Here is a 43,763-nt window from a genome sequence, read left to right as displayed (position 1 = left end):
GCCCGGGCGAAGGACCCGCCCTCCTCGCCGCACAGGTGTTCCATTCAAGCCACCTTGCCCCGTAGCCTCTGCTGCGATGAACGCCATTCCCGCGCCGCCGTGGCCCGGGCGGAGGAGCTGGTGCAGCTCCTGGAGACCCGGATGTCCACCGCGAGCGAGCAGCTCGGCCGGCTGCGCGGCGAGGCCGAGCGGCACGCACCCGAGGACGGCGAGACACACACCGAGCTGACCGAGGAACTCCAGCCGCGCGACGCCGAGCACGCCCAGGCGCTGCTGCGCACGGCGACCGCCGAACTCGCCACGCGCGCCGAGACGTTGACCCAGGCCCGGGAGGCGCACGCCGAGCTCCTCGACGCCCACCGGGCGGCCGAGGACGGGGCCGGCGGCTTCGAGGAGGTCGCGGCGATGCTCCGCGACCTGCTGCGCGAGCACACCTCCGACGACGAGCAGGAGGAGCCGGAGCCGTATCCCGGCACCCTGGAGGAGGCCCGGCACTCCGCCGCCGAGGCCCGCCGTTCGCTGCGCGGCTGCGCCGCAGATCTGTCGGCCGCCGAGTCCGGTGTGCGTGAGGCGAGCGACATCCTCGTCCGGCACGCCAACGCCACGCGCTACGAGCAGGTCCGCACCCCCGCGCGCCAGCAGATCCGCGAGCTGCCCGCGTCCTCGCTGCCCGAGCACGCCCAGAAGTGGGCGGACGCCTTCGCGCCCCGACTGCGGGTGCTGACCGACGAGTTGGCGCAGCTGGAGCGGAACCGCGACTCGATCGTGGACCGGCTGCGGGGGCTCGTCGAGTCCGCGCTGGCCACCCTGCGCTCCGCCCAGCGGCTGTCCCGGCTGCCCGAGGGGCTCGGCGAGTGGTCCGGGCAGGAGTTCCTGCGCATCCGCTTCGAGGAGCCCGACCAGGCCGTCCTCACCGAGCGGCTCGGCGAGGTCGTCGACGAGGCGACCCGGGCCGCAGTGAAGAAGAACTCCGATCTGCGCCGGGACGGCATGTCCCTGCTGCTGCGGGGTGTGGGCGCGGCGCTCCAGCCCAAGGGGGTCGCCGTCGAGATCCTCAAGCCGGACGCCGTCCTGCGCGCCGAGCGGGTGCCCGTCGGGCAGATGGGCGACGTCTTCTCGGGCGGCCAGCTGCTCACCGCGGCGATCGCGCTGTACTGCACGATGGCCGCGCTGCGGTCCAACGACCGGGGGCGCGACAAACACCGGCATGCCGGGACGCTGTTCCTGGACAACCCGATCGGGCGGGCCAACGCCACGTATCTGCTGGAGCTTCAGCGGGCCGTGTCGGACGCGCTCGGGGTGCAACTCCTCTACACCACCGGCCTGTTCGACACGACGGCGCTGGCGGAATTCCCGTTGGTCATCCGGCTGCGCAATGACGCGGACCTCAGGGCGGGGCTGAAGTACATCAGCGTGGAGGAACACCTCCGGCCGGGGCTCCCTGAGGAGGGCCCGGCCGGAGAAGGTGACGCGGTGCGGAGCGAGATCACGGCGACGCGGATGTACAAGCGGCCTGCCTAGCCGCTACGCGTCCTCCTTCAAGAGGTCGGCGCACTTCTCGCCGATCATCATCGTCGTGATGCACGGGTTGACCGAGATCAGGTCCGGCATCACCGAACCGTCCGCGACCCGGAGTCCCTCGACCCCCTTGACCCGCAGCCGCGCGTCGAGCGGGGCCGAGGGGTCGTCGTCCGCGCCCATCTTCACGGTGCAGGACGGGTGGTAGACGGTGTTGTGGGTCTTGTGGATGTAGTCGAGGAGCTCCTCGTCGGACTGGACGTCCGGGCCGGGGGCCAGCTCGGCGCCCGCCCAGCCGCTCAGCGCGGGCTGGGAGGCGATCTTCCGGGCCAGCTTGAGGCCGAACGTCATCACGCGCGCGTCGTGCTCGTGCGTGAAGTAGCGCGGGTCCACCTTGGGCTTGTCCCGGTAGTCGCGCGTACGGAGCCGTACCGTGCCCCGCGATTTCGCGCGCGTCACGTTCGGGGTGAGGCAGAAGGCGTTCTCCGAGGTCGGGTAGCCCCAGCGCGCGGTGTTCATGTCGAACGGCACCGACCCGTAGTGGAACATCAGGTCGGGCCGGTCCAGGCCCTCCTCGGTGTCGTAGAAGATGCCCGCCTCCCACCACTGGCTGGACGTGGTGGTCATCGGCTGTTTGGCGTCCCACATGATGACGCCCTCGGGGTGGTCCTGAAGGTTCTCGCCGACGCCCGCGGAGTCGACGACCACATCGACGCCGACCTCGCGCAGGTGCTCGGCCGGGCCGATGCCGGAGAGCATCAGCAGCTTCGGGGTGTCGATCGCGCCGCACGACACGATGACCTCGCGCCGGGCCCGTACCGTCCGATGGTGGATCAGGTCCGGGTCCAGGTACTCGGCGCCGACGCAGCGCCGCCCGTCGAGGACGAGCTTCTTGGCGCGTACGCCCGTGCGCACCTCCAGGTTGGGGCGCTTGCCCAGGATCGGGTGGAGGTAGGCCACGGAGGACGACTGGCGGGTGTTGTTCTCGTCGGAGTTGATCTGGAACCAGTTGGCGCCCCGGATCACCGTCTTGCCGGTGTTGAAGGCGGTGGTGGGGATGCCGGCCTGGGCGCACGCCTCCAGCAGGGCCGTGCCGCACGGGTCGTCACTCTTGAGCGTGCGCAGCTTCACCGGGCCGCCCCGGCCGTGGTGGTCGCCGGGGGCGTCGTTGTTCTCAAGGCGCCGGTAGAGCGGGAAGAGGTCCGCCGCGCTCCAGCCCGTACAGCCGTCCGCCGCCCAGTCGTCGAGGTCCTCGGCGGGCGCCCAGAAGGCGATGCAGGAGTTGTGCGAGGAACAGCCGCCCAGCACCTTGGCGCGCGCGTGCCGCATGAAGCTGTTCCCGCTGGACTGCTGCTCGACCGGGTAGTCCCAGTCGTAGCCGGACTCCAACAGGCCCATCCAGCGGTCGAGTTTGAGGATGTCGTCGTCCCCGACGTCGCTGGGCCCCGCCTCCAGGACGCAGACCGTGACCGACGGATCCTCGGAGAGCCGGGCCGCCACCACGTTGCCCGCGGTGCCGCCGCCGACCACGACGTAGTCGAACTCATCGGTGCTCATGAGCTGTTGACCTCCTTCAGTCGGCCGCCGGAGCGGCGAAGGGAGCGGCCACCTCTGCCTCGTTCTCCAGGCGGTGCTCCGCGAGCACGCCGGTGCGGTGCCGCTGGATGAACCAGTAGTAGGCGAAACCGCCGCCCATGATCACGCCGACGAACAGCAGCGCGCCCCACTGGAGGTACCAGTGGAAGGGGGCGGTCGCGTTGTAGACGGCGGCGCGCGGCCAGATCAGGTTGAGCGTCATGCCCGCGCCCCACAGCACGGCCACGATGTTGACGAGCAGGCCCCAACGGCCCAGCGAGAACTTGCCGTCGCCCGCCGGCTCCCACTTGCCGCGCAGCCGCGCCACGAGCATCGGCCCGGTGACCCCCAGGTAGGCGAGGTAGATCATGATGATGCCGATGCTGGTGACGACCGTGAAGATCTGCGGCTGGCGGATGTTGACCACCAGGATCGCCAGCGCCAGGATGCCGATGATCACGGCCGGCAGCACCGGCGTCTGGAAGCGCGGGCTGACCTTGGCCATCAGCGAGGACGCGGGCAGGTTGTTGTCCCGGGACATCGCGAACGCCAGCCGGATCGCCGCCGTGTGCACGGCGAGCGCGCAGACGGTGACCGCGATCAGCACGCACCACAGCATCGCCTTGCCGGCCGTGGAGCCGAGTACGTCCAGGACGATGTACTGGAGGCCGTCGGTGGACAGCTTCCCGCTCTTCAGGCTGGACACGCTCATCAGCGCGAGCAGCAGGACGAGGCCGCCCAGGACGAAGGAGGCGACGATCGCCCGGATGATCGCGCGGGGCGCGTTGCGGGACGGGTCCTTGGACTCCTCACCCAGCGAGGCGGCCGTGTCGAAGCCGTACATGACGTACGCCGAGGCCAGCGAGGCCACCAGGAACGCGCCCAGATAGCCGGCGCCGTACCCCGCACCCGTGCCGTTGGTCTGCATGACCACCTGCGGACCGCGGGTGATGTGGACGGCGAACAGGACGATCAGTACGACCGTGGCGATCAACTCGATGAACACGCCCGCCGAGTTGATCGTGGCCATCAGCTTGACGCCGAAGGCGTTCACGAGGGTCGTGAACAGGATCAACACCGCGGCCAGGATGACCGCGTTGGTCGCCACGTCGTACTTGCCGGTTCCGTCGCCGACGATCTGGAACACGCTGGAGATCTGCGGCAGCGTCAGCTGGTAGGCCAGTGCCACGGCCGAGATCGACACGATCGACGCGATGAGCATCGTCCAGCCGGCCAGCCAGCCCAGGTGCGGATTGCCTATCTTCTTCGACCAGTTGTAGACCGAGCCCGCGACGGGATAGCGGGCGGCCAACTCGGCGAAGCAGAGGGCGACCATGAACTGCCCGATGAAGACCATCGGCCAGGACCACCAGTAGGCGGGGCCGCCGCTGCCGTAGCCGAAGTAGAACAGCTGGAAGGTGCCGGTCAGGATCGAGATGTAGCTGATCCCGGCGGCGAAGGTGTGGAAGTTGCCGAGGGTGCGCTTGAGCTCGGGTTTGTAGCCGAACTCGGCGAGCTCGGTGTCGTCGTGGCCGTGTGATCCGGATGGTGGTTGCTCGGTTGTCGTCATGAGCGGACTCCTGGTGGGCCTGGGGAGGGAGGGGAGCGGCTCTGCGGGTGCCGGGATCAATGCGGAGGGTTGATCAATGCGGGGGGTTGATCGATCAAGAGTTGATCGGTCACGGATTGATCGGTGAAGGGTTGACGGGTGAGAGGTTGATCGGCGGCGGGTTGATCACTGAGGGGGTCGGTTATACGTGGGGCTCATGTGCGCGCTGTTACGCGGGAGTTAGGCGTGTGGACGCATGCCCTGCGAGGCGCTAGTCGAACCAGCCCTGCGGCTTGGGCGCCGTGTTGCGCCAGATGTGCTTCGTCTCGCGGTACTCGGCGAGTCCGGAGGGACCGAGTTCGCGTCCGAAGCCGGACTGCTTGAAGCCACCCCACTCGGCCTGCGGCACGTACGGGTGGTAGTCGTTGATCCAGACCGTCCCCAGGCGCAGCCGCGAGGCGACCCGCGCGGCCTTGCCCTCGTCGGTGGTCCACACGGCGCCCGCGAGACCGTAGATCGTCCCGTTGGCCAGCCGTACGGCCTCGTCCTCGTCGGTGAAGCGCTCCACGGTCAGCACCGGTCCGAAGGACTCCTCCTGCACCACGTGCATCCCCACGGAGCAGTCGCCCAGGACGGTGGGTGGGTAGTAGAAGCCGTCGTCGTACTCCGCGCCGGTGGGCCGCTCGCCTCCGCAGCGCAGTACCGCGCCCTCCTCCAGGCCCTTGGCCACATACGCCTCGACCTTGGCCCGGTGCGCCGCCGAGATCAGCGGCCCGGCCTGCGCGCGCTCGTCGAAGGGGCCGCCGAGCCGGATCTCCCGGGCCCGGCGCACGACCTCGTCGACGAACCGGTCGTGCAGCGAGTCCTCCACAAGGAGGCGTGCCCCTGCCGAGCAGACCTGCCCGGAGTGCAGGAAGACGGCGGTCAGGGTCATGTCCACGGCCGTGTCGAAGTCGGCGTCGGCGAAGACGACGTTGGGGTTCTTGCCGCCGAGTTCGAGGGCGACCTTCTTGACCGTCGGCGCGGCGACCGCCATCAGGTGGCGGCCGGTCTGCAGTCCGCCCGTGAACGACACCATGTCGACGTCCGGGTGGTCGCCGAGCGGGGCGCCCGCCTCGGGACCCGCGCCGAGGACCAGGTTGCCCACGCCCGCCGGCAGTCCCGCCTCCTCCAGCAGCCGCATCAGATGGATGGCCGTGTGCGGGGTCAGCTCGCTCGGCTTCAGGACGAAGGTGCACCCCGCCGCGAGGGCCGGGGCGACCTTCCAGGCCGTCTGGAGGAGCGGGTAGTTCCAGGGGGTGATGAGCGCGCAGACGCCTACGGGCTCGTACACCACCCGGCTGTCGACGCCCTCGGCGCCCGTGTCGATCACCCGGCCGGTTTCGCTCGCGACGAGTCGGCCGAAGTAGCGGAAACAGTTGACGATGTCGTCAATGTCGTACTCGCTCTCCACATACCGCTTCCCGGTGTCCAGGGACTCGGCACGCGCGAGTGCCTCCTTGTCGCGCGCCAGGAGGTCGGCCACCCGCAGGAGCAGATCGCCGCGCTCGTTCGGGGAGGTGGCAGGCCAGGGGCCCTCGTCGAAGGCGCGCCGGGCTGCGGCGATGGCCTCGACGGTGTCCTTGCCGCCGGCCTCGTCGACCACCCCGACCAGGGAACCGTCGGCCGGACAGCGGATCTCGCGCGTACGTTGATCGACCGCGCTCCGCCAGCTTCCGTCAATGAACAGGTCCGGCATGCTCGCCTCCCAGCTGCTCCAGGACCCACTCGTGGAAGATCCCGATGTGGTGCTCGTTGGGAACCAGCACACCACCGTTGCGGTACGCCCGCGACGCCATGGCCGGTTGTGTCCGTTCACATGCTTCGAAATCCTGTTCGTTCACCCTGTGGAACAGCTCCACCGACTTCGAGACATCCGCCCCCGACGCGACGACCTCGGGCGCGTACAGCCAGTCGCACTCCACGATCGTGCGGTTCTCGGCCATCGGGAACATGCGGTGCAGGATGACGTGGTCCGGTACGAGGTTGATGAAGACCGTCGGCTTCACCGTGATGGCGTAATAGCGCCGGTCCTGGTCCTCGGAGACCTGCGGCAGCTTCGCGAAGCCCTCGCTGCCGTCGACCGTGAAGCCCTTGACCTCGGCGCCGAACTCGGCGCCGTGGCCCACGTAGTACTGGGCGGCATAGCCCTCCGCGAACTCCGGGAGCACGTCCGTCAGTTCCGGGTGGATCGTGGCGCAGTGGTAGCACTCCATGAAGTTCTCGACGATCAGCTTCCAGTTCGCCTTCACGTCGTACGTGATGCGCTTGCCGAGCGCGAGGCCCTCGGTGCCGTAGTGCTCGATCGCGGCCGGGTCGCCCAGCCGCTCCACGGCCGCGTGCGTGACCGTCTCCTCGAAGGAGGGCGGCTCGTCCGCCAGGCACACCCAGGCGTAACCGAGCCACTCCCGCAGTGACACATTGATCAACCCGTACTCGACCCGATCAACATCAGGCATCTTGATCAAGTTGGGTGCGGCGATCAATTTGCCGTCGAGGTCGTACGTCCATGCGTGGTACGGGCACTGCAGGCTGCGCCGGACCTCGCCGGCCTCCTCCATGCACAGCCGGGCCCCGCGATGGCGGCAGATGTTGAGGAACGCGCGCAGCTCACCCTTGCGCGTCCGGGTGATGATCACGTTCTCGCGGCCCACCTGGACGGTCCGGAACGCGCCGGGCTTGTCCAGGTCGGCGCTGCGGACGGCACAGAACCACATCGACTCGAACAGGTGCTCCTGCTCCTGCCGGAAGATCTCCGGGTCGGTGTAGTAGTGCCCGGGGAGGGTGGAGATCAGGCTGGGGGTGTCGGGGAGGGGGACGGGGGACATCGGAATCGTCGTCACGTGCGTGCTCCTCAGGCGGGCGCGGCGGCGAGGCGGGCGGGGTCGAACAGGCCGATGGGGTGCTCGGTGGCGCCGGTCAGGGCCAGATCGGCGAGGATCTCGCCGACGACGGGCACGAACTTGAAGCCGTGCCCCGAGAAACCGCAGGCCACGGTCACCGAATCCGGGTGCGCGGGGTGCCGGGCGATCACGAAGTGCTCGTCCGGGGTGTTGGAGTACATGCAGGTCGCGGCCTTCAGGAAGGTGCCGGGCAGATCCGGGATGCAGCCGGACATGTGGTCCGCCATGGCCTGGATCTCCTCCTCGTGCACGGTCCGGTCGATGGTCTCCGGGGTGGTGACCTCGCCCTTGCGGAAGAAGGCGACCTTGGCGCCGAGCGCGGGGCCGTCGATGGACGGGAAGCCGTAGACCTGGACGCCGGCCGCGTCCTCCCAGATGTAGATCGGGTGCCGTTCGGGGACGAAGGGATCGACCCCGCCCTTCGGCTGGAACCAGTACATGACCTGCCGCTCGATGGTGAACGGCACCCCGAGGTCGGTCAGCAGCTGCGGCGCCCAGGCGCCCGGGCAGATCACCAACTGACCTGCCGTGTAGGTGTTCTCGGAGGTGTGCACGCGGACGCCGTCCTTGTACGGCTCCCAGCGCGTCATCGGCTCCTCGAAGTGCAGGTCGGCGCCCTGCCGGGTGGCCAGTTGGAGGTGCGCGGCGACCGTGTTCTCGGGCCGCAGTAGCCCCGCCTTCTTCTCGTACAGGGCGACCTCGTCGTCCTTCGGTGCGAGCGTCGGGAAGCGGCGGCGGATCTCCTTGGCGTCGAGCATCTCGTGGGGCAGGTCCCACTGTTGGGCCGACAGCAGCGACCCGGAGACGGTCCGTGAGTCGGGGCGGCCGACCATCACCCCGCCGGGCAGGATGGCGACCTCGCGGCCGGTGGCCCGGTGCAGGTCCTCGTACAGCTCGTAGGCGCGCAGCAGCAGCGGTACGTACGCCGGGTCCTCGAAGTAGGACTGCCGGGTGATCCGCGAACCGCCGTGGCTGGAGCCGCGGTTGTGGACCGGGCCGAACTTCTCCAGGCCCAGGACACGGGCTCCGCGCGCGGAGAGGTGGTGGGCGGCGGCGCTGCCCATGCCGCCGAGACCGATGACGATCACGTCGTAAGTCGGGGACACAGCCTGCCTCCTAGCGGCGGATGCGGGTCATCTTGGGGTCGAACAACGGCTCTTCGGCGACCGTCGCCGGGACCTTCTCGCCGAAGTACTCGATATGCACGGCGGCTCCCGTGGGGAGCACGGGCAGCCACGCGTACGCGATGCAACGGCCCAGCGTGTAGCCGTACGAGGCGCTGGTGACGTAACCGGCGGGGGTGCCGTCGACGAAGACGGGCTCCTTGCCGAGGACCACGGCGGCGGGGTCGTCCAGGAGGAGCGGGGTCAGCTTGCGGGTGACCGGCGTGTCCGAGAGGGCCTCGCGGCCGACGAACACCTTGTCCATACGCACCGCGAAGCCGACGCCCGCCTCGAACGGGCTGTGCTCGTCGGTCATGTCGGTGCCCCAGGAGCGGTAACCCTTCTCCAGACGCAGGGAGTTGAAGGCGGAGCGCCCGGCCGCGATCACGCCGTGCTCCTGGCCGGCCGCCCAGAGCGTGTCCCACAGGCGCAGGCCCAGGTCGGCGGTGGTGTACAGCTCCCAGCCCAGCTCACCGACGTACGACAGGCGCATGGCGGTGACCGGGACGTGCCCGATGTACGTCTCCTTCGCGCGGAAGTAGCCGAAGGCCTCGTGGGAGAAGTCGTCGCGGGTCAGCGGCTGGACGAGGTCGCGGGCGAGGGGGCCCCAGACGCCGATGCAGCAGGTGCCGGAGGTGATGTCCCTGATGTGCACGCCCTCGGGGGCGTGCCGGGTCAACCAGTCGAGGTCCGCGGGGGAGTTGGCGCCGACCTGGAAGCGGTCCGGGGCGAGGCGGGCGACGGTGAGGTCGGAGCGGACGCCGCCGGTCTCGTCGAGCAGGAGGGTGTAGGTGACCGCGCCGGGCTTCTTGCGCAGGTTGTTGGTGGTCATGCGGTCGAGGAAGTCGAGGGCGCCGGGGCCGGTGACCTCCAGGCGGCGCAGCGGGGTCATGTCGTACAGGGCGACCTTCTCGCGGGTCGCACGGGCCTCGGCGGCGGCGACGGGGGACCAGTAGCGGGCCGACCAGGCGTCGCGTTCGGGGAGTGCGTCGAGGCCGTCCACGAGCGGGGCGTTGGCCTCGTACCAGTGCGGCCGCTCCCAGCCGCCGCCCTCCAGGAAGAACGCGCCGAGCTGTTCCTGGCGGGCGTGGAAGGGGCTGACGCGGAGCGGGCGCGGGCTCTCCATCGGCTGGAGGGGGTGGAGGACGTCGTACACCTCGACGAACTGCTGTGAACCGCGTTCACGGACGTACGACGGTGAACGCTGTGCTTCCTCGAACCGCGTGAGGTCGCACTCGTGCAGGTCGAGCGAGGGCCGGCCGTCGACCATCCACTCGGCGACGGCCCGCGCGACCCCCGCGGAGTGGGTGACCCAGACCGCCTCGGCCAGCCAGAAGCCGCGCAGCGCCCGCGACTCGCCGAGGACCGGCATGCCGTCCGGGGTGAAGGAGAAGACGCCGTTGAAGCCCTCCTCGATCTCGGCGTCCCGCAGCGCCGGGACCAGCCACCGGCAGTCCTCCCAACTCGGCGCCCAGTCCTCCGCGGTGAACGGGAACGAGGACGGCATGTCCAAGTCCCGGGCGCGTGCTTCGTCGTACGGCAGGATCGCGAACGGGTCGACGGGCAGCGGCTTGTGGGCATAGGAGCCGATGCCGATGCGGTCGGCGTGCTCGCGGAAGTAGAGGTCGCGGTCCTGGAAGCGGAGGATGGGCCGCGTGGCCTCGGCGGTGGCTCCGGCCAGTTCGGGGAGCGGCTTCGTCTTCGCGTACTGGTGGGCGAGTGGTTGGAGCGGTACATCGATGCCGGCCATGCGTCCGATCACCGGGCCCCAGAAGCCGGCCGCGGAGACGACGTGGTCGGCGGGGAAGGTGCCCTGGTCGGTGATGACGCCGGTGACGCGGCCGTTCTCCTTCTCGATGCCGGTGACGGTGTGGCGGTCGAGGAAGCGGGCGCCCCGCGCGGTGGCCCGTTCCATCTGGGCGTGAGACGCGAGCAACGCGCGGGCCAGGCCGTCGTCGGGGGTGTGGAAGCCGCCGAGGACGACCGACTCGTCGACCAGGGGCCACAGTTCCTTGCAGCGGGCGGTGCTCACGACCTCGCCGCGGATGCCCCAGGCCGCCGCGTAGCCGGCTCGGCGGTGCAGGTCGGCGAGGCGTTCCGGGGTGGTGGCCAGCTCAAGGCCGCCGACCTGGTTGAAGCAGGGGACGCCGTCGACTTCGAGCGAACCGAACTTCTCCACCGTGTACTTGGCGAACTCGGCGAGGGTCTTGGAGGGGCTGGTCTGGAAGACGAGTCCGGGCGCGTGCGAGGTGGAGCCGCCGGGGGCGGGCAGGGGGCCCTGTTCGAGGACGGTGACGTCGGTCCAGCCGCGGGCGGTCAGTTCGTCGGCGAGCGAGCAGCCGACGATGCCGGCGCCGATGACGACGACACGGGGACCGTGCGGGCGGGTTTCGGGCGTGCTGGACATGCCCCTCCTTGCCGGGGTGGGGGTGAACGCGCTGGGGGAGTAGGGGTGTTCAGGGGGACGGGGGTGCGGACGGTGGCGGTGTGGCTTCAGGGGACGGGCGCGGGGGCGACGGGCCGGGCGGCGCTCACAGGACGACCACCGAGCGCAGCACCTCGCCCCGCTGCATCTTGGCGAACGCCTCCTCGACATGGTCGAGGGCGATCGTCTCCGACACGAAGGCGTTGAGGTCGAGGAGTCCGTACAGGTACTGGTCGATGAGGTAGGGGAAGTCGCGGCTCGGCAGACAGTCGCCGTACCAGGACGACTTGATGGCGCCGCCGCGCGAGAAGACGTCGATCAGCGGGAGTTCGACCTTCATCTCGGGGGAGGGGACGCCGACCTGGACCAACAGGCCGGCGTGGTCGCGCATGTAGAAGGCCTGCGTGAAGGTCTCGGGGCGGCCCACCGCGTCGATCGCGATGTCGACGCCGTGTCCGTCGGTGAGGGCGCGGACGGCCTCGATCGGGTCCGTGCCACGGGAGTTGACGGTGTGGGTGGCGCCGAACTTCTCCGCCTGGTCGAGTTTCTTGTCGTCGATGTCGACGGCGATGACCTTCATCGCGCCGTTGAGACAGGCGCCCGCGATGGCCGCGTTGCCGACGCCGCCGCAGCCGATGACGGCGACCGAGTCACCGCGCCCGACATTGCCGGTGTTCACCGCGGCGCCGTAGCCGGCCATCACACCGCAGCCGATGAGACCCGCGGCCTCGGGGCGGGCCGCCGGGTCGATCTTCACCGCCTGCCCGGCCGCGACCAGCGTCTTCTCGGCGAAGGCGCCGATACCGAGGGCGTTGCTGAGCGGGGTGCCGTCGAGCAGGGTCATCGGCTGGGTGGCGTTGCGTGAGTCGAAGCAGTACCAGGGGCGGCCGCGGCGACAGGAGCGACAGCTGCCGCAGGGGGCGCGCCAGGCGAGGACCACGTAGTCGCCGGGTTTCAGGTCGGTGACGCCCGCGCCGACCGCCTCGATCGTGCCGGCCGCCTCGTGGCCGAGCAGGAAGGGGAAGTCGTCGTTGATCGCGCCCTCCCGGTAGTGCAGGTCCGTGTGGCAGACACCGCAGGCCTGGACGGAGACGAGGACCTCTCCGGGACCGGGATCGGGGACGACGATCGTCTGCACCTCGACGGGTGCGCCCTTCTTGACAGCGACTACGGCACGGACCTCGTGTGGCACGACCAAGCTCCTCTGCTGTTGCGCAGTGCACGATGGGTTGCGCGATGAGGAACATATTGAGAACGCCGTCATGGGGCCGTCAAGAGGTGGGCGTTAACCCTTGGCAAAAGGAACGGGGCGGCCGAAATCTGCCGGATACACAGCGGCGCGGGACCAGGTGATTCCGGTCCCGCGCCGCTGACGCCCCTCCCGGGTGTCGGTCCCGGGGGTGCGGTGTGTCTGTTCCGGGGTCGGTCAGAAGCCGTACCCCATCCGGCGGGACAGGTCGGCCCCCGCCGCCACCGTGCGCTTGGCCACCTCGGGCAGCCGGTCGCCGTTCAGCCGGTACACCGGGCCCGAGACGCTGAGCGCGGCGATGACCTTGCCGTCGTGCGCGCGGACCGGGACGGCCACCGCGGTGAGCCCCAGCTCCAGCTCCTCGATCGTGATCCCGTACCCCTGCTCGACCACCGCCTCCAACTCGCCGCGCAGGGCGGACGATCCGGTGATGGTGCGCTCGGTGAAGCGCGGCAGGGAGCGGGCGAGCAGGCCCTCGCGCAGGGTGGGCGACATGTGCGCGAGCAGCACCTTGCCGCTGGAGGTCGCGTGCAGCGGGGTTCGCCGGCCGAGCCAGTTCTGCGCGGTCACGGACGCGGTGCCGCGGGCCTGCATGATGTTGACGGCCGCGTCGTCGTCGAGGACCGCGATGTTCACGGTCTCGCCCAGCTCGTCGGCGAGTTCCCGGCACACCGGGACGCCCTCCTGCGAGATGTCCAGGCGTACTGCCGCCGCCCCCGCCAGGCGTAGTACACCGGCCCCCAGGTAGTACTTGCCGCGGTCCTTCGCCTGGGCCACCAGGCCGCGGTTCTCCAGGACGCCGAGCAGTCGGAAGGCGGTGGACTTGTGCACGTCCAGCTCGTCGGCGATCTCGGTGACGCCGGCCTCTCCGTGCCGGGCGAGGATCTCCAGCACGCTCACGGCACGGTCCACCGACTGGACGGCGCTGGCCGAGCCTCTGCCGCCCTGCTTCTCCGAGCTTCCCAAGGGCTCCTCGCCACGGTCAGGCTGCTTCTGCGTACGGGTCATGGGTCAACTCTCACCACCTGACGGCCATCTTTGGGCCGCATCTTCGGGAAACCCTTGACGCGACGGTTGTCCCGACCGGATTCTGTTGCGCATGGCGCGGGTTCGTGCGCTATACGAAACTTCATGTTACCGAAGCGTCCGATCTCCGGAAGGGGGCCGGACCGCCCGGACCTGTGAAGGTCCGGCACATCTCGGCCGCCGGACCGAAGACGCCCCGGCACCCGCCGAACCGCCGTGCCGCATCCGGCCCGGCGCCAGCTCCACCGCCGGACCAAGCCCATTCCGGCACCTGAACCACCGCCGGACCAAACCCTTTCCGGCTCCGCACCACCGCCGGACCGAGCGTGACCCGGCGCCCGCATCACCACCGGGACCAAGCCCTTTCCGGTACCAGCACCACCGCCCGGACCGACGAAGGTCCGCGCTCGCGCACCGCACCGCACCGCACTCCTGTTCCGCATCCCGCCAGGACCACACAGGTCCCGGACCGAGTGTCCCGGACCGAGAGGGGGGCCCGTGATTCCCGTCTGCCGCCTCGAAGACCTCCCCCAGGGCGAGTCCGTCCGCGTCGAGACGACCCCGCCCGTCGCCGTGTTCCACACGGACGAGGGCGAGTTGTACTCCATCGACGACACCTGCACCCACCAGGACGCGTCCCTCTCCGAGGGCTGGCTGGAGGGGTGTCTGGTCGAATGCCCGCTGCACGCCGCTTCATTCGATCTCCGTACCGGCGAGCCGACCTGCCTCCCGGCCCGGCGCGCGGTCCGCACCCACCGCGTCACCGTGGACGACGGTGTCGTCCACGTCCATCTCGCCGCGCAGGAGGGCACCGCCGCATGAGGACCGTGACCGTCGTCGGCGCCTCCCTCTCCGGTCTGTACGCCGCCCGGGAACTGCGTGCCCAGGGCTTCGACGGCCGCCTGGTGATCGTCGGCGACGAACCCCACCGCCCCTATGACCGTCCCCCGCTCTCCAAGGACTTCCTCACCGGACGGGCCGACGAGGACCAACTCGCCCTCACCGACGACGAGGAGACCGGCGAACTCAATGCCGAGTGGCTCCTTGGCACCCGCGCCCGCGGACTCGACGCCCGCGGACGTACCGTCCTTCTCGACGGCGGCCGTACGGTCTCCACCGACGGCGTCGTCATCGCCACCGGCGCCCGCGCCCGCCGCCTCCCGGGCGACGAGCTGGCCGGCGTCCACACCCTGCGCACCCTCGACGACGCCCGCGCCCTGCGCGCGGAACTCACCCAGGGGCAGCGCCAAGTCGTCGTCATCGGCGGTGGGTTCATCGGCGCCGAGACCGCGTCCTCCTGCGCCGCCCTCGGTCACGCCGTCACCGTCGTCGAGGCCGCCCCGCTGCCGCTCGTGCCCCAACTCGGCGCCGAGATGGCCGCCGTGTGCGCCGCCCTGCACCGGCGCGGCGGGGCGGACCTGGTCACCGGGACCGGCGTGGCCGCACTGCACGGCACGGTGACCGTCACCGCCGTGGAACTGTCCGACGGCCGCGTCCTCCCCGCCGACGTGGTGATCGTCGGCATCGGCGCCACCCCCAACACCGGCTGGCTGGCGGGCTCGACGCTCGCCCTGCACGACGGGGTCCTGTGCGACGACGGCTGCGTCACCTCGCTCCCGCAGGTCGTCGCCGTCGGTGACGTGGCCCGCGTCGGCGGAGCCCGCGCCGAGCACTGGACCTCGGCGACCGAGCAGCCCCGGGTCGCCGTGGCCAACCTGCTCGCCGGGCACACCGCACGGACCGCGCGCTCACTGCCGTACTTCTGGTCGGACCAGTACGGCGCCCGCATCCAGTTCGCCGGCCGGCGTCAGGACGGGGACACCGTCCGGATCGCCGAGGGCGAACTCACCGACGGGACACCGGCCGAGGGCGGCTTCCTCGCCCTCTACGAACGGGACGGCCGTACGACCGCCGTGCTGTCCATGGACCGGCCGCGCCCCTTCATGCGGGCCCGGCGCGAACTCATGCGCGGGGAGAGCGAGACTCAGCAGGAGCCTGCGGCGCTTTGAGGGGGCGTGTCTTGAGGGTTGAGGGGGCGTGCCTTGAGGGCATGCCCCTTCGGGCCCGGCGGACTCTCGCCCTCCGGGCCCGAGGACACCCGCCCCGGCCACCGGAGGGCACGCACTCTCAAGACCTCAAGACCTCAAGACCTCAAGACCTCAAGAGTGCGACAGCTGCCCCGCGTTGCCGCCGCGCCTGCGTATCCGGGCCTGGGCCCGCTCGGCGGACCGCTCCTGGCGGCGGGCCCGGCGGCGCTCGCGGCGCAGGGTGCGGGCGGTGCTGCTGGGAATCGACACCACGCCGTTGCGCTGGTTCCACACCTGGCGGGTCACCCAGATGTCGAGCGCGCCCCAGGTGGCCACCACCGTGCTGACGACGGCGCTGATGACCATCGGGAAGGCCAGCCAGGAGCCGGCCATGGTGCAGAAGAACGCCACCATCGCCAGGACCATGGTCACGGCGATGATGATCACCGCCCGCACCGCCGATGTGCGGACCGGATCGGGCATCCGGCGTCGCCGGGCCGGCTCCTCGATCCACAATGGCTGGTAGGCAGACTGCACCGGTTCCGCGACCCGGTCCGCCCCCACGACGTACTGCGTGCTCTGTTCCGTGTCCTGTCCGATCGGCGCCTCGCGCGCGCCGGTCGGGATGCCGTGATCGGACGCCTCCGGGCCCCGCTGCGCCTTCAGGCGCGTCCCCAGGTCGTCCCCGGACGTCTCGCGCCGTTCCGCCGTGCCCATCACCGTGTCACTCCCCACTGCCGGCAACCCCTCGCACCGTGTCAGATGGCACGGCTCCCCTCTGGGTTGCCCGGCTTGCGCTGTTTTACGCTGCCGGGGTGCAGGATGCGGCTCCTGGAGCCGATTCCGCCCCCCATTTCTCACAGACAAGGACGAACGGCACGTCCTGAAGATTCCCAACGAGCGAAAAAATCCGGCCAACTGTTCGCGTGAACACGGTGAAAGACTTCCGACGGTCATCGAGCCGTGGCGGGCCGCAACATCCGCCCATCACCGGACAACTCCCCATGTGTCTTCGCCCACACGGCAGTTCAGCTTCCGGACCGGTCTTCGAGATACGCGTGTGACGGTAGTAGGCTCGCGCCGTTTGTTGACGTACATATGTGCCCCCGGCCGGCGGGGGTCGAGCTGGGGGAGGCCATGCGCTTTCGCGGGAAGTCCATCCGCCGGAAGATCGTGGCGCTGCTTCTCGTGCCGCTGGTGTCGCTGACAGCGATCTGGGCCTTCGCCACGGTCCTCACCGGACGCGAGGCGGAACAGCTGTTCAACGTCTCGGACGTGACCGAGAAGATCGGCTACCCGATCGAGGACACCGTCCGCGTGCTGCAGCAGGAGCGCCGACAGAGTCTCGTCTACCTCGCGGACCCGCGGGCCTCCGACGGACTCGGCAACCTCAGGCGCAGCCGCACCGCCACCGACCAGGCCGTCGCGAAGATCCGCAAGAACGCGGGGAACCCGGACGTCCGCGACGCGATGGGCCAGGGCACCGGCGACAACCTGAGCGCGGTGCTCGACGCCTTCGACGGCATCGACTCCCTGCGCCGCAGCGTCGAGGACGGCACCGTCGACCGGGCGCAGGCCCTCGACCTCTACAACCGCCTGGTCGACCCCTGTTACGTCCTGCTCACCAACCTCCACGTCGTCGACAACGTGGAGATGGACAAGCAGTACCGCGCGCTGGCCAACCTCGCCCGCGCCCGCGAACTGCTCTCCCGCGAGGACGCCCTGCTCGGCTCCGCCCTCGTGGTGGGCAAGCCGTCGAGCACCGAACTGCGGGAGGTCTCCGACCTCGTGGCCCAGCGCGACCTGCTGTACGAGGTCAACCTGCCGCTGCTGCCCACCAGCGAACGCGCGCGCTACGAGCGGTTCTGGAAGAACGCCGAGACGGCTCCGCTGCGTACCGCCGAGCAGTCCGCCGTCAAGGGCGGGTCCGGGGCGCCCCGCGAGGTCACCGCGCAGAGCTGGGACACCGCCGCGGGCACGGTCCTGGACGAGCTCGGCACCCTCAACGACCGGGCCGACGACCGCTATCAGGACCGCGTCCGGCCGGTCGCCGTCGGCGTCATCGCCAAGGTCGCCATCGGCGGCGTACTCGGCCTGGTGGCCCTGCTGGTCTCGCTCTTCCTGTCCGTGCGCGTCGGCCGCGGCCTCATCCGCGACCTGCGGCAGCTGCGCCTGGAGGCCCACGAGGCGTCCGGCGTCCGGCTGCCCAGCGTGATGCGCCGGCTGTCCACGGGCGAGCAGGTCGACGTCGAGACCGAGGTCCCGCGCCTGGAGTACGACCGCAACGAGATCGGCGACGTCGGCCACGCCCTCAACACCCTGCAGCGCGCCGCCGTCGAGGCCGCCGTCAAGCAGGCCGAACTGCGCGCCGGGGTCTCCGAGGTCTTCGTCAACCTCGCCCGCCGCAGCCAGGTCCTGCTGCACAAGCAGCTCACCCTGCTCGACACGATGGAACGCCGGACCGAGGACACCGACGAACTCGCCGACCTGTTCCGCCTGGACCACCTCACGACCCGTATGCGCCGGCACGCCGAGGGCCTCGTGATCCTCTCCGGCGCGGCCCCCTCCCGGCAGTGGCGCAAACCCGTCCAGCTCATGGACGTCGTACGGGCCGCCGTCGCCGAGGTCGAGGACTACGAGCGCATCGAGGTACGCCGGCTGCCCCGGGTCGCCGTCACCGGCCCGGCCGTCGCCGACGTCACCCACCTCGTCGCCGAACTCCTGGAGAACGCCACGGTGTTCTCCCCGCCGCACACCGCCGTTCAGGTGCTCGGCGAGCGCGTCGCCAACGGATTCACCCTGGAGATCCACGACCGCGGCCTCGGCATGGCCGCCGACGCCCTCCTGGACGCAAACCTGCGGCTCGCCGAGACCCCCGAGTTCGAACTCTCCGACACCGACCGGCTCGGCCTCTTCGTGGTCAGCCGGCTCGCCCAGCGCCAGAACGTCCGGGTCTCCCTGCAGCCGTCCCCGTACGGCGGCACGACCGCGGTCGTCTTCATCCCCGACGCGCTGCTGACCGAGGACATCCCGGACACCAACGGCATCGGCTTCCGCCTCGACCGGCCCCATCCCACGAAGGAGGCGGCGCTGGAGGACGGGCGCCGCACCGCCCTCTCCGGGTCGCGACCCGGGCTGCCGGCCGCGCTCCTGGACGGTCCGGTCGAGCTGGAGGCGCCCGTCGACCTGGACGCCATCGAGGACTTCCCGGACCCGCTCGACGACGAGGCGGGCGAGCGCGGCGGGCTGTTCCGGCCGCGCCGCTCCATCACCCTCGCCGAGGACGGCCGGCCCCAGGAGGGCTCCGAGTCCCGTGAGCCGGGCGACGGCGACACGGACGACGACGGCAACCCCCTGATCCCGCTGCCCCGCCGCGGCACGCCCAAGCTGGTCAGCTCGCACGGCCGCCCGGTCGGCGGACTTCGGTCCCGCCGCGACGACGTGGACGACGCCCTCTCGGCGGACCCGGGACGACGCGAGACGGACGGCGCGCTGCCCGCCCGCCGCCGGGGCGACGAGCCCGCGACGGGCCGGGGAGCCTGGCCGGCCACCGAGCAGGGCGCGCCACCTCTGCCGACCCGCCGCCGCGGCGCCTCGCCGCTGCGCCCCGGCGGCCCCGAGTCCCCGGCGGCATCGGGACACGACGGCCCCGGAGATACCCCCGAGGCCCCCGCCCTGCCCCTGCGCGCCCGCCCGCCCGCCATCGGCGCCGGGAGCGAGAGCGACCAGCAGGCGACAGGCGCCGGTCCGGGTCAGGGCACCCGCGCCGGTTCCGGACCGGACACCACCGCCGGCACGGGCGCACTGCCCCGGCGGGTACGACAGGCCAACCTGGCCCCGCAGTTGAAGCAGAGCCCCGTCCGGCGCACCGCGGACAGACCCGAGCCCGTGGAGCGCGACGCCGACGAGGTACGCAGCCGGATGGCCTCGCTGCAACGAGGCTGGCAGCGCGGGCGCGAGGAGAATGCCGCGGACGACGACGCCCACAGCGGCACTGCACCACAAGGAACGAAGGGGGACGGTCGATGACCGCACCGAAGGCGACCGGCCACTCCACGAACAAGTCCGGCGAGCTCAACTGGCTCCTGGACGACCTCGTGGACCGCGTCGCGAGCATCAGCAAGGCTCTCGTCCTGTCCAGCGACGGCCTGCCCACCGGCGTGTCCCAGGACCTGACCCGGGAGGACAGCGAGCACCTCGCCGCCGTCGCCTCCGGCTTCCACAGCCTCGCCAAGGGCGTGGGCCGGCACTTCGAGGCCGGGAGCGTCCGGCAGACGGTCGTCGAACTCGACGAGGCCTTCCTGTTCGTGACAGCCGCCGGCGACGGCAGCTGCCTCGCGGTCCTCGCGGACGCGGACTCGGACGTGGGCCAGGTCGCGTACGAGATGACACTCCTCGTGAAGCGGGTCGGTGTACATCTGGGCGCCGCTCCGCGCACCGATCTGCCCGCGGGCGGGTAGTGAGATGTCATGAGCTCTGACGGTCAGGGAAGAAGCCACTGGTTCGACGACGACGCCGGGCCGGTCGTCCGCCCGTACGCGATGACGCGCGGCCGGACCAGCAGTCCGGGCCAGCATCGCCTCGACCTGATCGCGGTGGTGCTGACCGAAGCGCAGGCCGACGACCCGGAGGGTGACTCGACGCTGTCCCCGGAGCACGTGGACATCGTCGACCTGTGCCGGGACACACCGCAGTCGGTCGCGGAACTCGCGGCCGAACTCGACCTGCCCATCGGTGTCGTACGGGTGCTCATCGGCGACCTCGTGAACGGCGAGTTCGTCCATGTGACCCGGCCGGTGCCCCCTGCCGAGCTCCCGGACGAGAGCATCCTGCGCGACGTGATCAGCGGCCTCCGGGCGCTCTGACCGAGCCCTCGCGGAGCCCAACGGCTCGCGGACCGGGCTCGATCACCCCGGTCCGCGAGCCACCTGACCCTCCGGTCCCACCGGCGCCACGGAACGGCCGGCCCACCAAGGAGCCGATTCCGTAAGGGCGTTGAGCCGCTCAAGGACGGCATCGGGGAACGCGGACGCACGACCCGCCGCCTGATCCACATGGAGAGCGAGCAACTCCGTGGTGGCGACCGGCTCGGCATCCGCCGTCGGCTCGGCCGACGGGTCCGCGACGACGTACATCTCGTGCGTGACCCGCACCTTCTTCCCGGCCGCCCCCAACACCCGCGTACGCACGGCCAGTCGGGCCTCCACCGGCACATCCCGGAGATAGCGGACGTGCGCCTCGACCGTGTAGAGGGAGCAGCCGGTGCGCTCGCGATACGCCGGATCCAGCCCCACTCGCTCCACCAGTTCGTCCGTCGCGAAGCCGAAGACGAGGACGTAGAACGCCTCGCTCATATGCCCGTTGTAGTCGATCCACTCGGGCCGCACGGTCTCCCGGAACAGCGGCAGGCTCATCCGGCACCGTCCTCCCGAAGCCGCCCTGTCGCGCGCAGTACGGCGATGACGCCCCGGTCCCGTTCGGCGACCAGGTCGGCGATCGTACGGCCGTCGGCGGCGTCGTCGCAGCCGGCGACCACCGCGTCGTACAGCGCGCGGTCCAACTCCGGTGCCGCCAGGCGGGTCCACGGGGATTTGAGGGACGGGCCGAAGTGGTCCAGCATGTGGGCCATTCCGCCCTCGCCGCCGGCCAGCGCGAAGGTCAGCATCGGCCCCATGACCGCCCAACGCAGGCCCGGGCCCTCGGTGATGGACAGGTCTATGTCGCCGACGGTCGCCTCACCGTTCGCGACCATGTGCAACGCCTCCCGCCACAGGGCCTCCTGGAGACGGTTGGCGATGAACCCGGGCACCTCGCGGTCCATGGTGATGACGGACTTGCCCGCGACCTCGTAGAAACGGGACGCCCAGCGCACCGCGCTCTGCTCGGTCCGCTCACCGCCGACCACCTCGACGAGCGGGATGAGATACGGCGGGTTGAAGGGATGACCGACGACCAGCCGGCCGGGCGTGCCGGCTTCGGTCTGCATGTCCGTCATCGGGTAACCGGAGGTGGAGGAGGCGATGATCACCCCGGCTGGCGTCAACGCGTCGATCTCGGCGAGCAGTTCGCGCTTGAGGTCCAGCTTCTCGGGGGCGCTCTCCTGCACGAACTCCGCCCCGGCCAGGGCCTCTTCGAGCGTCGCCGTGGTGGTCAGGCGGTCCGGTGAGGCGTCGACGGCGAGACCGAGCTGCTCCAGCGCGGGCCAGGCAGCGTCGACCAGCCGCCGCAGGCGGACCTCGGCGTCGGGGGCCGGGTCCCACGCGGTGACGTCGTAGCCGCGCGCGAGGAAGTGGGCGACCCAGCCACCGCCGATCACTCCGGCGCCTACGCAGGCGACTTGGCGTACGTCTTCGGGGACGGACGGGGGCAGGGGAGTGGCGGCGGACGAGTGCGAGGGCGCGGCGGGATCCGTCACCGCTTCAGGCCCCACTTGAGCCGGGCCTCGTCCGGTGTCGCGACCCGCGCTCCGAGCGCCTCCACGATCGTCACCGCCCGCTCCACCAACTGCGCGTTGGTCGCCTTGACGCCCTTGCCGAGATAGAGGTTGTCCTCCAGGCCCACGCGCACGTGCCCTCCGAGCAGGATCGACTGCGCCACCCACGGCATCTGCATCCGGCCCAGCGCGAAGCTGGCCCACTGGGCGCCCTCCGGAAGGAAGTTGACCATCGACTGCAGCACACCGGGATCCGCGGGCGCGCCCCACGGCACGCCCATGCACAGCTGGAACACGGTCGGCTCGTCCAGCAGCCCCTCCGCCAGCAACTGCTTGGCGAACCACAGGTGTCCGGTGTCGAAGATCTCCAACTCGGGCCGCACGCGCAGTTCTTGGATCCGCCGAGCGCCCGCGCGCAGCATGTCCGGCGTGAAGACGTAAAGGCTGGACCCGTCACCGAAGTTGAGGGAACCGCAGTCCAGGGTGCAGATGTCCGGCAGCAGATCCTCGACGTGCGGAAGCCGTTCGAGGCCGCCGACGAGGTCCGTGCCGGGGAGGTGCCTCAGCGGTTCCTCGGGGTCTATCACCAGGTCGCCGCCCATGCCGGCGGTGAGGTTGATGACGACGTCGGTGCCGGTCTCCTTGATGCGCTCGACGACCTCGCGGTACAGGCGCGGATCACGCGAGGGCGCCCCGGTCTCGGGATCGCGTACGTGGATGTGGACCGCGGCGGCACCGGCCTCGGCGGCCTGCACGGCGGACGCGGCGATCTGTTCGGGGGTGACGGGCACGTGCGGGCTCTTGCGCACGGTGTCGCCGGCGCCGGTGAGGGCGCAGGTGATGATGACGTCCTGGTTCATGAGGCGCGGGTTCCTCTCTCTGCCGCTCACTTGGTGAACAACCGTCGCACCATACGAACATGCGGGGCGAGGAGCCGGACCGTCAAGACCGTGCCTCCGCGGACCGCCCGCGCCCGCCCGACCGTGCCTCCGCGCCCGCCCGACCGCGCCTTGCAAGTCCCGCGCCCTATACGGCCCGAGCCGCCCCCGCGATCTCGTCCGCCGCCGCCCGCGCGAGCACCCCGAGGTCCGCGAACCGCGATTCGGGCACCCGGTCCTTCGGCCCCCAGATGCTGACGATCGCGAACGGTCGCGCGCGGCTGCCGAGCACCGGCGCGGAGACCCCGTACAGATTCCGTTCCATCTCGCCGACGCAGACGCTGTATCCGCGCTCCCGTGTCTCCGCCAACTCGGCTGCCAGCCTGCCGCGTTCCGTGACCGTGGTGTCCGTGAACGCCGTGAGCGGCTCGGTCAGCAGGGACTCGGCCTCCTCCGGGGGCAGCCAGGCCAGCAGCGCCTTGCCCGTCGAGGTGGCATGCAACGGCACCTGCCGGCCGAGCCATTTGGCGCTCAGCACCACGGGTGGCGTCACCTCGTCGATGTACGTCAGGCCCAACTGCCGTACCACCGCGAGGTTCGCGGTCTCGCCGGTCTGTTCGCTGACCCGGCGCAGCGTGCCGTGGGCCCGGCGGATCAGTCCGTCGAAGCCGGCGACCGATGCCATCCGGGCCACCGAGAAGCCGACCGTGTAGCGGTTGCTGACCGGGCTGCGCTCCACCAGCCCGTGCTGCTCCAGCGTGGACAACAGCCGCCAGGCCGTGGCGCGGTTGATCCCGCACCGCGCCGCCAGGTTGGCCGCCGTGTCGCCGTCCGGCGAACTGTCGGCCGTCGCTTCCAGCAGTGTGATGGCCCGCTCCAGCGACTGGACGCGGCCCGCGGATCCGTCGCTGGGCCGGGGCTTCGACGTATGCATCGTGCTGGCTCCTGGTGATCGCTGGTCGCTTTCCGGTCTGCCTGACTGCCACCTCCACTTTCTCATCATCCGTGCGGCCACCGCGTGTTGTGAACATCCACGATGTCCTCGCCGGCAGGTACGGACCGGGCGTCGAAGCGGCGCGACCGATATGATCTGACCGATCGTCGACACCTCTCTGCGGCAAGTCGGCCACCCGCCTGCGGAGATGGTTCCGAACAGTGCGATCGGGGAGCCGGACGCAGACTCCCCCCACCCAGCAGGAGAAGAGAACGATGATGTTCGGGCGTACTGAGCGAGGCAAGCCGCCGGTCGAGCCGGTCACGCTCAAGATCCTGGTGGCCGGTGGCTTCGGCGTGGGCAAGACGACCCTCGTGGGCGCGGTCAGCGAGATCAGGCCGCTGCGCACGGAGGAGTTGCTCACCGAGGCGGGCCGGCCGATCGACGACACCAGCGGGGTGGAGGGCAAGCACACCACCACCGTGGCGATGGACTTCGGCCGCATCACGCTCCGCGAGAACCTGGTGCTGTACCTGTTCGGCACGCCCGGGCAGGAACGGTTCTGGTTCATGTGGGACGAGCTCTCCGAGGGCGCGCTCGGTGCCGTCGTGCTCGCCGACACGCGCCGCCTGGAGGACTGCTTCGCCGCCGTCGACTACTTCGAGCGGCGCTCCATACCCTTCGTCGTCGGCGTCAACTGCTTCGAGGGCAGCGCCCGTTACCCCGAGCAGTCCGTCCGCCAGGCCCTCGACCTCGACGAGGACGTGCCGCTCGTCCTGTGCGACGCGCGCGACCGTACGTCCGTCAAGGAGGTGCTGATCGGGGTCGTCCAGCACGCCATGGCGCTCGCCTCCGAGCGCCGCAAGTCGGTCACCACCTGACGCCGCCGCCCGCCGAGGCAGCCGTCACCCCTTGATCCACCACTCCTGACGCACGGGCACGGCCCGTACCCTCGCCGACCGGGGTACGGGCCGCAGCTCTGTCGGCAGGCACGCGCGCGTGTGTCCGGTCGCAACGCACGCGTGCGCGTGCCTAGTTGTCGCCGCCCTCCTCCCAGGCGAAGCTCTTCTCCACCGCCTTGCGCCAGTTGTGGTACTCGCGGTCGCGGACCGACGCCTCCATGGAGGGCGTCCACTCCACGTCCTTCTGCCAGTGGGCCTTGAGCTCGTCGAGGTCGTTCCACACGCCGGTGGCGAGCCCGGCCGCGTAGGCGGCGCCGAGGCAGGTCGTCTCGGAGACCTTGGGACGGACCACGGGTACGTCGAGCACGTCCGCCTGGTGCTGCATCAGGAGGTTGTTCTTGGTCATGCCGCCGTCCACCTTCAGGGTGGTGATGTGCACCCCGGAGTCCTGGTACATGGCGTCCACGACCTCACGGGTCTGCCAGCTCGTCGCCTCCAGCACGGCCCGGGCGAGGTGCGCCTTGGTGACGTACCGGGTCAGGCCCGTGATCACCCCGCGCGCGTCGGACCGCCAGTACGGCGCGAACAGGCCGGAGAACGCGGGCACGATGTAGGCGCCGCCGTTGTCGTCGACGCTCGCCGCCAGGGGCTCGATGTCGTCGGCGGCGCGGATGATGCCGAGCTGGTCGCGGAACCACTGGACGAGGGCGCCCGTGATGGCGATCGACCCCTCCAGGCAGTAGACCGCGGCCTCGTCGCCGATCTTGTAGCCCATCGTCGTCAGCAGGCCGTTCTTCGACGGCACCGGCCGGTTGCCGGTGTTGAGCAGCAGGAAACTGCCCGTGCCGTACGTGTTCTTGGCCGTGCCCACGTCGTAGCAGGCCTGTCCGAAGATGGCCGCCTGCTGGTCGCCTAGGGCCGAGGCGACGGGTACACCGGCCAGTTGGCCCACCGCGGTGCCGTAGGTCTCGGCCGAGGACCTGATCTCCGGGAGGATCGCCTCGGGGATGTTCATCGCGGCCAGGATGGACTGGTCCCACTGGAGGGTCTCCAGGTTCATCAGCATGGTGCGCCCGGCGTTGGTCACGTCGGTGACGTGTTTGCCGCCGTCGGTGCCGCCGGTGAGGTTCCAGATCAGCCAGGAGTCGATGGTCCCGAAGGCGATCTCGCCGTTCTCGGCGCGGGTCCGCAGGCCGGGCACGTTGTCGAGCAGCCAGGCCGCCTTGGGTCCGGCGAAGTAGGTGGCCAGGGGCAGGCCGGTCTGCTCGCGGAAACGGTCCTGCCCGTCCGTACCGCCGAGTTGCTCGCACAGGGCCGCGGTGCGCATGTCCTGCCAGACGATGGCGTTGTGCACGGGCTTGCCGGTCGCGCGGTCCCAAAGGACCGTGGTCTCGCGCTGGTTGGTGATGCCGAGCGCGCTGAGCTGGTCGGCGCGCAGCCCGGCCTTGGCGATCGCCCCGGCGACCACGGCCTGCACCTTCGACCAGATCTCGGTGGCGTCGTGCTCCACCCAGCCCGGCTTGGGGAAGATCTGGCGGTGTTCGCGCTGGTCGACGGCGACGATCGCGCCGTCCTGGTTGAAGACTATGCAGCGGCTGGAGGTCGTGCCCTGGTCGATGGCGGCGACGAACTTGTCCGTCATGACGTCCCCTTCGTCGTGTACTGCGGAAAGCTGCTCTGGAGGCTGGAGGCTGGAGGATCGGGAGGCGGCTGCGCGTGGCAGACGGCTGCGGGTGGGAGGACGGCTGTGGGTTCGGAGGACCGCGCGGCCCTCCGAACCGGATCAGAAAGCTCCCAAAGCTCGGAAAGCTCGGAAAGCTCAGAAAGCGACGTTGAAGATGAGCCCGGCGAGCGCTCCGCCGATCAGCGGTCCCACCACCGGGATCCACGAGTAACCCCAGTCCGAGGTGCCCTTGTTGGGGATCGGCAGCAGGGCGTGGACGATACGGGGGCCCAGGTCACGGGCCGGGTTGATGGCGTAGCCGGTCGGCCCGCCGAGGGACAGACCGATGCCGACCACCAGGAACGAGACGACCAGGACCGCCGTGCCGGACTCACCGAGCCCCTTCGTCAGCCCGAAGGCCAGGATGGGCAGAACCAGCGCGATGGTCGCGATGATCTCGGTGATGAGGTTCGCCACGGGATTGCGGATCGTCGGGGTGGTGGAGAAGATCCCGAGCGTCGGCTGCGCCATCTCCTCCTCGGCGTTCGCCTGGAACTGCGCGAGATAGACCAGCCAGCACAGGACCGCGCCGAGCATGGCGCCGACCATCTGCCCGGCTATGTAGAGCGGGACCTTGTCCCACTTCCCGGTGTCGATGGCGATGCCGATCGTCACCGCGGGATTGAGCTGCCCGCCGGACAGCGGGGCTGCGGTGTACGCGCCGGCCATCACGCCGAACCCCCAGCCGAAGGCGATGACGATCCAGCCGCCGTCCTTCGCCTTGGAGTAGTTCAGTACGACCGCGGCTACCACACCGGCGCCGAACAGGATCAGGATCGCGGTACCGATGACTTCGCCGAGAAAGATGTCTCCGTTGCTCATGGCGGCTCCTAGGACCTGGCCCGGGGGCCTGTCGACCCCGGTCCTGCGTGCAGGGTGCGTTTCCCATGGCGACTTCAGCCGAAGGCAGGGAAGAACCCGCGCCCCGCTCGGCGTCCGTGACGAGCGTGCCGTCCTGGCCGAAATCGCCCTGGCGAGTGGGCCTGTTGCTCAGGCGGGGCCCGCGGCGCAGTGCGTGGATACGCCGTGTATGTACGGCGATGTCGACCGACAACGGGAAGTGTTCACCGGCACCCAGAGAGCGTCAAGGTCGCGGACGGGAACGATGACAGGGGGAGAGGCGGCGGGTCCGCCCTGCGAGGGGGAGCTGACCTCCGCGGGGCCTCTGTCGGCCGAGAGGAGAGGGCAGCCCATACCGGACTCCGCCCGCCGAAGGGAGTCAGCCCCGCCCCGGCTCCGCCACCGCGCACCCCGTCTGCGCAGGCGCCGCCCCCGAGCCGCGCAGGATCTCGTGGCCGGGCAGTCCCGCTCGGCCCAGCACCCAACTCGCCCCGTACAGCGACTTCGCGGCCTGCTTCAGCGGTGCCAGGCAGGCGGCGGCCTGCCGGTGGTCGGCCACACTGCCCGGCGGGCACAGCACCGTGGCCAGCGACAACGTGACGGGACGCCCGCCGGCCGACCAGGGTGTGTCCAGCACCGAGACGGCCAGCGGATCCAGGCCCTGCGGGTCGGCGAGCACCAGGAAGTCGTCCCCGCCGATATGGCCCACCCGGGTGCTGCCGGACGCCGCGTGCTGCAACGCCCGCCCCACCGCCCGGATCAATTCGTCGCCCGCCGCGAACCCGGCCCCGTCGTTGACCTGCTTGAAGTGGTCGACATCCAGCCAACTCAGTGCGAACGTCCGCCCGTCCGCGATCCGCCGGTCCACCTCTCCGGTGATCGCGTCCGAACCGGGCAGCCGCGTCAGCGGATTGAGCCCGGCCGCCTCCTCGACCCGGCTCTCGGCCAACGCCCGTACGAGATCCGCGAGTCGTACGACGCCCAGGCACCGCCCGTAGTGGTCGACGACCGCCACGTCGTCCGACGTGCGGTCCCGGTCGCCCACGGCGAGCACGTCCAGGACCTCCCACGCGGTGGCGTCGACCCCCACCGTCCGCGGCGGATCACCCAGCTTCGCGGCGGGCCGGTCGGCGTAGAGCGCGTGTCCGTAGCGCCCCGACATCGACAGCAGGAAGCGCGAGCGGTGCACCGACCGCACCGGGACCCCGTTCCTGTCCACGAGCAGCACCCCGGACACCTCCGGCGAGCCGGTCAGCAGCGCCCGCACCTGACCGGCCGACGCGGTGGCCGGCAGCAGAGCCGCGGGCCGCACGAACTCCCGCACCGACGGACCCGACTTCGGCATCGCCACGGCGTCGGGCGGGCGGGGCGGAACGTATACGTCCGCGACCGGCAACCGGGACGGCGGCGCGAACAACTCGCCCTGGGCCAGCTGCGCACCGGCCGCCAGCGCCGCCGCGTACTGCCCTTCCGTCTCCACGCCCTCCACGGACAGCAGCGCGCCCAACTCCTCGCACAGCGTCCGCATCGCCCGCACCGCCGCGGGCCGCAGCAGCAGGGACGCGTCGAGCTTCACCAGGTCGGGCGCCATGTCGGTGAGCAGCCGCAGGGGTACGTCGCCGTCCCCGATGCCGTCCGCACTGATCCGGAAGCCCTGCTCACGCAAGGCGTCCACGGCCTCCAGGAGGGCCTGTTGGGGCACGTGTGTGTAGGGCGGCCCGATGTCGACGGTCACCTCCCAAGGCAGCCGTCCCGCCGCCCGCACGGCGTCGTGCAGCGGGGTGAGGCCACCGAGGTCGGCGAGCGTACCGGCGAACACGTTCACGTGCAGCGGCAGCAGCGTCTCCCGGCGCACGGCGGCCCGGACCGCCAACACGGCCAGCCTGCCGTCGAGTTCGGGATCCCGGCGGGCCTCGGCCAGGATGTCGCCGCTCTCCGGCCGGGCGAGTATCTCCAGCCCCGCGACCCCTCCGGTGGTCAGGTTGACCACCGGTTGGAAGGCGAAGCGGAGAGTATCCGTCCAGGAGCGCACGGCAGCATAATGACTCCACCGGCGCACGCCCAGGGCCAGTTCATAAGACGTTCACGCAGGATTCCGGGCAGGTCACACAGCGTGCGAGCGAGAGCTTCCACCGTCCGACGTGACCGTGTCCAAGCCGGTGGACACGGCCGACTCCCCGATCGCCGACACGGTGGACGCCTCGATCGCTGACGCGGCCGACACTCCGATCGCCGACGCGACTTGGTCCCAGATCGCCGACGCCGTCGACTGCCCGACCGTGGCTCCAGCCGACCCTCAGCCCGTGAACGAAGCCGAAGCGCCACCGCAGCCGAAGCGTCACCGCAGTCGAAGTGTCACCGCGGCCGACGCGACCTCCCAGCCGACGCGACCTCGCCGCCGACGCGTCACCGCACCGCGATCACCGCCGACCCATGCCCGAACAGCCCCTGGTTCGCAGTGATCCCCACCCGCGCTCCCGCGACCTGCCGATCTCCCGCCTCCTCCCGCAACTGCCGGACCAACTCACACACTTGGGCGATCGCCTGCGCCGGAACCGCCTCCCCAAAAGAGGCCAGCCCCCCGCTCACGTTCACCGGTATGCGCCCGCCGTGACTCGTGGCCCCTTCCCGGAGGAGCTTCGCGGCCTCGCCCTCCGCGCAGAGCCCCAGATCCTCGTACCACTGCAACTCCAGGGCGGTGGACAAGTCGTAGACCTCGGCGAGGGAAAGGTCCTCGGGGCCGATGCCCGCTTCCTCGTAGGCCGCGCGGGCGATCGACGCCCGGAACGTCTCCGCCGCCGGTTCCACCGCCACCGCGGAGTCCGTCGCGATGTCCGGCAGGTCAAGCACGGTGCTCGGGTAGGTCGGCGTCACCGTGGACACCGCCCGGATCCGCACCGGGTCCGCCCGCCCGTGCCGGCGCGCGAACTCCATGCCGGACAGCACCAGAGCCGCCCCGCCGTCCGAGGTAGCGCAGATGTCGAGCAGCCGGAGCGGATCGGCGACCACGGCCGAGGCGGCGACTTCGTCGGCGGTGACCCGCTTGCGGTAGCGGGCGTTCGGATTGAGCGCGCCCATCGCCGAGTTCTTCACCTTGACCTGCGCGAAGTCCTCCGGTGTGTCCCCGTGCACGGCCATCCGGCGACGGGCGTACAGCCCGAAGTACGTCGGATTGGTGGCGCCCAGGACCCGGAAGCGCAGCCAGTCCGGGTCGTCGGGCCGGTCACCGCCCGCCGGCCGGAAGAAACCCTTGGGCGCCGCGTCCGCGCCCACCACCAGGACGACGTCCGCCTGGCCCGAAAGGATCTGCGCCCGCGCGGTGTTGACGGCCTGCGCCCCCGACGCGCACGCCGCGTACACACTCGTCACCCGAGCCCCCTGCCAGCCCAGCGCCTTGGCGAAGGTCGCGCCGGCCACATATCCCGGATAGCCGCCACGCACCGTGTCCGCGCCGACGACCGAGCCGATGTCCCGCCAGTCGAGACCCGCGTCGGCGAGGGCCGCGCGCGCCGCCTTCACCCCGTACTCGACGAAGCTGTGTCCCCACTTGCCCCACGGGTGCATCCCCGCGCCCAGCACCGCCACCTCACCCGTCATGCCGTCACCCCCGTCGGCCGCCACTGCCAGGTCGTCCAGGTCGTCTCCGCGTCCTCATGGAGCACCCCCGGGACGACCTCCACCTCCATGCCCACCGTCAGTTCGGCGACGGTGACCCCGGGAGCCGCCTGTCCCAGCACCACGATCCGCTCGGCGGGCAGCTCTACCGCGATCAACGCATGCGGCTCCCACGGAAGTTCCGGGTTCGTCACATAGGGTGACGGAGGCCGGTACCGACTGTCGGTGTACGACCAGATCCACCCGTGCCGCGAGAGGGGGATCTCCACCAGTTCCCCGCCCTGACAGCCGGGATTGCGGCAGTGGATGTCCTCGCGAGGGAAGAAGACCGAGGCGCAGAGCGAGCAGCGCGTGCCGAGCAGCCGGAAACCGTCCCCTTCGCCGGCGAACCAACCCTCGACCACAGGCGTGCGTGTACGCGACACAATCCCTCCCCGGACAGTCATCTGACGGAGCGTCAGAAGTGTGTCATGGGCACGGGAAAATTGGAGGGCGTCGGACCGAACCGATCAGGCCCTCGCTGCGTCGTCGTACGGGAGGGACGGCCGGGGCCCACGGGGGTGGTTCCGGCCGTCCCTCGATCCATTCGGGGGGACCTGCACACGATCGCCACCCGCGCGGGACGTGAAGCTGATAGATGCAGGAGACATGACACGTCTCTCCAGTGCAGTACGCGGCCTGATCACCCTGCTGGCCGCCCTGCTGGCGGTGACCGCCGCCTCCGCCACCGCCCGGGCGACCACCGAGCCCAAGGCGCCGAACGACTTCGTGGCCCTCAGTACCGTGGATCCGACGATCATCCAGGAGATGCGCTACTTCACCGTCCACAACTTCGTGGGCGAGCGCATCGACGGCTACCGGCAGCCGATCTGCATCCTCACCCGCCCCGCCGCCGAAGCGCTGCACCGGGCCCAGACCCAACTGCGCAGCCAGGGCTACACCCTCAAGGTCTACGACTGCTACCGGCCCCAGCGCGCGGTGGACCACTTCGTCCGCTGGGCCGAGGATCTCGACGACCAGGCGATGAAGAGCGAGTTCTACCCGAACGTCGACAAGACCCGGCTGTTCGAGGACGGCTACATCGCGGCCAAGTCCGGCCACAGCCGCGGCTCGACCATGGACCTCACGATCGTGAAGCTGCCCGCGCGTCCCACCCGGCCCTACCACCCCGGAGAGCCGCTCGTACCCTGCTTCGCACCCCAGGACGAGCGCTTCCCGGACAACACGGTCGACATGGGAACAGGCTTCGACTGCTTCGACACTCTTGCTCACACCCTCGACCCACGCATCCAGGGCCAGCAACGCGCCAACCGGCTGCTCCTCAAGGGCACTTTGGAGAACCTCGGATTCGTGAACCTCGCCGAGGAGTGGTGGCACTACACGTTCAAGCCGGAGCCCTACCCGGACACCTATTTCGACTTCCCGGTGTCCTGGAAGTCCCTCATCAGCGGCGACTGAGCGTCCACCTGGAGACGCCCTTCCCCCGATCGGATACAGTCCGCCGCGTGTCCGAAACCCAAGCCTCCGCTTCCAACTCCGCGCCCGGCTCCCACTGTTCGAGCTGCGGAGCGCCCTTTGGGGAGGGCGTCTCCGGCTGGCCGCGCACCTGCCCGGCCTGCCGCACGGTCGCCTACCGCAACCCGCTGCCGGTCGCGATCGCGCTCCAGCCCGTGTACGACACCAAGGGCACGGCCCTGGTCGTCATCACCCGCACCATCGCCCCCGCGCGCGGCGGCATCGCGTTGCCCGGCGGTTACATAGACGACCGCGAGGACTGGCGGCAGGCCGTCGTGCGCGAGCTCAAGGAAGAGACCGGCATCGACGCGGCGATTCGCGAAGTGCGCCTGGTCGACGCCATGAGCTCGCCCGACGGCCACCTGCTGCTCTTCGGCCTGCTCCCGGAGCGCCCGGCCGAGGGCCTGCCGCAGTCCGCCGCCACGGACGAGACCGAGGGCTGGCACCTGCTGCGCCGGGCCGAGGAACTCGCCTTCCCGCTGCACACGTTGGGAGTACGGGCCTTCTTCGAGGGCCGGTACATCTGAGCTCAGCTCGTTCCGAGCCCACGCACGCGTACCGGATAGGGCGGCGCACCGGTGCCGGTCTCGCCCTCCCGCTCGACCACGAGGCGCCGGCCCTCCCAACGGGTCGTGTAGCGCTCCAGTTCCGGCTCGTCCCAGCCGTCGCCCGCGTCCGCCACCACCAGCCCACCGCCGGTACGCCCCTGGGCGGGCGCCCACACCTCCAGCTCAAGACCGCCGTCGTCCCCGCGCACGGGGACGACGGCACCAGCTCGCGCGAGGACCGGAATGCGCGACAAGGGAGCGTCGACGAGCACCTGCCCGGGCCCCTCGTACGCCTGCTCCGTGACGGTGTCGTACCAGCGCCCCCTAGGCAGCTGCACCGCCCGCCGGTCCGCGCCCGGATCCAGCACCGGTGCCACCAACAGGCAGTCGCCCAGCAGGAACGCGTCCTCGCAGTCGCGCAGCGCGCGGTCCTCGGGCGCACCCCACCACAGCGGCCGCACGTAGGGCGCTCCCGTGCGCCGGGCCAGATGCGCCAGCGTCACGAAGTACGGCAGCAGCCGCCGGCGTTCGACGAGCGCCACGCGCGCGTGCTCCAGCACCTCGGCGCCGAACTCCCAGGGCTCCCGCCGGCCCGCCCGCAGACTCGCGTGCGTGCGGAACAGCGGCAGATACGCGCCGAGTTGGAACCACCGCAGATACAGCTCCGGCGAGGGACTCCCGTCGAAGCCGCCGACATCAGGGCCGGAGTACGGCACACCGCACAGTCCGAGCCCCATGACCAGCGACAGCGAGGCCCGCAGTCCGGGCCAGCCCGTCGCCACATCGCCGGACCAGGTGCCCCCGTAGCGCTGCGTGCCGGCCCACCCGGACCGCGAGAAGACGAACGGCCGCTCCTGGGGCGCCAGTTCGCGCAGACCCTCGTAGCCGGCCCGGGCCATGCACAGGGCGTAGACGTTGTGCGCCTCGCGATGGTCCCCGCCGCGGCCCTCCAGGGAGTGCCTCGCCGATCGCGGCAGAGTCGACTCCCCGAAGGCGGCGAACGAGGTGGGTTCGTTCATGTCGTGCCAGAAACCGGCGAATCCCTGCGCGAGCCGCTCCTCGTAGAGACGGCCCCACCACTCACGCACACGCGCGTGCGTGAAGTCCGGGAAGACCGACTCGCCGGGCCACACCACACCGCGCACCGGCCGCCCCAGGGCGTCCCGCACGAAGGCGTCCTCGGCCGTCCCGCTGTCGTACACCGCGTTGCCCGGCGCGGCTCGCACCCCCGGGTCGACGATGGACACCAGCCGGATCCCGGACCGCCGCAGGTCCTCCGCCAGCACCGACAACTTGGGGAAGCGCTCACGGTCGACGGTGAACACCTGGTGCTCGTCGTAGTGGTCGATGTCCAGATGGACGGCGTCGAGCGGCAACTCGCGTTCCTGATAGCCCGCGACGATCCGCCGTACCTCCTGCTCGCTGCCGAAGCCCCAGCGTGCGTGATGGTGCCCCAGCGCCCACGCGGGCGGCAGCGCGGGCGCACCCGTCAACGACGCCCAGGCGAGCAGCACGCGCGCGGGGGTGCCGACCATCACCCAGCAGCGCAACGGACCGCCGTCCATCCGCAGTTCGCTCGACCCCGCCCGGTCGTGCCCGGAACCGGCCCCCTCCTCGCCCTCCCGCAGCGTCACCGTGCCGTCCCACGAGGAGTCGTGGAACACCAGGTGCGTGGCCGCGTCCGCCACCACCAGCTGCACCGGCATCGTGACGTACAGCGGATCGTCACCGGGACCGAAGGGACGGCCCGGATCGGTGTTCCACAGGCGGTACGTCCCGTCCCGCAGCCGCGGCCCCGAGGCCCGCCCGCCGAGCCCGAAGAACCGCGCGTCCGAAGCCACCTCCGAACGCTGCATCCACCGCGCGACACCCCCGCCGACCGGCTCCCACCACCGCGGCGGAAGATCCCGGCGCAGGACCACACCCCCCGGCGTCTGCACCTCGACCGCTCCGTGCCGTGAGACGACGACTGTCATTCGTTCCGCGACGACCCGCCAGCCGCCGTCCTTGTCGGGCTCCAGGAGCGCGCGAGGGTCCGGCTCGGGGCAGCGGCCGGCCAGCGCGTACGAAGGCTCGGGACCGGCCCCGTCCCAGGCCCAGAAGACCACCCCGTTGGCGGCGACCACGATCCGCAGCTCGGAGCGGGTGAACCGGATGACCCCGCCGCCCGGACCGGGCTCCACCTCCCGCACCACCCCGGGCACCCGCGCCCGTTCGGCGCCTCGCGGCGGCAGTGCGGCGGCGTCAGCGCGCTGCCTGCGCCAGGCCGCCGTCACGGTACGCAACCTCTGGCCCGCTCCCGTGGAGCCGACCGCCTTCACCGAACGCACCAGGTCACGACCGTTCATGCTGCTCACCCTGCCATTCACCGCTCCACGCACGCGTACCGTTCAACTTGCGTTCACCCGTGCCCGGGCAACATCTTCACGACGCGGACCGCGTGGGGCGCACCCTGGTGTAGAAGTGGATCACATGGCATCGTCCGTGTCAGCCGCGTCCCGCGCACACCCGAGCCCGTGCGCGGCCGACGCACACGACGCGCACAGTCCGGGAGCCGCCCCATGTCGATCGTGAACCCCCAGCCGCTCTGGCAGCCAGACCCGGAGCGCATCGCCGACGCCCAGGTCACCAAGTTCCAGGCCTGGGCGGCCGAGCAGCACGGCGCCCCGGCCGAGGGCGGCTACCCGGCGCTGCACCGCTGGTCCGTCGACGAGCTGGACACCTTCTGGAAAGCCGTCGTGGAGTGGTTCGACGTACGGTTCTCGACGCCGTACGCGCGCGTACTGGGCGACCGCTCGATGCCGGGCGCCCAGTGGTTCCCCGGAGCGACCCTCAACTACGCCGAGCACGCCCTGCGCGCGAGCGCCACCCGCGCGGACGAACCCGCCCTTCTCCATGTCGACGAGACCCACGAACCGAGCCCGGTCACCTGGGCGGAGCTGCGCCGCCAGGTCGGCTCCCTGGCCGCTGAACTGCGCGCCCTCGGCGTACGTCCCGGCGACCGCGTCAGTGGCTATCTCCCGAACGTTCCGCAGGCCGTCGTCGCCTTCCTCGCCACGGCCGCCGTGGGAGGCGTCTGGACGTCCTGTGCACCCGATTTCGGCGCCCGCAGCGTCCTCGACCGCTTCCAGCAGGTGGAGCCGGTCGTCCTGTTCACCGTCGACGGCTACCGCTACGGCGGCAAGGAACACGACCGCCGCGAGATCGTCGCCGAACTGCGCAGCGAACTGCCCGCGCTGCGTGCCGTGGTCCACATCCCGCTGCTCGGCACGGACGCTCCCGAGGGCGCCCTGGAGTGGTCGGCGCTGACGAGCGGGGACGTGGAGCCCGTCTTCGAGCAGGTGCCCTTCGAGCACCCCCTGTGGGTGCTCTACTCCTCGGGCACGACCGGCCTCCCCAAGGCCATCGTCCAGTCCCAGGGCGGCATCCTGATCGAGCACCTCAAGCAGCTCGGCCTGCACTGTGACCTCGGGCCGGAGGACCGTTTCTTCTGGTACACGTCGACCGGCTGGATGATGTGGAACTTCCTCGTCTCCGGCCTCCTCACCGGCACCACGATCGTGCTCTACGACGGCAGCCCAGGGTTCCCGGACACCGGCGCCCAGTGGCGCATCGCCGAACGCACCGGAGCCACCCTCTACGGCACCTCGGCGGCCTACGTCATGGCCTGCCGCAAGGCCGGCGTGCACCCCGCGCGCGAGTTCGACCTCTCCAAGGTCAAGTGTGTCGCCACCACGGGATCACCGCTGCCGCCCGACGGATTCCGCTGGCTGCACGACGAGTTCGCGGCGAGCGGGGCCGACCTGTACATGGCGTCCGTGAGCGGCGGCACGGACGTCTGCTCGTGCTTCGCGGGAGCCGTACCGACCCTCCCGGTGTACATCGGCGAGCTCCAGGCACCCGGTCTGGGCACCGACCTGCAGTCCTGGGACCCGAGCGGGAACCCCTTGGTCGACGAGGTCGGCGAGCTCGTCGTCACCAACCCCATGCCGTCGATGCCCATCTACTTCTGGAACGACCCCGACGGCAGCCGTTACCACGACAGTTACTTCGACACCTATCCCGGCGTGTGGCGCCACGGCGACTGGATCACCGTCACCTCGCGTGGCTCGGTCGTCATCCACGGCCGCTCCGACTCGACCCTCAACCGTCAGGGCGTGCGCATGGGTTCGGCGGACATCTACGAAGCCGTCGAGCGCCTGCCCGAGATCAAGGAATCCCTCGTCATCGGCATCGAACAGCCCGACGGCGGCTACTGGATGCCCCTCTTCGTGCACCTGGCGCCCGGTGCGACCCTCGACGAGGCACTCCTGGGCCGGATCAAGCAGACCATCCGCGAACAGCTCTCCCCGCGCCACGTCCCGGACGAGGTCATCGAAGTCCCGGGCATCCCGCACACCTTGACCGGCAAGCGCATCGAGGTCCCGGTCAAACGCCTCCTCCAGGGCACCCCGTTGGAGAAGGCGGTCAACCCGGGCTCCATCGACAACCTCGACCTGCTGCACTACTACGAGGACCTCGCCCGCAAGCGCGCCTGACACAGCCGGTCAACCCCCGTAGGTGGCCTCGGACTCACCCAGCACGGCCGCGAAGTCCGAGGCCAGCCGCGCCGCGTCGACCGGCTCCAGCTCGGCCACGGAGATCCGCACCGCAGGCCCCGAGGCCAGCCGGAACCGCGCCCCCGACGCGACCCACCACCCGTACGACCGCAGCCCGTTCACCACGTCCGACTCGTCCCGCACGGGCACCCACACGTTCATCCCGCTCACCCCGTGCGCCGCGATCCCACGAAAGCCGAACTCCCCAAGGAGCGCGGTACGGCGTTCCTCGTACGCCTCCTGGGCGCGAGCCACCAACGCGCGCGTGCCGTCATCGGTCAGCAACCCGAACACGGTCTCCTGGAGCAGATGACTGACCCAGCCGGACGTCAACAACATGCGCCCGTCGTGCCGGGCCAGCGTGGTCGTGTCGCACGCTGCCGCCGCCCACCGCAGGTCGGTCCCCAGGAACTTGCTCACCGTCCGCACATGCACCCACCGCGGCAGTCCGCCGGCGGTCAACGTGCGCAAGGGCGCACCGGCCACGGCGGACGCGTGATCGTTCTCGACGACCAGCACATCGGGCGCGTCCCGGAGCACCTCGACCAACCCGTCCCGCCGAGCCACCGAGAAGCAGCCGCCGTACGGGTTCTGCGCCCGCGGACTGCACACCAACGCGCGCGCACCCGCGCACAGCGCACTGTCCAACGCCTCAGGGCGCACGCCTTCGTCGTCCACTGCCACCGGGACGATACGCAGCCCGAGGGCCGTGACCAGGTCCAACAGGTGGTGATATCCGGGGTCTTCCATGGCCACGGCGTCCCCCGGACGCAGCTCCACGGAGAGCAGCCGCCCGATCAGATCCAGCGCCCCATGCGCGAACGTCACGTGCTCCACGGGCACACCGTCGGGCCGGATCCACTCACGCACCGCCTCTTCCAGCCGCGCCAACCTGGGCGCGGCACGGTGTGATCGAGCACCGGGGGAGAGGCGTGACGGCGGTACGAGAGCGGGAAGCAGCGCGGGGTCTGGATGCCCGCCGGACAGATCCCGTAGCCCCTCCGGAACCTTGGGCGGTCGCCGTGATGCCACGGCGGGCTCCGCTGCCACCACGGTCCCGCCCCGCCCGCGCGTGACGACGATCCCGCGCTGCCGCAGCTCCTTGTAGGCCGTCGCGACCGTTCCGGGACTGACCCCGAGATCGTCCGCCAGCCGCCGCACCGGAGGCAGCGCGGCTCCCGGGCCCAACGTGCCCTGCGCAACGCCCCGTTCGACGGACGCGGCAATCCCCTTGGCCGTCGTACCACTGATCGCATATTGTGTTGCCACGTTGCCAAGTATGTATCAGTACATAACTGGAAGCAAGGGGGAGCAGTGCATCCGATGCGCCGCGCAGCCGCATGGTCGAGCCGGATACCCGGAGGGCGCGACGGGCGCAGGATGCTCGCCATCGCCCTCGTCGACCGCATCGGCAGCGGCCTGTGGGCCTCCGTCTCCGTCCTCTACTTCACCTACGTCTCGCACCTCTCGATCGCCCAGGTGGGCACCCTCGCCGCGAGCGCCGGAGCCATCGGCATCGCCGGCGCACCGCTGGGCGGCCGCCTCGCCGACCGCTTCCCGATCACCCGCATCCTGATCACCGTCCAACTCCTGCGCGCGCTCGCCTCCTTCGCCCTCCTCACCACCCACGAGTACGCCCTGCTGCTCGCCTACTCCGCCGTCGGCAGCCTCGGCGACCGCGCCGCGAACATCCTCACCAGGCTCTACGCCACCCGCGTCGCAGGCCCCGACCGCGTCCGCTACCAGGCCTTCCACCGCACCGTCGCCAACGCCGGCTGGGCCCTCGGCGGCCTCACCGCCGCGGCTGCTCTCGCCCTCGGCACCACCACCGCGTACCAATGGCTCCTCACCGGCGACGCCCTGTCCTTCCTCGGTTCCGCCCTCCTCACCCTGCGCTGCGGCGAACCCCGGCCCACCTCCCGCACGGTCGCCACCTCGAAGAACCCACCACCCACCACCAAACCGACCAACCCCTGGCGCGACCGCACCTACCTCGTCTACGTCGCCTCCGAGACCGTCCTCTTCCTCGACGATGCCGTCTTCAAGGTCGGCCTGCCCCTGTGGATCGCCCACGCCTCCAACGCACCGCACGGCCTCGCGCCCCTGCTGCTGGTCCTCAACAACGTGATGGTGGTGGCACTCCAGGTCCCACTGGCCAGATTCGGCACCACCACAGCCGCCGCACGCACCTTGCTCGTCCCCGTGTCGATCGCCTTCGCCCTGGGCGGAGCGGCCATGGCGCTCTCGGCCACCGGCGGGGTCGTCACGGGCACCCTGCTCCTCACCGCCGCGGCAGTCGCCTTCACCATGGCCGAGATGCTGCACGCCACCGTCTCGTGGGAACTCTCCGTCGCCCTCGCCCCCACCACCGCACAGGGCGCCTACCTCGGCGTCCACGGTCTCGCCCAGTCCGCCCAACGCAGCATCGGACCACTCGCCGTGACCGCGGCCATCGCCACCGGTCCGCTCGGCTGGACCACTTTCGGCGCCGCCATCGCCCTGACCAGCCTGTTCCAGCACCGCCTGGTCCGCGAACCCCTCGCTCGGACGCCGTTGTCAGTGCCGCCGGTTACTGTGAGTGAGCATTGATCGACCGCGCACAGGGGGAAACATGGCGCACCAGGACCACCAGACGATGCGACGCGTTCTGCGTCGCGAAATCGCGGGCACCATCGGCCTGCTGACCGACGAGTACGACTTCCGCGCCATGCGGCGCTACCGCACCTTCACCTTCGACGACCACACCACCTACCTGCGGCAGGTGGAAGCACTCCTCAAAGCCCGCGCCTCCCAGGGCAGCCACACCACCGTCGCCCTCTTCGACCCACAGGAGTACGCCGACTTCTGCACCGAAGCCGGCCTGGACCCCGACGACCCGTACAGCCGCACCCGCTTCACCGCCGAACTGGCCACAACGGGCCCGAGCCTGCCCTACGACGGACAGGCCCTGGCCGACCTCGTCCCCGCCCTCGTAGACGAAGCCGTCCGCCAGGCCACCTGGGAGTACGCGTCCACACTCCTCGCCCGCCTCGGCCCCTGCGCCTCCTGCGGCGAGGACATCGGCCGCGCCGCCTTCACCCGCGCCTCCGGACTCCTCGTCCGCATCCTCGACACAGCACCGCCGGGCAACCGCCAACTCGTCTGCAGCGTCTCGGCGACCCCGGAAACCCTCGTCTCTGTCCTGCACGTCGACCAGGACGACGACGGTGCCACTGAACTCGACGAAGCCGAGGCCCTGGAGTTCACCACCGTCCTGGCCCTCGGCATCGCCACCCAGAGCCCCGGAGGACTCGTCATGCGCACCAGCGCCCCCGGGACCGTCGACCGTGTCTACGGCTGGCGCCTACGGGGAGAAGGCCTCCAACCCCTCACCGCAGGCGAGGTCTTCAACGCCTACTGCACCGACATCGAGTCCGGAGACCTGATCTCCCCGGAATCCGACGTCGACTACTGCCTGCCGCCCGACCTCGGTGACGAGCAACAGCCACCGGGCCACCACCACTGACGAAAACCCAAGGGGCGCCCCACCCGAAGGTGGAGCGCCCCTGAAGACCGGCCGACGAGCGAGCCGTCCCGACTACTCGCCGGACAGGACCGCCTGAGCCGCGTCGCGTGCCTCCTCGGCACTGTCCGCTGCCCGGGCCGCCGCAGCGGCACGCTCGCACTGGGCCAGCGTGTACTTCGCCAGCGTTGTACGGACATAGGGAATCGACGCCGCACCCATGGAGAGGGAGGTGACACCCAGACCGGTCAGCACACACGCGAGCAACGGGTCGGACGCGGCCTCACCGCAGACCCCACAGCTCTTGCCCTCGGCCCTCGCCGCCTCCGCGGACAGCGCGACCAGGTCGAGAAGCGCGGGCTGCCAAGGATCCTGCAGCCGGGACACCGCGCCCACCTGCCGGTCCGCCGCGAACGTGTACTGCGCGAGGTCGTTGGTGCCCAGCGACAGGAACTCGACCTCCTGCAGGATCGACCGCGCCCGCAAAGCGGCGGACGGGATCTCCACCATCGCGCCGAACTTCGCCCGCAGACCCGCCGCACGGCACGCGTCGGCGAACGCCTTGGCGTCGGCACGGTCGGCCACCATCGGCGCCATGACCTCCAGGTAGACCGGGAGACCCTCGGCCGCCTGCGCGAGCGCCGTCAGCTGGGTGTTCAGCACATCGGGGTGCTCCAGCAGGGAACGCAGCCCCCGCACGCCCAGCGCGGGGTTCGGCTCGTCGGCCGGAGTGAGGAAGTCCAGCGGCTTGTCCGCGCCCGCGTCCAGCACGCGTACGACGACCCGGCCCTCCGGGAACGCCTCCAGCACCTGCCGGTAGGCCTCGACCTGCTTCTCCGCCGACGGGGCGTTCTTGCTGTCGTCCAGGAAGAGGAACTCCGTGCGGAACAGACCGACACCCTCGGCCCCGGCCTCGACAGCGGCCGGCACGTCCGCGGGACCGCCGACATTGGCAAGCAGCGGCACCTTGTGCCCGTCTGAGGTCGCACCCGGTCCGGTCGAGGCGGACAACGCCGCCTTGCGCTCGGCCGCCGCGGCCTCCAACTGCGCCTTCTTCTCGACACTGGGGTTCACGAAGATCTCGCCGGTGCTCCCGTCGACGGCGACCAGCGTCCCCTCGGCGAGCTCACCGGCGCCCGGCAATGCCACCACGGCCGGCACACCGAGCGCCCGCGCCAGAATCGCGCTGTGACTGGTCGGCCCACCCTCCTCGGTGACGAAACCGAGGACGAGCGTCGGGTCAAGGAGAGCGGTATCGGCAGGCGCGAGATCCCGAGCGATGAGCACATACGGCTCGTCACTGTCCGGGACACCCGGCATCGGAACCCCGAGCAACCGGGCGACGATACGATTCCGCACGTCGTCGAGGTCGGCCACCCGACCGGCGAGATACTCACCGGCGTTCGCTAGCAGGGCGCGGTAGGCCGCGAACGCGTCGTAGACAGCGCGCTCGGCCGTACTCCCGACGGCGATACGCCGCTCGACGTCCGCCATCAGCTCGGGATCCTGGGCCATCATGGCCTGCGCCTCAAGCACTGCCTGGGCTTCTCCGCCCGCCAGATTGCCGCGCGCCATCAGATCGGCCGCCACCGCGTCCACGGCCTGCCGGGCGCGCCCCTGCTCACGCTCCGCGTCCTCCGGCGAAATCTGCTTGGCAGGCGGCTCCAACACCGCCGTTCCCATGTGCCGAACCTCGCCGATCGCCACACCGTGGCTCACGCCGACGCCTCGCAGCGTTGTCTCCATCTCACCCGTCTCCGATAGTGCGGCGGGTCCCGCCGCCGCGATGGTTGTCCTATGTGCCGCCGTACGACGGCACAGGTGTCACTGCCAGACGAAGAGACTGTCGCCGGCCTTCACGTCGCCGGTGTCACGCAGTTCGGAGAGCGCCTCGGCGGTGGCCTCCAGCGCCACGACGGGGCACACCGGCGACTTGCCGGAGGCCTCGACAGCGGCCGGGTTCCACCGTACGACGCTCTGTCCGCGGGTCACGGTGTCGCCCTTGTTCACGAGCAACTCGAAGCCCTCGCCGTTGAACTGGACGGTGTCGATGCCGAGGTGGGTGAGCACGCCGTGGCCGTTCTCGTCGACGACGACGAACGCGTGCGGGTGCAGAGAGACGATCACGCCGTCCACGGGCGCAACGGCCTCGGAAGGCTCACGCACGGGATCGATCGCTGTGCCCGGGCCGACCATGGCCCCGGAGAAGACCGGATCCGGCACTTCGGCCAGTCCGATGGCGCGTCCTGCAAGAGGGGACGTCACGGTGGTCATGGGGAGCCTCCCGGGGGCGGAGATACATACGGGTCGTCACTGCCTGTACCGGACAGCACACTGAGCAGCAGCGTATGTCATATGAAGTGCGGGTTCCGCACGAAAGGTACCAGTTAGTGGTCTAGACCACTAACTCTAATCGATTTGCAAGCCGTTCCGAGCCCCATGTACAGTCGTACTCCTGCCTGAGGCCGGGCGACGCTACCAAGCGCCCTAGCCTGGCAGCATCCAACTTGTCAGATCCTATCTCGGGGTCACCTTCCGCATGCCTGCAGGACGGTGGTCAGGGGGACGGAAAAACACTGATAGAGTTTGGAACACGGAAAGCGAAGCGCCCGGAGGAAAGCCCCAGAGAACGTTCTGCGGGTGAGTACAAAGGAAACGGCCGTTCCTTGAGAACTCAACAGCGTGCCAAAAGTCAACGCCAGATATGTTGATACCCCGTCTCCGGTCATCACGACCGGGGCGTGGTTCCTTTGAAGAACAAAACACAGCGAGGACGCTGTGAACGGTCGGGCTTATTCCGC

33 protein-coding genes and 1 pseudogene are annotated in these 43,763 nt (G+C 70.6%); 12 read left to right on the top strand and 22 right to left on the bottom strand.

Features of this window, described 5'->3' with window-relative positions:
* Positions 1–90 precede the first annotated feature (90 nt).
* Positions 91–1,521, top strand: a pseudogene (locus ACWDR3_RS30400) (hypothetical protein); the annotation flags it as partial.
* Positions 1,522–1,524: 3 nt separating this feature from the next.
* Here the strand turns inward: ACWDR3_RS30400 and ACWDR3_RS30395 are convergent.
* From ACWDR3_RS30395 to ACWDR3_RS30360, 8 genes are all read right to left on the bottom strand, one after another.
* Positions 1,525–3,075: a GMC family oxidoreductase gene (locus ACWDR3_RS30395; protein WP_450355778.1), complete on the bottom strand. Its 1,551-nt coding sequence runs from the start codon at positions 3,073–3,075 to the stop codon at positions 1,525–1,527.
* 16 nt (positions 3,076–3,091) lie between these two features.
* Positions 3,092–4,663 (bottom strand): APC family permease, encoded by a 1,572-nt coding sequence (locus tag ACWDR3_RS30390; RefSeq protein WP_450355777.1) that lies wholly within the window; start codon positions 4,661–4,663, stop codon positions 3,092–3,094.
* A gap of 250 nt (positions 4,664–4,913) precedes the next feature.
* Entirely contained in the window at positions 4,914–6,380 is a 1,467-nt protein-coding gene (locus ACWDR3_RS30385; protein WP_450355776.1) for an aldehyde dehydrogenase family protein, read from the bottom strand.
* The gene (locus tag ACWDR3_RS30380) at positions 6,361–7,524 is read right to left on the bottom strand and encodes an aromatic ring-hydroxylating oxygenase subunit alpha (protein WP_450355775.1); all 1,164 of its coding nucleotides are present in this window, start codon (positions 7,522–7,524) and stop codon (positions 6,361–6,363) included. The genes ACWDR3_RS30385 and ACWDR3_RS30380 overlap by 20 nt, the downstream gene beginning before the upstream one ends.
* Positions 7,525–7,535: 11 nt before the next feature.
* Positions 7,536–8,690: an N-methyl-L-tryptophan oxidase gene (gene solA / locus ACWDR3_RS30375; protein WP_450355774.1), complete on the bottom strand. Its 1,155-nt coding sequence runs from the start codon at positions 8,688–8,690 to the stop codon at positions 7,536–7,538.
* Between the two features lie 10 nt (positions 8,691–8,700).
* Positions 8,701–11,154, bottom strand: coding sequence for a GcvT family protein (locus ACWDR3_RS30370; RefSeq protein WP_450355773.1), 2,454 nt, complete (start codon positions 11,152–11,154; stop codon positions 8,701–8,703).
* A gap of 124 nt (positions 11,155–11,278) precedes the next feature.
* Positions 11,279–12,364, bottom strand: coding sequence for an S-(hydroxymethyl)mycothiol dehydrogenase (locus ACWDR3_RS30365; protein ID WP_450355772.1), 1,086 nt, complete (start codon positions 12,362–12,364; stop codon positions 11,279–11,281).
* Between the two features lie 234 nt (positions 12,365–12,598).
* Entirely contained in the window at positions 12,599–13,429 is an 831-nt protein-coding gene (locus ACWDR3_RS30360; protein ID WP_450355771.1) for an IclR family transcriptional regulator, read from the bottom strand.
* 516 nt (positions 13,430–13,945) lie between these two features.
* Here ACWDR3_RS30360 and ACWDR3_RS30355 point away from each other — a divergent pair.
* Both ACWDR3_RS30355 and ACWDR3_RS30350 read left to right on the top strand, forming a co-directional pair.
* Positions 13,946–14,269, top strand: a complete 324-nt coding sequence (locus tag ACWDR3_RS30355) for a bifunctional 3-phenylpropionate/cinnamic acid dioxygenase ferredoxin subunit (RefSeq protein WP_450355770.1) — start codon at positions 13,946–13,948, stop codon at positions 14,267–14,269.
* Entirely contained in the window at positions 14,266–15,456 is a 1,191-nt protein-coding gene (locus ACWDR3_RS30350; RefSeq protein WP_450355769.1) for an NAD(P)/FAD-dependent oxidoreductase, read from the top strand. Before ACWDR3_RS30355 ends, ACWDR3_RS30350 begins: the two co-directional genes overlap by 4 nt.
* A 150-nt stretch (positions 15,457–15,606) precedes the next feature.
* Here the strand turns inward: ACWDR3_RS30350 and ACWDR3_RS30345 are convergent, their stop codons facing one another.
* Positions 15,607–16,191 carry a hypothetical protein gene (locus tag ACWDR3_RS30345; RefSeq protein ID WP_450355768.1) on the bottom strand — a complete coding sequence of 195 codons (585 nt, stop codon included), beginning with the start codon at positions 16,189–16,191 and terminating at the stop codon, positions 15,607–15,609.
* A 420-nt stretch (positions 16,192–16,611) separates the two neighbouring features.
* Here ACWDR3_RS30345 and ACWDR3_RS30340 point away from each other — a divergent pair, with 420 nt between their 5' ends.
* The 3 genes from ACWDR3_RS30340 to ACWDR3_RS30330 are packed head-to-tail and all read left to right on the top strand — an operon-like array spanning position 16,612 to position 20,339.
* A complete protein-coding gene (locus ACWDR3_RS30340) occupies positions 16,612–19,503 on the top strand; it encodes a nitrate- and nitrite sensing domain-containing protein (RefSeq protein ID WP_450355767.1) in 2,892 nt (963 codons plus the stop codon).
* The gene (locus ACWDR3_RS30335) at positions 19,500–19,934 is read left to right on the top strand and encodes a roadblock/LC7 domain-containing protein (RefSeq protein WP_124002949.1); all 435 of its coding nucleotides are present in this window, start codon (positions 19,500–19,502) and stop codon (positions 19,932–19,934) included. Before ACWDR3_RS30340 ends, ACWDR3_RS30335 begins: the two co-directional genes overlap by 4 nt.
* A 9-nt stretch (positions 19,935–19,943) precedes the next feature.
* Complete coding sequence (locus ACWDR3_RS30330) at positions 19,944–20,339, top strand: DUF742 domain-containing protein (RefSeq protein ID WP_450355766.1); 396 nt, start codon at positions 19,944–19,946, stop codon at positions 20,337–20,339.
* A 42-nt stretch (positions 20,340–20,381) separates the two neighbouring features.
* Here the strand turns inward: ACWDR3_RS30330 and ACWDR3_RS30325 are convergent, their stop codons facing one another.
* From ACWDR3_RS30325 to ACWDR3_RS30310, 4 genes are all read right to left on the bottom strand, one after another.
* On the bottom strand, positions 20,382–20,888 hold the full coding sequence (locus ACWDR3_RS30325; protein WP_450355765.1) for a thioesterase family protein: 507 nt from the start codon (positions 20,886–20,888) through the stop codon (positions 20,382–20,384).
* A complete protein-coding gene (locus ACWDR3_RS30320; RefSeq protein ID WP_450355764.1) occupies positions 20,885–21,889 on the bottom strand; it encodes a 3-hydroxyacyl-CoA dehydrogenase NAD-binding domain-containing protein in 1,005 nt (334 codons plus the stop codon). Before ACWDR3_RS30320 ends, ACWDR3_RS30325 begins: the two co-directional genes overlap by 4 nt.
* Positions 21,886–22,767, bottom strand: coding sequence for a 3-keto-5-aminohexanoate cleavage protein (locus ACWDR3_RS30315; RefSeq protein ID WP_450355763.1), 882 nt, complete (start codon positions 22,765–22,767; stop codon positions 21,886–21,888). The genes ACWDR3_RS30320 and ACWDR3_RS30315 overlap by 4 nt, the downstream gene beginning before the upstream one ends.
* A 166-nt stretch (positions 22,768–22,933) precedes the next feature.
* Positions 22,934–23,719 carry an IclR family transcriptional regulator gene (locus ACWDR3_RS30310; RefSeq protein ID WP_450355762.1) on the bottom strand — a complete coding sequence of 262 codons (786 nt, stop codon included), beginning with the start codon at positions 23,717–23,719 and terminating at the stop codon, positions 22,934–22,936.
* Positions 23,720–23,994: 275 nt separating this feature from the next.
* On the opposite strand from ACWDR3_RS30310, the gene ACWDR3_RS30305 reads away from it, so the two are divergent.
* On the top strand, positions 23,995–24,600 hold the full coding sequence (locus tag ACWDR3_RS30305; protein ID WP_450355761.1) for a GTP-binding protein: 606 nt from the start codon (positions 23,995–23,997) through the stop codon (positions 24,598–24,600).
* A 151-nt stretch (positions 24,601–24,751) separates the two neighbouring features.
* On the opposite strand, the gene glpK is transcribed toward ACWDR3_RS30305, so the two are convergent.
* The 5 genes from glpK to ACWDR3_RS30280 form a co-directional block, all read right to left on the bottom strand.
* Positions 24,752–26,263, bottom strand: coding sequence for a glycerol kinase GlpK (gene glpK / locus ACWDR3_RS30300; RefSeq protein WP_450355760.1), 1,512 nt, complete (start codon positions 26,261–26,263; stop codon positions 24,752–24,754).
* Positions 26,264–26,440: 177 nt separating this feature from the next.
* Complete coding sequence (locus ACWDR3_RS30295; protein ID WP_450355759.1) at positions 26,441–27,166, bottom strand: MIP/aquaporin family protein; 726 nt, start codon at positions 27,164–27,166, stop codon at positions 26,441–26,443.
* Positions 27,167–27,563: 397 nt separating this feature from the next.
* Complete coding sequence (locus ACWDR3_RS30290) at positions 27,564–29,216, bottom strand: EAL domain-containing protein (protein WP_450355758.1); 1,653 nt, start codon at positions 29,214–29,216, stop codon at positions 27,564–27,566.
* A 374-nt stretch (positions 29,217–29,590) separates the two neighbouring features.
* Positions 29,591–30,781: a lipid-transfer protein gene (locus tag ACWDR3_RS30285; RefSeq protein WP_450355757.1), complete on the bottom strand. Its 1,191-nt coding sequence runs from the start codon at positions 30,779–30,781 to the stop codon at positions 29,591–29,593.
* Positions 30,778–31,203 carry a Zn-ribbon domain-containing OB-fold protein gene (locus ACWDR3_RS30280; protein ID WP_450355779.1) on the bottom strand — a complete coding sequence of 142 codons (426 nt, stop codon included), beginning with the start codon at positions 31,201–31,203 and terminating at the stop codon, positions 30,778–30,780. The genes ACWDR3_RS30285 and ACWDR3_RS30280 overlap by 4 nt, the downstream gene beginning before the upstream one ends.
* 244 nt (positions 31,204–31,447) lie before the next feature.
* Between ACWDR3_RS30280 and ACWDR3_RS30275 the strand changes: the two genes are divergently transcribed.
* Complete coding sequence (locus ACWDR3_RS30275; RefSeq protein WP_450355756.1) at positions 31,448–32,257, top strand: M15 family metallopeptidase; 810 nt, start codon at positions 31,448–31,450, stop codon at positions 32,255–32,257.
* Between the two features lie 47 nt (positions 32,258–32,304).
* Positions 32,305–32,841, top strand: a complete 537-nt coding sequence (locus ACWDR3_RS30270) for an NUDIX domain-containing protein (RefSeq protein WP_450355755.1) — start codon at positions 32,305–32,307, stop codon at positions 32,839–32,841.
* 2 nt (positions 32,842–32,843) lie between these two features.
* Here ACWDR3_RS30270 and ACWDR3_RS30265 read toward each other — a convergent pair whose 3' ends face one another.
* Entirely contained in the window at positions 32,844–35,210 is a 2,367-nt protein-coding gene (locus ACWDR3_RS30265) for a glycoside hydrolase family 31 protein (protein WP_450355754.1), read from the bottom strand.
* 213 nt (positions 35,211–35,423) lie between these two features.
* Between ACWDR3_RS30265 and ACWDR3_RS30260 the strand changes: the two genes are divergently transcribed.
* Positions 35,424–37,400: an acetoacetate--CoA ligase gene (locus tag ACWDR3_RS30260; protein ID WP_450355753.1), complete on the top strand. Its 1,977-nt coding sequence runs from the start codon at positions 35,424–35,426 to the stop codon at positions 37,398–37,400.
* Positions 37,401–37,409: 9 nt separating this feature from the next.
* On the opposite strand, the gene ACWDR3_RS30255 is transcribed toward ACWDR3_RS30260, so the two are convergent.
* The gene (locus ACWDR3_RS30255; protein ID WP_450355752.1) at positions 37,410–38,729 is read right to left on the bottom strand and encodes an aminotransferase class I/II-fold pyridoxal phosphate-dependent enzyme; all 1,320 of its coding nucleotides are present in this window, start codon (positions 38,727–38,729) and stop codon (positions 37,410–37,412) included.
* Positions 38,730–38,783: 54 nt separating this feature from the next.
* On the opposite strand from ACWDR3_RS30255, the gene ACWDR3_RS30250 reads away from it, so the two are divergent.
* Both ACWDR3_RS30250 and ACWDR3_RS30245 read left to right on the top strand, forming a co-directional pair.
* The gene (locus ACWDR3_RS30250; protein ID WP_450355751.1) at positions 38,784–40,049 is read left to right on the top strand and encodes an MFS transporter; all 1,266 of its coding nucleotides are present in this window, start codon (positions 38,784–38,786) and stop codon (positions 40,047–40,049) included.
* A gap of 22 nt (positions 40,050–40,071) precedes the next feature.
* A complete protein-coding gene (locus ACWDR3_RS30245; protein ID WP_450355750.1) occupies positions 40,072–40,965 on the top strand; it encodes a hypothetical protein in 894 nt (297 codons plus the stop codon).
* A 72-nt stretch (positions 40,966–41,037) separates the two neighbouring features.
* Here the strand turns inward: ACWDR3_RS30245 and ptsP are convergent, their stop codons facing one another.
* Positions 41,038–42,708 (bottom strand): phosphoenolpyruvate--protein phosphotransferase, encoded by a 1,671-nt coding sequence (gene ptsP, locus ACWDR3_RS30240; protein ID WP_450355749.1) that lies wholly within the window; start codon positions 42,706–42,708, stop codon positions 41,038–41,040.
* A 78-nt stretch (positions 42,709–42,786) separates the two neighbouring features.
* A complete protein-coding gene (locus ACWDR3_RS30235) occupies positions 42,787–43,236 on the bottom strand; it encodes a PTS sugar transporter subunit IIA (protein ID WP_450355748.1) in 450 nt (149 codons plus the stop codon).
* Positions 43,237–43,763 lie beyond the last annotated feature (527 nt).

It is taken from the genome of Streptomyces sp. NPDC001002, assembly GCF_053599215.1.
Note: the sequence above shows the minus strand (reverse complement) of the source record. Positions and strands in the feature narration are given on the sequence as shown.

Coding starts and splice junctions, on each gene's coding strand:
- ACWDR3_RS30295 (WP_450355759.1), bottom strand. CDS start 27,166: ATGAGCAACGGAGACATCTTTCTCGGCGAAGTCATCGGTACCGCGATC.
- ACWDR3_RS30395 (WP_450355778.1), bottom strand. CDS start 3,075: ATGAGCACCGATGAGTTCGACTACGTCGTGGTCGGCGGCGGCACCGCG.
- ACWDR3_RS30390 (WP_450355777.1), bottom strand. CDS start 4,663: ATGACGACAACCGAGCAACCACCATCCGGATCACACGGCCACGACGAC.
- ACWDR3_RS30245 (WP_450355750.1), top strand. CDS start 40,072: ATGGCGCACCAGGACCACCAGACGATGCGACGCGTTCTGCGTCGCGAA.
- ACWDR3_RS30370 (WP_450355773.1), bottom strand. CDS start 11,154: ATGTCCAGCACGCCCGAAACCCGCCCGCACGGTCCCCGTGTCGTCGTC.
- ACWDR3_RS30265 (WP_450355754.1), bottom strand. CDS start 35,210: ATGAACGGTCGTGACCTGGTGCGTTCGGTGAAGGCGGTCGGCTCCACG.
- ACWDR3_RS30385 (WP_450355776.1), bottom strand. CDS start 6,380: ATGCCGGACCTGTTCATTGACGGAAGCTGGCGGAGCGCGGTCGATCAA.
- ACWDR3_RS30360 (WP_450355771.1), bottom strand. CDS start 13,429: ATGACCCGTACGCAGAAGCAGCCTGACCGTGGCGAGGAGCCCTTGGGA.
- ACWDR3_RS30315 (WP_450355763.1), bottom strand. CDS start 22,767: ATGAACCAGGACGTCATCATCACCTGCGCCCTCACCGGCGCCGGCGAC.
- ACWDR3_RS30235 (WP_450355748.1), bottom strand. CDS start 43,236: ATGACCACCGTGACGTCCCCTCTTGCAGGACGCGCCATCGGACTGGCC.
- ptsP (WP_450355749.1), bottom strand. CDS start 42,708: ATGGAGACAACGCTGCGAGGCGTCGGCGTGAGCCACGGTGTGGCGATC.
- ACWDR3_RS30310 (WP_450355762.1), bottom strand. CDS start 23,719: ATGCATACGTCGAAGCCCCGGCCCAGCGACGGATCCGCGGGCCGCGTC.
- ACWDR3_RS30350 (WP_450355769.1), top strand. CDS start 14,266: ATGAGGACCGTGACCGTCGTCGGCGCCTCCCTCTCCGGTCTGTACGCC.
- ACWDR3_RS30335 (WP_124002949.1), top strand. CDS start 19,500: ATGACCGCACCGAAGGCGACCGGCCACTCCACGAACAAGTCCGGCGAG.
- ACWDR3_RS30345 (WP_450355768.1), bottom strand. CDS start 16,191: ATGGGCACGGCGGAACGGCGCGAGACGTCCGGGGACGACCTGGGGACG.
- ACWDR3_RS30260 (WP_450355753.1), top strand. CDS start 35,424: ATGTCGATCGTGAACCCCCAGCCGCTCTGGCAGCCAGACCCGGAGCGC.
- ACWDR3_RS30250 (WP_450355751.1), top strand. CDS start 38,784: ATGCGCCGCGCAGCCGCATGGTCGAGCCGGATACCCGGAGGGCGCGAC.
- ACWDR3_RS30340 (WP_450355767.1), top strand. CDS start 16,612: ATGCGCTTTCGCGGGAAGTCCATCCGCCGGAAGATCGTGGCGCTGCTT.
- ACWDR3_RS30305 (WP_450355761.1), top strand. CDS start 23,995: ATGATGTTCGGGCGTACTGAGCGAGGCAAGCCGCCGGTCGAGCCGGTC.
- ACWDR3_RS30285 (WP_450355757.1), bottom strand. CDS start 30,781: ATGACGGGTGAGGTGGCGGTGCTGGGCGCGGGGATGCACCCGTGGGGC.
- ACWDR3_RS30275 (WP_450355756.1), top strand. CDS start 31,448: ATGACACGTCTCTCCAGTGCAGTACGCGGCCTGATCACCCTGCTGGCC.
- ACWDR3_RS30325 (WP_450355765.1), bottom strand. CDS start 20,888: ATGAGCCTGCCGCTGTTCCGGGAGACCGTGCGGCCCGAGTGGATCGAC.
- ACWDR3_RS30330 (WP_450355766.1), top strand. CDS start 19,944: ATGAGCTCTGACGGTCAGGGAAGAAGCCACTGGTTCGACGACGACGCC.
- glpK (WP_450355760.1), bottom strand. CDS start 26,263: ATGACGGACAAGTTCGTCGCCGCCATCGACCAGGGCACGACCTCCAGC.